At 65.7% G+C, this 55241-nt stretch carries 54 protein-coding genes and 3 pseudogenes (1 of these 57 cut by a window edge); 30 read left to right on the forward strand and 27 right to left on the reverse strand.

All coding sequences use genetic code 11. The features are described 5' to 3' along the window. Nucleotides 1–98 precede the first annotated feature (98 nt). Complete coding sequence (locus tag B4M43_RS07435; RefSeq protein WP_296265659.1) at nt 99–1004, forward strand: TIGR01777 family oxidoreductase; 906 nt, start codon at nt 99–101, stop codon at nt 1002–1004. A 15-nt stretch (nt 1005–1019) separates the two neighbouring features. After that, nucleotides 1020–2036, forward strand: a complete 1017-nt coding sequence (hemH, locus tag B4M43_RS07440; RefSeq protein WP_296265661.1) for a ferrochelatase — start codon at nt 1020–1022, stop codon at nt 2034–2036. 57 nt (nt 2037–2093) lie between these two features. Here hemH and B4M43_RS07445 read toward each other — a convergent pair whose 3' ends face one another. Both B4M43_RS07445 and upp read right to left on the reverse strand, forming a co-directional pair. Beyond that, complete coding sequence (locus tag B4M43_RS07445; RefSeq protein ID WP_296265663.1) at nt 2094–3368, reverse strand: uracil-xanthine permease family protein; 1275 nt, start codon at nt 3366–3368, stop codon at nt 2094–2096. A gap of 2 nt (nt 3369–3370) precedes the next feature. Then, complete coding sequence (gene upp / locus B4M43_RS07450; RefSeq protein WP_296265666.1) at nt 3371–4009, reverse strand: uracil phosphoribosyltransferase; 639 nt, start codon at nt 4007–4009, stop codon at nt 3371–3373. A gap of 164 nt (nt 4010–4173) precedes the next feature. Between upp and B4M43_RS07455 the strand changes: the two genes are divergently transcribed. The 3 genes from B4M43_RS07455 to B4M43_RS07465 all read left to right on the forward strand — a co-directional run bounded on the left by B4M43_RS07455 (nt 4174) and on the right by B4M43_RS07465 (nt 5683). After that, on the forward strand, nt 4174–4731 hold the full coding sequence (locus B4M43_RS07455) for a hypoxanthine-guanine phosphoribosyltransferase (RefSeq protein ID WP_296265668.1): 558 nt from the start codon (nt 4174–4176) through the stop codon (nt 4729–4731). A 120-nt stretch (nt 4732–4851) separates the two neighbouring features. Then, nucleotides 4852–5322: a hypothetical protein gene (locus tag B4M43_RS07460; protein ID WP_296265669.1), complete on the forward strand. Its 471-nt coding sequence runs from the start codon at nt 4852–4854 to the stop codon at nt 5320–5322. A gap of 70 nt (nt 5323–5392) precedes the next feature. Beyond that, nucleotides 5393–5683 carry a PA4642 family protein gene (locus B4M43_RS07465; protein ID WP_296265671.1) on the forward strand — a complete coding sequence of 97 codons (291 nt, stop codon included), beginning with the start codon at nt 5393–5395 and terminating at the stop codon, nt 5681–5683. Between the two features lie 66 nt (nt 5684–5749). Here the strand turns inward: B4M43_RS07465 and mqo are convergent, their stop codons facing one another. Together mqo and B4M43_RS07475 are read right to left on the reverse strand one after the other, a co-directional pair. Then, nucleotides 5750–7255, reverse strand: coding sequence for a malate dehydrogenase (quinone) (mqo, locus tag B4M43_RS07470; RefSeq protein WP_296265672.1), 1506 nt, complete (start codon nt 7253–7255; stop codon nt 5750–5752). Nucleotides 7256–7853: 598 nt separating this feature from the next. Continuing rightward, complete coding sequence (locus B4M43_RS07475; RefSeq protein WP_296265674.1) at nt 7854–8087, reverse strand: hypothetical protein; 234 nt, start codon at nt 8085–8087, stop codon at nt 7854–7856. Nucleotides 8088–8231: 144 nt separating this feature from the next. On the opposite strand from B4M43_RS07475, the gene B4M43_RS07480 reads away from it, so the two are divergent. Beyond that, complete coding sequence (locus tag B4M43_RS07480) at nt 8232–8816, forward strand: YajG family lipoprotein (RefSeq protein WP_296265676.1); 585 nt, start codon at nt 8232–8234, stop codon at nt 8814–8816. Nucleotides 8817–8871: 55 nt separating this feature from the next. Here B4M43_RS07480 and B4M43_RS07485 read toward each other — a convergent pair whose 3' ends face one another. Then, nucleotides 8872–9078, reverse strand: coding sequence for a hypothetical protein (locus B4M43_RS07485; protein ID WP_296265677.1), 207 nt, complete (start codon nt 9076–9078; stop codon nt 8872–8874). Between the two features lie 106 nt (nt 9079–9184). Continuing rightward, nucleotides 9185–10354 carry a 1-acyl-sn-glycerol-3-phosphate acyltransferase gene (locus tag B4M43_RS07490; RefSeq protein WP_296265679.1) on the reverse strand — a complete coding sequence of 390 codons (1170 nt, stop codon included), beginning with the start codon at nt 10352–10354 and terminating at the stop codon, nt 9185–9187. A gap of 125 nt (nt 10355–10479) precedes the next feature. Between B4M43_RS07490 and B4M43_RS07495 the strand changes: the two genes are divergently transcribed. The 4 genes from B4M43_RS07495 (at nt 10480) to B4M43_RS07510 (ending at nt 12466) form a co-directional block, all read left to right on the forward strand. Next, on the forward strand, nt 10480–10665 hold the full coding sequence (locus B4M43_RS07495; RefSeq protein WP_296265681.1) for a CPXCG motif-containing cysteine-rich protein: 186 nt from the start codon (nt 10480–10482) through the stop codon (nt 10663–10665). Next, nucleotides 10665–10925 carry a putative signal transducing protein gene (locus B4M43_RS07500; protein ID WP_296265683.1) on the forward strand — a complete coding sequence of 87 codons (261 nt, stop codon included), beginning with the start codon at nt 10665–10667 and terminating at the stop codon, nt 10923–10925. The genes B4M43_RS07495 and B4M43_RS07500 overlap by 1 nt, the downstream gene beginning before the upstream one ends. 15 nt (nt 10926–10940) lie before the next feature. Beyond that, a complete protein-coding gene (locus B4M43_RS07505) occupies nt 10941–11561 on the forward strand; it encodes an SOS response-associated peptidase (protein WP_296265685.1) in 621 nt (206 codons plus the stop codon). An 89-nt stretch (nt 11562–11650) separates the two neighbouring features. Further along, on the forward strand, nt 11651–12466 hold the full coding sequence (locus tag B4M43_RS07510) for a M48 family metallopeptidase (protein WP_296265687.1): 816 nt from the start codon (nt 11651–11653) through the stop codon (nt 12464–12466). Between the two features lie 70 nt (nt 12467–12536). On the opposite strand, the gene B4M43_RS07515 is transcribed toward B4M43_RS07510, so the two are convergent. The 4 genes from B4M43_RS07515 to B4M43_RS07530 form a co-directional block, all read right to left on the reverse strand. Then, nucleotides 12537–13121, reverse strand: a complete 585-nt coding sequence (locus tag B4M43_RS07515; protein WP_296265750.1) for a TMEM165/GDT1 family protein — start codon at nt 13119–13121, stop codon at nt 12537–12539. 252 nt (nt 13122–13373) lie between these two features. Further along, nucleotides 13374–14372, reverse strand: a complete 999-nt coding sequence (locus B4M43_RS07520) for a class I SAM-dependent methyltransferase (protein WP_296265689.1) — start codon at nt 14370–14372, stop codon at nt 13374–13376. Nucleotides 14373–14426: 54 nt separating this feature from the next. Next, a complete protein-coding gene (locus tag B4M43_RS07525) occupies nt 14427–15392 on the reverse strand; it encodes a 2-hydroxyacid dehydrogenase (RefSeq protein ID WP_296265691.1) in 966 nt (321 codons plus the stop codon). Nucleotides 15393–15455: 63 nt separating this feature from the next. Beyond that, nucleotides 15456–15632 carry a hypothetical protein gene (locus B4M43_RS07530; RefSeq protein WP_296265693.1) on the reverse strand — a complete coding sequence of 59 codons (177 nt, stop codon included), beginning with the start codon at nt 15630–15632 and terminating at the stop codon, nt 15456–15458. A 265-nt stretch (nt 15633–15897) separates the two neighbouring features. Between B4M43_RS07530 and B4M43_RS07535 the strand changes: the two genes are divergently transcribed. From B4M43_RS07535 to B4M43_RS07565, 7 genes are all read left to right on the forward strand, one after another. Then, nucleotides 15898–17784 carry a DUF1302 domain-containing protein gene (locus tag B4M43_RS07535; protein ID WP_296265696.1) on the forward strand — a complete coding sequence of 629 codons (1887 nt, stop codon included), beginning with the start codon at nt 15898–15900 and terminating at the stop codon, nt 17782–17784. 24 nt (nt 17785–17808) lie between these two features. Next, nucleotides 17809–19173, forward strand: coding sequence for a DUF1329 domain-containing protein (locus tag B4M43_RS07540; RefSeq protein WP_296265698.1), 1365 nt, complete (start codon nt 17809–17811; stop codon nt 19171–19173). A gap of 149 nt (nt 19174–19322) precedes the next feature. Next, on the forward strand, nt 19323–20927 hold the full coding sequence (locus tag B4M43_RS07545; protein WP_296265752.1) for a tetratricopeptide repeat-containing response regulator: 1605 nt from the start codon (nt 19323–19325) through the stop codon (nt 20925–20927). Beyond that, nucleotides 20924–21616 carry a sensor histidine kinase gene (locus B4M43_RS07550; RefSeq protein WP_296265700.1) on the forward strand — a complete coding sequence of 231 codons (693 nt, stop codon included), beginning with the start codon at nt 20924–20926 and terminating at the stop codon, nt 21614–21616. Before B4M43_RS07545 ends, B4M43_RS07550 begins: the two co-directional genes overlap by 4 nt. A 165-nt stretch (nt 21617–21781) precedes the next feature. Further along, entirely contained in the window at nt 21782–22060 is a 279-nt protein-coding gene (locus tag B4M43_RS07555) for an AbrB/MazE/SpoVT family DNA-binding domain-containing protein (RefSeq protein WP_296265703.1), read from the forward strand. Then, nucleotides 22057–22413, forward strand: a complete 357-nt coding sequence (locus B4M43_RS07560) for a type II toxin-antitoxin system ChpB family toxin (RefSeq protein ID WP_296265705.1) — start codon at nt 22057–22059, stop codon at nt 22411–22413. Before B4M43_RS07555 ends, B4M43_RS07560 begins: the two co-directional genes overlap by 4 nt. Nucleotides 22414–22513: 100 nt before the next feature. Further along, complete coding sequence (locus B4M43_RS07565; RefSeq protein WP_296265707.1) at nt 22514–23245, forward strand: OmpA family protein; 732 nt, start codon at nt 22514–22516, stop codon at nt 23243–23245. A 60-nt stretch (nt 23246–23305) separates the two neighbouring features. Here the strand turns inward: B4M43_RS07565 and pta are convergent, their stop codons facing one another. Next, nucleotides 23306–25393, reverse strand: coding sequence for a phosphate acetyltransferase (gene pta / locus B4M43_RS07570; protein WP_296265709.1), 2088 nt, complete (start codon nt 25391–25393; stop codon nt 23306–23308). Between the two features lie 31 nt (nt 25394–25424). After that, a pseudogene (locus B4M43_RS07575) lies at nt 25425–25747 on the reverse strand (DUF3565 domain-containing protein). Between B4M43_RS07575 and B4M43_RS07580 the strand changes: the two are divergent. Continuing rightward, a complete protein-coding gene (locus tag B4M43_RS07580) occupies nt 25746–26231 on the forward strand; it encodes an FKBP-type peptidyl-prolyl cis-trans isomerase (protein ID WP_296265711.1) in 486 nt (161 codons plus the stop codon). The pseudogene B4M43_RS07575 and the gene B4M43_RS07580 sit on opposite strands and share 2 nt — an antisense overlap. A 145-nt stretch (nt 26232–26376) precedes the next feature. Continuing rightward, nucleotides 26377–26859: a glutathione peroxidase gene (locus tag B4M43_RS07585; protein WP_296265713.1), complete on the forward strand. Its 483-nt coding sequence runs from the start codon at nt 26377–26379 to the stop codon at nt 26857–26859. 25 nt (nt 26860–26884) lie between these two features. Here the strand turns inward: B4M43_RS07585 and B4M43_RS07590 are convergent, their stop codons facing one another. Further along, the gene (locus B4M43_RS07590; protein WP_296265715.1) at nt 26885–28066 is read right to left on the reverse strand and encodes a glycosyltransferase family 4 protein; all 1182 of its coding nucleotides are present in this window, start codon (nt 28064–28066) and stop codon (nt 26885–26887) included. Nucleotides 28067–28323: 257 nt separating this feature from the next. Between B4M43_RS07590 and B4M43_RS21105 the strand changes: the two are divergent. Together B4M43_RS21105 and B4M43_RS21110 are read left to right on the forward strand one after the other, a co-directional pair. Next, nucleotides 28324–29010: pseudogene (locus B4M43_RS21105) on the forward strand (PAS domain-containing protein); the annotation flags it as partial. Nucleotides 29011–29139: 129 nt separating this feature from the next. Further along, nucleotides 29140–29550, forward strand: coding sequence for a methyl-accepting chemotaxis protein (locus B4M43_RS21110; RefSeq protein ID WP_414707822.1), 411 nt, complete (start codon nt 29140–29142; stop codon nt 29548–29550). Nucleotides 29551–29776: 226 nt separating this feature from the next. Here B4M43_RS21110 and B4M43_RS07600 read toward each other — a convergent pair whose 3' ends face one another. Both B4M43_RS07600 and cysZ read right to left on the reverse strand, forming a co-directional pair. Beyond that, nucleotides 29777–29992 (reverse strand): TIGR02450 family Trp-rich protein, encoded by a 216-nt coding sequence (locus tag B4M43_RS07600; RefSeq protein ID WP_296265720.1) that lies wholly within the window; start codon nt 29990–29992, stop codon nt 29777–29779. Between the two features lie 31 nt (nt 29993–30023). Next, on the reverse strand, nt 30024–30788 hold the full coding sequence (cysZ, locus tag B4M43_RS07605) for a sulfate transporter CysZ (protein ID WP_296265721.1): 765 nt from the start codon (nt 30786–30788) through the stop codon (nt 30024–30026). A gap of 305 nt (nt 30789–31093) precedes the next feature. Between cysZ and trxB the strand changes: the two genes are divergently transcribed. Then, nucleotides 31094–32056, forward strand: a complete 963-nt coding sequence (gene trxB, locus B4M43_RS07610) for a thioredoxin-disulfide reductase (RefSeq protein WP_296265723.1) — start codon at nt 31094–31096, stop codon at nt 32054–32056. 43 nt (nt 32057–32099) lie between these two features. Here trxB and nadC read toward each other — a convergent pair whose 3' ends face one another. Then, a complete protein-coding gene (nadC, locus tag B4M43_RS07615) occupies nt 32100–32948 on the reverse strand; it encodes a carboxylating nicotinate-nucleotide diphosphorylase (RefSeq protein ID WP_296265724.1) in 849 nt (282 codons plus the stop codon). Between nadC and B4M43_RS07620 the strand changes: the two genes are divergently transcribed. From B4M43_RS07620 to ampE, 4 genes are all read left to right on the forward strand, one after another. Next, nucleotides 32947–33216 carry a hypothetical protein gene (locus B4M43_RS07620; RefSeq protein ID WP_296265726.1) on the forward strand — a complete coding sequence of 90 codons (270 nt, stop codon included), beginning with the start codon at nt 32947–32949 and terminating at the stop codon, nt 33214–33216. The genes nadC and B4M43_RS07620 overlap by 2 nt on opposite strands. Nucleotides 33217–33225: 9 nt before the next feature. Further along, nucleotides 33226–35406: a DUF1631 family protein gene (locus tag B4M43_RS07625; protein ID WP_296265727.1), complete on the forward strand. Its 2181-nt coding sequence runs from the start codon at nt 33226–33228 to the stop codon at nt 35404–35406. 90 nt (nt 35407–35496) lie between these two features. Beyond that, complete coding sequence (ampD, locus tag B4M43_RS07630) at nt 35497–36063, forward strand: 1,6-anhydro-N-acetylmuramyl-L-alanine amidase AmpD (protein ID WP_296265729.1); 567 nt, start codon at nt 35497–35499, stop codon at nt 36061–36063. Then, nucleotides 36060–36890 (forward strand): regulatory signaling modulator protein AmpE, encoded by an 831-nt coding sequence (gene ampE / locus B4M43_RS07635; RefSeq protein ID WP_296265730.1) that lies wholly within the window; start codon nt 36060–36062, stop codon nt 36888–36890. Before ampD ends, ampE begins: the two co-directional genes overlap by 4 nt. 18 nt (nt 36891–36908) lie before the next feature. On the opposite strand, the gene B4M43_RS07640 is transcribed toward ampE, so the two are convergent. Both B4M43_RS07640 and cra read right to left on the reverse strand, forming a co-directional pair. Then, nucleotides 36909–37691, reverse strand: a complete 783-nt coding sequence (locus tag B4M43_RS07640) for a TatD family hydrolase (RefSeq protein WP_296265732.1) — start codon at nt 37689–37691, stop codon at nt 36909–36911. A 2-nt stretch (nt 37692–37693) separates the two neighbouring features. Further along, on the reverse strand, nt 37694–38689 hold the full coding sequence (gene cra, locus B4M43_RS07645) for a catabolite repressor/activator (RefSeq protein ID WP_296265733.1): 996 nt from the start codon (nt 38687–38689) through the stop codon (nt 37694–37696). A 341-nt stretch (nt 38690–39030) separates the two neighbouring features. On the opposite strand from cra, the gene ptsP reads away from it, so the two are divergent. Genes ptsP through B4M43_RS07660 form a run of 3 tightly spaced genes read left to right on the forward strand, consistent with a single transcriptional unit; the run spans nt 39031 to nt 44587 of the window. Continuing rightward, nucleotides 39031–41895, forward strand: a complete 2865-nt coding sequence (ptsP, locus tag B4M43_RS07650) for a phosphoenolpyruvate--protein phosphotransferase (protein ID WP_296265734.1) — start codon at nt 39031–39033, stop codon at nt 41893–41895. Continuing rightward, complete coding sequence (gene pfkB, locus B4M43_RS07655; protein ID WP_296265735.1) at nt 41895–42842, forward strand: 1-phosphofructokinase; 948 nt, start codon at nt 41895–41897, stop codon at nt 42840–42842. The genes ptsP and pfkB overlap by 1 nt, the downstream gene beginning before the upstream one ends. Beyond that, nucleotides 42839–44587 (forward strand): PTS fructose-like transporter subunit IIB, encoded by a 1749-nt coding sequence (locus B4M43_RS07660; RefSeq protein ID WP_296265736.1) that lies wholly within the window; start codon nt 42839–42841, stop codon nt 44585–44587. The genes pfkB and B4M43_RS07660 overlap by 4 nt, the downstream gene beginning before the upstream one ends. A gap of 71 nt (nt 44588–44658) precedes the next feature. Here B4M43_RS07660 and B4M43_RS07665 read toward each other — a convergent pair whose 3' ends face one another. Further along, nucleotides 44659–44883: a DUF3820 family protein gene (locus B4M43_RS07665; RefSeq protein WP_296265738.1), complete on the reverse strand. Its 225-nt coding sequence runs from the start codon at nt 44881–44883 to the stop codon at nt 44659–44661. Between the two features lie 194 nt (nt 44884–45077). Here B4M43_RS07665 and B4M43_RS07670 point away from each other — a divergent pair, with 194 nt between their 5' ends. Further along, nucleotides 45078–45554, forward strand: a complete 477-nt coding sequence (locus tag B4M43_RS07670; protein WP_296265739.1) for a PA2169 family four-helix-bundle protein — start codon at nt 45078–45080, stop codon at nt 45552–45554. Here B4M43_RS07670 and B4M43_RS07675 read toward each other — a convergent pair. The 8 genes and pseudogenes from B4M43_RS07675 to B4M43_RS07710 all read right to left on the reverse strand — a co-directional run. Continuing rightward, nucleotides 45551–47050: a GGDEF domain-containing protein gene (locus B4M43_RS07675; protein WP_296265754.1), complete on the reverse strand. Its 1500-nt coding sequence runs from the start codon at nt 47048–47050 to the stop codon at nt 45551–45553. The genes B4M43_RS07670 and B4M43_RS07675 overlap by 4 nt on opposite strands. 318 nt (nt 47051–47368) lie before the next feature. Further along, nucleotides 47369–47581, reverse strand: a complete 213-nt coding sequence (locus tag B4M43_RS07680; protein ID WP_296265740.1) for a hypothetical protein — start codon at nt 47579–47581, stop codon at nt 47369–47371. 259 nt (nt 47582–47840) lie between these two features. Continuing rightward, nucleotides 47841–48575 carry a YkgJ family cysteine cluster protein gene (locus B4M43_RS07685; RefSeq protein ID WP_296265741.1) on the reverse strand — a complete coding sequence of 245 codons (735 nt, stop codon included), beginning with the start codon at nt 48573–48575 and terminating at the stop codon, nt 47841–47843. Then, nucleotides 48572–48883, reverse strand: coding sequence for a hypothetical protein (locus tag B4M43_RS07690; RefSeq protein WP_296265742.1), 312 nt, complete (start codon nt 48881–48883; stop codon nt 48572–48574). Before B4M43_RS07690 ends, B4M43_RS07685 begins: the two co-directional genes overlap by 4 nt. Before the next feature lie 104 nt (nt 48884–48987). Continuing rightward, a complete protein-coding gene (locus B4M43_RS07695; RefSeq protein WP_296265743.1) occupies nt 48988–49887 on the reverse strand; it encodes a chemotaxis protein in 900 nt (299 codons plus the stop codon). 339 nt (nt 49888–50226) lie between these two features. After that, nucleotides 50227–51411 (reverse strand): HlyD family type I secretion periplasmic adaptor subunit, encoded by a 1185-nt coding sequence (locus B4M43_RS07700; protein ID WP_296265744.1) that lies wholly within the window; start codon nt 51409–51411, stop codon nt 50227–50229. A gap of 180 nt (nt 51412–51591) precedes the next feature. Continuing rightward, nucleotides 51592–53703: pseudogene (locus B4M43_RS07705) on the reverse strand (type I secretion system permease/ATPase); the annotation flags it as partial. Between the two features lie 221 nt (nt 53704–53924). Next, nucleotides 53925–55241, reverse strand: partial view of a TolC family outer membrane protein gene (locus B4M43_RS07710; protein ID WP_296265745.1) — the 3' portion only. Its footprint extends 117 nt past the window's final position; 1317 of the gene's 1434 nt are visible here — the last part of the coding sequence; its start codon lies off the right edge, out of view; it ends in the stop codon at nt 53925–53927.

Consider the following 55241-nt stretch of genomic DNA (forward strand, 5'->3'; position numbering starts at 1 on the left):
ATACATTTCAGCCTGACCGATCAATCAGTAAGCGTTGGGTCAAACGAGCATGGTGGTCTTGAGCATGGACCACAGCTGTACAACACGAGGACACTGCGATGCATATCCTACTGACCGGCGGTACGGGGCTGATTGGTCGACACCTTTGCCGTCTCTGGAGCGCTCAGGGCCATCGCCTGACGGTCTGGAGCCGCTCGCCGCAGCAAGTGGAAAAACGCTGCGGGCCCGGCGTGCGTGGCGTCGCCCGGCTGGAGGACATCGCCGACGACGAGCCACTGGATGTGGTGGTCAACCTGGCGGGCGCACCGATCGCCAGCCGCCCCTGGACCAGCATGCGGCGGGTGGAGCTTTGGAACAGCCGCATCACCCTGACCGAACAGTTGCTGCGCTGGCTCGAGGGCCGGACGCAGCGCCCCGAAGTGTTGGTCTCAGGGTCGGCGGTCGGCTGGTACGGCGATGGGGGCGAGCGCGAGTTGACCGAGGCCTCGGCACCGGTCAAATCCGACTTCGCCAGCCAACTCTGCGTCGCCTGGGAAGAAACCGCTTCACGCGCCCAAGGTTTTGGCATGCGCGTGGTGCTGGTGCGTACCGGCCTGGTGTTGGCCAGCGACGGCGGTCTACTGGCGCGCCTGCGCTTGCCGTTCAAGCTGGGCCTGGGCGGGCCGATCGGCAACGGTCGGCAGTGGATGCCATGGGTGCACGTGGACGATTACGTGGCACTGATCAATTTCCTAGTGCGAAACCGCGACGCCAGTGGTCCGTATAATGCCTGCGCGCCAGAACCTGCACGCAACCGCGACTTCAGCCAGTGCTTGGGGCGTGCATTGCACCGGCCAGCCTTCATGCCGCTGCCGGCCCCATTGCTCAAGCTGGGCCTGGGCGAATTGTCGATACTGCTGCTGGGCGGCCAGCGCGCCTATCCGGCGCGGCTGCTGGAAGCAGGTTTCAGTTTCAGCTACACCGATCTGCAACCGGCCCTGGACGACCTGTCCAAGGCTCTCTGACATTTAGGATGCTGCATGACCGATCACGCCTTGCTGCTGGTCAACCTGGGCTCTCCAGCCTCGCCCTCGGTGGCCGATGTCCGCCGTTACCTTGACCAGTTCCTCATGGACCCTTACGTGGTCGATCTGCCCTGGCCGCTGCGCCGCCTGCTGGTGTCGCTGATCCTGATCAAGCGACCGGAGCAATCGGCGCACGCCTACGGCTCGATCTGGTGGGACGAAGGTTCGCCACTGGTGGTGCTGACCCGCCGCTTGCAGACTGCAATCAGGCCATATTGGCCCCACGGCCCTGTGGAAATCGCCATGCGCTATGGCCAACCGGCACTGCCCGAGGTACTGGCGCGTCTGGCCGCGCAAGGCGTGCGGCAGGTCACTTTGGCGCCGCTGTATCCGCAGTTCGCCGACAGCACCGTCACCACCGTCATCGAACTGGCCAAGCAGACCATCGACGAGCACAAGCTGCCGCTGCAAATGCGCGTGCTGACGCCGTTCTATGACGATCCGAGCTACATCGAGGCCCTGGCCGACAGTGCCAGACCTTACCTCGACCAGGGGTACGACCACCTGTTGCTGAGCTTCCATGGTCTGCCCGAACGCCACTTGAAGAAACTCTTCCCCAAAGGCACCCGGCACGATCTGCGCGCCGCGCAGTGCTGCGTCGGTGCCAGCCCCGAAGTGCGCGCGGTGTGCTACCGCGGTCAATGCCTGGCCACCGCCGCTGCCGTGGCCAAGCAGTTGGGCATCGCCGACGGCAAATGGTCGGTGTCGTTCCAGTCGCGCCTGGGCCGCGACAAGTGGATCGAGCCGTATACGGAAAACCGCCTGGACGAGCTGGGCAAGGCCGGGGTGAAGAAACTGCTGGTCATGTGCCCGGCCTTCGTCGCCGACTGCATCGAAACCCTCGAAGAGATCGGCATGCGCGGCAGCGAGCAGTTCGTCGAAGCCGGCGGGCAGGAGCTGGTGCTGGTGCCGTGCCTGAACGATGACGCGCACTGGGCGCAGGTATTGGCGGGGCTCTGCGAGCGGGCCTGAGCCCAGAAACGTCGAACCGGCCTGGAGAGGCCGGTTCGGGTGGGAGTTGCCTTCCGATCAGGGCAGTTGGTCGTCCAGCGTCTTGTTCTTCCAGCCGTCGTTGCCCGGCAGGATGAGGTTCAGCGCAATGGCCACCACCGCGCACAGCGCGATGCCCTTCAAACCCCAATCGTCCGGACCGTCGCCGCTGCCGATCAGCACGCCGCCGATGCCGAACACCAGGGTCACCGAGACGATCACCAGGTTGCGCGCCTCGGCCAGGTCGATCTTGTGCCGGATCAGGGTGTTCATCCCCACTGCGGCGATCGAGCCGAACAGCAGGCACAAAATGCCGCCCATGACCGGCACAGGAATACTCTGCAACAGCGCACCGAACTTGCCGATGAAGGCCAGGGTGATGGCGAACACCGCCGCCCAGGTCATGATCTTCGGGTTGTAGTTCTTGGTCAGCATCACCGCGCCGGTCACTTCGGCATAGGTGGTGTTGGGCGGGCCGCCGAACAGGCCGGCAGCCGTGGTGGCCAGGCCGTCGCCGAGCAGCGTGCGGTGCAGGCCGGGTTTTTTCAGGTAGTCGCGGCCGGTCACGCTGCCCACTGCGATCACGCCACCGATGTGCTCGATGGCCGGCGCCAACGCGACCGGCACGATGAACAGGATCGCCTGCCAGTTGAAGGCCGGCGCGGTGAAGTTGGGCAGCTCCAACCAAGGTGCGGCGGCGATCTTGGCGGTATCGACCACACCGAAGGCGAACGCCAACGCAAAGCCCACCAGCACCCCGGAGATGATCGGCACCAGGCGGAACATGCCCTTGCCGAACACCGCCACCAGCAAGGTGGTGAGCAGGGCCGGCATGGAGATCAACATGGCTGTCTGGTACGGCATCAGCGCCGTGCCGTCACTGTTCTTGCCCATCGCCATGTTGGCGGCGATCGGCGCCATGGCTAGACCGATGGAGATGATCACTGGGCCGATCACCACCGGCGGCAGCAGGCGGTCGATGAAACCGGTGCCTTTGATCTTCACCATCAGGCCCATGAAGGTGTAGACGAAGCCGGCCGCCATCACGCCGCCCATGGTTTCGGCCAGGCCGAACTGCCCCTTGGCGAGAATGATCGGCGTGATGAAGGCGAAGCTCGATGCCAGGAACACCGGCACCTGACGCCCGGTGACCAGCTGGAACAGCAGCGTGCCGATGCCTGCCGTGAACAACGCGACGTTGGGGTCCAGGCCGGTGATCAGCGGCATCAGCACCAGCGCGCCGAAGGCCACGAAGAGCATCTGCGCGCCCGAAACGACCTGGCGCCAGAGCGGGTCGTCGAAGCCGTCCTGCATGGTCAGGCGTCCTTCTGCTTGGTGCCGAAGATCTTGTCACCGGCATCGCCCAGACCCGGCACGATGTAGGAGTCTTCGTTCAAACCCTGGTCGATCGAGGCGGTGAAGATGCGCACGTCCGGGTGGGCCTTTTCGACCGTGGCGATGCCTTCCGGGGCGGCCACCAGCACCATGGCGCGGATGTCCCGGCAGCCGGCGCGTTTGAGCAGGTCGATGGTCGCGACCATGGAATTGCCGGTGGCCAGCATCGGGTCGATGATCAGGGCCAGGCGCTGGTTGATCTCCGGCGCGAGCTTTTCCAGGTAGGTGTGGGCTTGCAGGGTTTCTTCGTTGCGTGCCACGCCTACGGCACTGACCTTGGCGCCCGGAATCAGGCTGAGCACGCCATCGAGCATGCCGATGCCGGCGCGCAGGATGGGCACGACGGTGATCTTCTTGCCGGCGATCTTCTCGACTGGCACCTTGCCGCACCAGCCGTCGATTTCGTAGGTTTCCAGGGCCAGGTCCTGGGTGGCTTCATAGGTCAGCAGCGCGCCGACTTCCTGGGCGAGTTCGCGAAAATTCTTGGTGCTGATGTCGGCGCGGCGCATGAGGCCGAGCTTATGGCGGATCAGCGGATGGCGGATCTCACGAGTGGGCATAAAGGAGGGCTCCGGAAGGCGGGCAAAAAAACCGCGCTAGATTAATCTATTCAGCTCGGCATGTCGTCCAGTCATTGTGGACGTTAGTGCAGATTCGCTTGATCTGCGGCGAACGGATGCGTACCTTTGCCCGCTTTTCCATTTCCAAGCCCCTGGAGCGCGCCATGTCCGCTGATCTCGAGCATATCCGTCAAGTCATGCACGAGGCTGACTGCCTGTACACCGAAGCCGAAGTGGAAGCCGCCATCGCCAAGGTCGGCGAGCACATCTCCCGCGAACTGCACGACAAGAACCCCGTCGTGTTCTGCGTGATGAACGGCGGCCTGATCTTCGCCGGCAAACTGCTCACGCACTTGCAGTTCCCGCTCGAAGCCTCGTACCTGCACGCCACCCGCTACCGCAACCAGACCAGCGGCGGCGAGCTGTTCTGGAAAGCCAAACCGGAAGTCTCGTTCATCGACCGCGACGTGCTGATCGTCGACGACATCCTCGACGAGGGCCATACCCTGGGCGCCATCGTCGACTTCTGCAAGCATGCCGGCGCCCGTGCCGTGCACACCGCGGTGTTGATCGACAAGGACCACGACCGCAAGGCGCGCCCCGAGCTCAAGGCCAACTTCGTCGGCTTGCCGTGCATCGACCGCTACATCTTCGGTTACGGCATGGACTACAAGGGCTACTGGCGCAACGCCAATGGCATCTTTGCCGTCAAAGGGATGTGATCCTGCGCCAGCCCGGCTTCATCGGACGATCCTCGTTCGCCGGGCTGGTACCCTAGACCCGTTTCGATTCGCATGCGATGGGGTGTGCTAGGCTGCCGGCTCATGCCAAGGAGCCTCCCCATGCGCGCACTCGTTCCGCTGCTGCTGGCCGTCAGCCTGCCGTTATCCGCCGCGCCCCTGCACAGCCAGTTCCTGCCCCCGGACGACCAGTCCCTGCGTCAGCAGGCGCCCAACGCCCAGCAGTTGCTGCAAGTCACCGACTATACGGTGGTGGTTGGGGCCCAGCGGCAGTCCGACCAGCAGCCGATTCCCATCACTTCCAGTCTGCAGATCGCGCTCAAGGGCAAGCCGCTGAACAAGGGCGCCACCCTGGGCCAGGTGCTGCTGACCTTCGATGCCGAAGGCGGCAAGAGCCTGAAAAAGCCGGTCTACGATCCAGACTCGCGGCGCTTGACCTTGACCTACCCGGTCAGCGACTACCGGGTGATCATGGACCTGCTGCGCAACGACACCGTCTACGTGCAGTTCCTCACCTACGACAATGGCCACATCTGGGCCGACCTGCACACCGGCACGGTACGTACGCGTTGAGGGCGATCGGCACGGGAGGGTACACTGCGGCGCTTTGACGTTCTGTGACCGAATTCAGCCGGAGCCTTTGATGCGTAAAGACAAGAAGCAGGTAATTGGTGATGAGATCAGCGATGACTACATCAAGGCCTTTTTGCAGTTCGAGCCTGCCGATGGCGTGACTTCGCCTTCGCTGCACAAGCTGATCAAGGCCTACCGCGGCCTGCGTATCGACGACTTCGAGCGTTTCGTCGGCTTCTTCGTCGAAGCCGGGTTCGATCTGGACGGCAAGGACGCGCAGGGCAAGACCTTCGCCGAGCAGATCGCCGACCAGCGCACGGCGCCCGAATACATCGAGATCATCGACAAGGCCCGGCGCTGAAGTTTCGCGGCTACAAAAGCAGCACTAAAAAAAACGCCCCGAAGGGCGTTTTTTCATGCAGGCGGATCAGGCGTAGTCCTGTGCCGGGTGCGTCTCCACCATGTGCAGCGTGGCATCGTTGTCGGCACTGATGCGCTGGTATAGCGCGGCATCGGTGGCCAACGCTTTCTCGCGGGCCGGGAAGATCGCCTGCAGCTTGGCCGCCCAGGCACCCTTGGCCTGGTCGGGGAAGCAGCGCTCGATCAGCTCGAGCATGATCGACACCGTCACCGAAGCGCCAGGCGAGGCGCCGAGCAGGGCCGCCAGGCTGCCGTCCTGGGCTGCCACCAATTCGGTACCGAATTGCAGCACGCCGCCTTTTTTCGGATCTTTCTTGATGATCTGCACGCGCTGACCGGCCACTTCCAGGCGCCAGTCTTCGGCCTTGGCCTCGGGATAGAAGCGGCGCAGCGAGTCCAGACGCTGCTCCATCGACTGCATCACTTCGCTGACCAGGTATTTGGTCAGGTCCATGTTGTCGCGGGCCACGGCGAGCATCGGGCCGATGTTGCCCATGCGCACCGAGAAAGGCAGGTCGGTGAACGAGCCGTGCTTGAGGAACTTGGTGGTGAAGCCGGCATAGGGGCCGAACAGCAGCGAAGTCTTGCCGTCCACGACGCGGGTGTCGAGGTGCGGCACCGACATCGGCGGCGCACCGACCGCAGCCTGGCTGTAGACCTTGGCCTGGTGCTGGCGAACGATCTCCTGGTTGTCGCAGCGCAGCCACTGGCCGCTGACGGGGAAGCCGCCGTAACCCTTGCTTTCCGGGATGCCTGAGGCCTGCAACAGCGGCAGCGCCGCGCCACCGGCACCGAGGAACACGAAACGGGCGTCGACCTCGCGGCTACCGCCGCCGTTGACGTCCTTGACGGTCACGGTCCAGCCGCTGCCGTTGCGCCGCAGGCCGGTCACCTTCTTGCTGTACTTGACCTGCGCGTCCTGGGTCTGGCCCAAGTGCTTGAGCAACTGGTTGGTCAGGGCGCCGAAATTGACGTCGGTGCCTTTCATGACGCGGGTGGCGGCGATGTGCTGGTCGACCGGACGGCCTGGCATCATCAGTGGCATCCACTGCTGCATCACGGCCTTGTCTTCGGTGTATTCCATCTCGGCGAAGGCGTGGTGCTGCTTGAGCAGCTCGAAGCGCTTCTTGAGGAAGGCGATGCCCTTGTCACCTTCGACGTAGCTCAGGTGCGGGATCGGGTTGATGAAGTCGCGGGGTGCGCCGAGGCTGCCGTTCTTGATCAGGTACGACCAGAACTGCCGCGAGACCTCGAACTGCGTGTTGATATGCACGGCTTTCTTGATGTCGATGCTGCCATCGGCCGCTTGCGGGGTGTAGTTCAGCTCGCACAGGCCCGCGTGGCCGGTGCCTGCGTTGTTCCAAGGGTTGGAGCTTTCCGCGGCCCCCGAGTCCATGGCTTCGACCACTTCCAGCTTGAGGGTGGGGTCGAGCTCCTTGAGCAGTACGGCCAGGGTGGCACTCATGATGCCCGCGCCTACCAGTACCACATCAACCGATTCGTTCTGCGCCATTAACGCGTCTCCACAATCTACAGCACCTAATTGACAGCACAGGATTCCCGGGATGCCAGGATCGCCATGTCCGACGTTTCGCAGTTCTTGCAATGCTCGCCGACACCGCCAATAAGCCCTTACGTTCGTCTATTGAACGCTTTTTGCCCTGCCTGCGGCAATTCGACTTATGGTCAAGGTGCCCTGCGTGCGTTATGCACCGGCCTCGACGCCCACCTTCGATGGGCACGTCGGCCGCCTGTTCGGCGCTGCTGGAGACGCTTCTACCGCGTGTACACATGCCAGACTGTTCATTGCTCGCCACACTCTTGTGAAGTAGTGAATAACCCGTTTTTCACGTCCTTTTGGAAACGTGAACCTCAAAAGGCGAGCTGCGCGCTGGCAACCCGCAGGTCCATGTGCGGCCGCGTCCGAAAGATTGCAGACGACAGCCACCCTGGCCTGAGTGGAAGGCTCTCTGTGGGCGAGGCGGTGTAGGTGCCGAGGTCAAACGGCGGATGCGGGGGCCCGATCAGGAGACGTCCTTATAATCGGGGCCAGATTATAGCCAGGTCGTGGGCAGAAAAGTCGCCCGAAAGGGATTTTATTGCGACGTTTGTCAGGCGGGGAGACTGCGTGGCTGCCAATGCCCATGTGCGCTGCGGCAAACCCTGGCGCTCTGCGGCAAGGGTTGCCCGAGCCAAGGCAGGTGCATTTCCACGATCTCCACCCACGTGCCGGTTTCAGGGCGGGCGCTGCAGTGTTTGAAGGCCAGGCAGCGACCTTGACCGTCGAGACGAACGTAGGTGCGGCGACGTGGGCGTGCGAACAGCAGGTTCCAGAGCGAGGTCATGGCAGCGATTCCTGTCGGGGGTGGCTGCAAGCGAGGTTAGCCACGGCCGGTTAAAGCATTGTGACAAGTGCGTCGGGCCAATGGCTGGCCGCCCGGGGCGTGCGTATACTGTCGCCCTTTGCGGCCTTTTCTGGAGAAACGCGCATGTTGCAACGTCTGTTGTTCGGTTTGATCGCGGTAGCCGGCCTCGGCCTGGCCGGATGTGCCCACAGCCCGCAGCAACTCAGCCCGCAGCCCAAGATCACCGCTGCGTTGGCGCCTGTCGGGCATGGCCAACCGGTGGTGGTGAGGGTGGTCGACGGCCGACCCTCGCCATCGCTCGGCACGCGCGGTGGCATGTACCCGGAAACCAGCACCATCAGCGTCAGCGGCAACGACGTGCTGCCCAAGCTGCAAGCCCAGGCCGAAGCGGCCGTGCGCCTGCTGGGCTTCACACCCAGCGCCGGCACGTCCAACGCGCCCAAGCTGACCGTGACCCTGGCCGAACTCAAGTACCAGTCGCCCAAGGACAAGATGTACGTGACCGAAGCCACCATCGGCGCCACCTTCCGTGCCGACGTGGTCAACGGTGGCCGCAACTACAGCGGTCGCTACGGCGCTTCGCTGGACCAGCGTTTCGGCATGGCGCCGAACCAGGACACCAACAACAAACTGGTCGGCGATGTGCTCAGCGATGCGCTGACGCGCCTGTTCAAGGACCAGACAATCGGCCAGATGCTGGCCCAGTAAGCCCGCCCGGCTGCATGAAAAAGCCCGCGATCGCGGGCTTTTTCGTGGCTGCGGTTCAGGCCGCCTGCACGTGCAGGTCCAGCACGCTGATGCCGGTCAGCAGGTCCACGTCGGGCAGGTCCTGGTGGCTATGGCCGCCCAGGGCGCAATACACCAGCCACTGGCGGTCCTGGACATTGATGGCGAAGCCGTCGATCAGTGCCTGTTGTTCGTCGCTCTGGGCGATCAGGTAGAGGCGGTCCTGGTTCTGGGCGTGCAGCATGGTCACACTCCGTCGTGAGAAGGCCGATAGGGTGGCCTCTCTCCATGACGAGCGTGTGACATCGAAATTCAAGCCCCCGGTCGTCTTGACCGGAGGAGCCGGAGAGTCAGCTGGTCAAGGCGTCCTGCCGCTTGACCTGGTACTGGTTGCGCACGGGCGTGGCGTATTGCAGCACCAGGTAAGGCCGCTGCTCGACCGGGCAGGCGTCCAGACGCGTTTGCCACTGGGCCTTGGCCTTCTCCAGCTCATCGGCCGGAAACACCTGCTCGGCGCTGGGCACCTGCAGGGCGTCGTCCTTGTCGGCCCACATGGCATAGGCCAGGTAGTGCACCGGAAACAGGCGATAACCGCCGAGAATCTCCCGGTCGATGGCCTGGGCCAGTTGCTTGGTGTCTTCGTGGTAGGCGGTGACCGGCGGCGCGAAGTGGATGTGCACCCGGCCTTTGTAGCCGGTGATGCCCAGGCCGATGCTGTTGTCGTCTTCGCCTGGCGTCTTGGTGTAGCTGCCGGTCGTCGCGCGGATGTACAGCTCGCGTGCCTTCGCTAGGTCACAAGGGTCGTATTCGTAGCTGATCGACACGGGAATCAGGTTCAGGCTCTGGATCACGGCGCCGAAGGGTTCGTCCTTGCGGCTCATGTGGAACATCTTGAGGATCGCCGAATCGGTACGGTCGTCGCCGTCCTTGGCCCGGCCTTCGGCCTGGGCGATCCAGATCGAAGCGCCGTCGTTGCGGATCGAGTGGTTGATGTAGGCCGATAGCAACTGGAACGCTGCGAGCTTTTCCCGGCGCCCGCTCAGCGAGCGGTGCACGATGAAGCTCTTGTTCAGGCGCATCATGTCGCTGACGAAGGGCCGCTGCAGCAGGTTGTCGCCGATGGCGATGCGCGGCGTCGGCAGGCCGGCATGGTAGACCGCATAGTTGACGAAGGCAGGGTCCATGACGATGTCGCGGTGGTTGGCCAGGAACAGGTACGGCGTGCCGGACTTGAGCTGCTCAACACCGGTGTAGGTGACGCCGTCGGTGGCGTTGTCGATGGTCTGGTCGACATAGTGCTCGACCTTGTCCTGCAGGGTCGACACACAAGTGACGCCAGCGAACTGCTGGCGCAGGCGCCGGGCGATCAGCGGCTTGAGCAGCCAGCCGAAGGCACCGGCCGCTCGCGGGAAACGGTAACGGGTGAGAAGGTCCAGAAAGGCCGGATCGCTGAGCAGGCGCGCCAGAACGGCAGGGACTTCAGCGTCGTCATAGGGTCGGATGGCATCGAATTCGCCCATCATGCTCTCTTGTTGGAAACGGCTAAGGTGATAGAGGCAGGGCAGGGCCCGAGAAGTGGCTCGGTCGCCCGCAGGCCCTGCAGACAGAACGGCGATTATACGCACAAGTCCATGGGGAGACCGCGATGCTGGAAGAGGATGGGTACGATTGCCCGTATTGCGGCGAGAGGGTACAAACCTTGGTCGACCTGTCGGCCGGGGATCAGGTGTACACCGAAGACTGCCAAGTGTGTTGCCAGCCGGTGGTGTTCGTGTTGCAGGTCGACGGCGACCAGTGGTGGCTCGAAACACGACGCGAGGACGACGCCTGATGCAGCGCATCTACGAACCGGAAAACCTCATGGAGGCGCAAATGCTGATCGGCATGCTGGCCAGCGAAGGCATCGAAGTCTTCCTTGCCGGGCGCGACCTGGTCGGCGCCACGGGCGAAGTGCCGATCCACGGTCTGCTGGGGCTTGCCGTGGCCGACGAGCAGGCCGGTTACGCACGGCAGCTGATCGATGCGTACAATGCCGCTCAGCCCATGCCGGGCGACGAACCGGACAGCTATCCCGGTACGCTCATCTGCTAGGTCCCCGTATTCCCCATGTCTGGACGCTACGCGCTGTTTCGTTGGTCCCCTACATTCGCCGCGCTGCCCGGCTTTCCCGTCGACCAGCAGCCGCACTGGAACATCGCCCCCGGGGCCTCGGTGCTGATCCAGCGCCGCCTCGATGGCGAGCTGTCGCTCGCCCGTGCCCGCTGGGGGCTGACTCCGCCCTGGCTCACCGACATGACCCGCACCCCGGCGCACGCCCGCGCGGAAACCCTGGCCGACCAGCCGATGTTCCGCGAACCCTTCGCCCAGCGTCGCTGCCTGATGCCGGCCAACGGTTTCTACGAATGGCGCGGCAGTGTGCGCAAGCGTCCGTATTGGCTGACCTCGGGCGAGGGTACGACGCTGTACATGGCCGCGATCTGGGAAGCCTACCCGGTGCAGGAGCAGGTCTGGCTCAGCTGTGCGATGGTCACCCAGGCGGCGATGAACCAGCGCCGCCCGCTGCTGCTCGACGTCGCCGGCCAGGCCGCCTGGCTCGACGCCGAGACACCGCTGGCGCGTTTGCACGAGCTGCTCGCGCAGCCGCCCGCCGTGCTTCGGGAACGCGCCCTGGCCAACCTGGTCAATGATCCCAGCCTCGATGCGCCGCAGTGCCTGACGCCTGCATGAGGCCTGCATCGACAAATTCGCCAAGCAGACCCTAGCGGCGCCCCAACCTCTGCGCCTAGGATAGGCGCCACGTAAAAAGGAGTTTCTCAATGCGTAAGATATTTCTCGTCAGCCTGCTGAGCGCAGGCGTCGTGCTGGGCGGCTGCCAGGCGGTGAACACCACCTCGGGCGACTCGGTGGGCGTGCAGCGCAAGCAATACATGTTCAGCATGCTGTCGACCGACGAAGTCAACCAGATGTACGCCCAGTCGTACCAGAAGACCCTCAGCGAAGCGTCGAGCCAAGGCGCGCTGGCCAAGAACAGCGCCGATGCGCGTCGCGTCCAGGCCATCGCCGACCGGCTGATCGCCCAGGCGCCGAAACTGCGTCCCGATTCGGCGCAGTGGAAGTGGGAAGTCAACGTCATCCAGAGCGACGAGCTCAACGCCAACTGCGGCCCCGGCGGCAAGATCATCGTCTACACCGGGCTGATCGATAAGCTCAAGCTGACCGACGATGAAATCGCCGCGGTCATGGGCCATGAAATCGCCCACGCCTTGCGCGAGCACGGCCGCGAGGCCATGTCCAAAGCCTACGGCGTGCAGATGGCGCGCAATGGCGCCGGCGCCCTGCTGGGCCTGGGCGAGGGCGGTCTGGCCTTGGCCGACACCGTGGTCAACTACGCCATGACCCTGCCCAACAGCCGCGCCAACGAGAACGAAGCCGACCTGCTCGGCCTGGAACTGGCGGCCCGTGGCGGCTACAACCCCAACGCCGCCATCACCTTGTGGAACAAGATGAGCAAGGCCTCCGAAGGTTCGCCGCCCGAGTTCATGAGCACCCACCCGGCCTCGGAAAGTCGGATCGCCGCGCTGCAGGCGGCCATTCCGAAGGTGATGCCGCTGTATCAGGCGGCGAAGAAGTAACACGTCCCGCCCGTTTGCGTTGGGGCAGGCCTGCACCTCGGACCCGCCCCAACCGCCACCTGCGGCGCGATCAGCCCACCCAGCCGCTGGTCTTCATCGCCGAATACACCGCCACCAACGCCAAGACCACGAACGCCGTCGCCGCCAGGCGTCGAATCAGCGTCAGCGGCAGCTTGTCGGCCGCGAAATTGCCTGCCAGCACCACCGGCACGTTGGCGATCAACATCCCCAGCGTCGTGCCGATGATGACCATGATCAGGTCCGGATACTGCGCCGCCAGCATGACCGTGGCCACCTGGGTCTTGTCGCCGATCTCGGCCAGGAAGAAGGCGATCAACGTGGTCAGGAACGGGCCGAAACGCCGCGTGTTGCCGGCCTCGTCATCGTCCATCTTGTCCGGCACCAGGGTCCACAACGCCGTGGCGGTGAAGCTGGCCGCCAGCACCCAGTGCAGCACCGCTTCGCTGAAGAAACTGCTGAACCAGGCACCTACGGCACCGGCTGCGGCGTGGTTGGCGAGGGTGGCGGCGACGATGCCGGCGATGATCGGCCAGGGCTTGCGGAAGCGCGCGGCGAGAATGAGGGCGAGCAGTTGCGTCTTGTCGCCGATTTCGGCGAGGGCAACGATGGCGGTGGGGACCAGCAGGGATTCCAACATCAGGGTTCCTACGGGGGCGGGTCGACACGGCTATGACACGTACGACCTCCCCGCCCCGGGTAAGGTGTGCGTGTCATAGGTCTTGTCAAACCCTGGACCCGTCTGTGCGGGTCCTTGGGTCGCACGCGCCATGGTCGGAGGACCAAGCATGTTGACGCGTACCGGGCGAGCGCTGGGCTCGCGGGAGACTACTCCCCTAGGACGGAGCGGATTCTGCCTAGGCCGAACGCATTCGGCAAGCGCTGATTGTCATCTGCGCATTGCCTGATAAATGCGGAAGCCGGCGTCTTCGGTCAGTACCGAACAGTTGCCCAAAGCTGCCTCGATCAGCGGTTTGTAACGTAGGAAAGTATTGGCGACCAAGCGCATTTCGCCGCCTTTTCGCAGATGTTCGCCTGATTTTTCCATCAAGGTTTCCGAGGCGCGGTAGTCCGTGTGGACGCCGGTATGGAATGGCGGATTGCTCAGAATGAGGTCCAGTTCCACCGGCGCATGGTCGATGCCGTCGCCACTGATGACGTCGGCGTCCAGGCCGTTGGCCGCCAGTGTCAGACGGCTGCTTGCCACGGCGAAGGCATCGACGTCCAGCAGCGTCACCTGGCTTTCGGGGTAACGGCGTTTGACGATCGCCCCCAGCACCCCGGCCCCGCAGCCAAAATCCAGCACCTTGCCGGTGGGCAAATCCTCCAGGTGCTGCAACAGCAGCGCCGTGCCGCGGTCCAGGCGCCCATGGCTGAACACGCCGGGCAGGCTGAGCACCTGCAACGGGCCGTCGGCCAGGGGCAGCTCGAAGCGCTGGGCCAGATCGTTCAGCACCGGTGCGGCAGGGGCGTGTTCGACGGTGACCTGCCACAGCTGGCAGTGGCGGGCGCTGTCGAGTTTGCGCGGGGTGCCGAAGGCTTTCAGGGTCTTGGCGGCGCCTTCGATGCCGCCGCGTTTTTCGCCGACCAGGAACAATTCGCGTCCGGGCAGCCGTGCGGCGAGGGCGTCGAGCAGGTAACTGGCCAGCTCGCGGGATTTGGGCAGAAACACCACCGCGGCCTCGAAGTCCACCGCCGGTACGTCGGTGCCGTAGTGGCTGCGCCCGGCGAAGCGGCTGTCGAGCAGGGCATGGTCGCCGGCGTGCCAGGTCCAGCCTTGGGCGTTGGGCAGGCGGCCGAGCAGGTCGTCCGGGGCGGCCCCTGCGATCAGCAGCGGGCCTTGGAACAGCTCTGCCTGGCGGAGCAACACTTCACTGCGCGGGTCCATGGACGGCGTCTCCTGGAAAAAAGGGCGGAGTGTAACAGAGCCATGCCAGCCCCCTCAGCCCACCGTACGCCGCGGTTGCCCGGCGAAGAACGCCTGGGCGTTCTCGGCGAGCTGGCCGACGATGCGCTGCCGCGCTTCTACCGCGCCCCAGGCCGAATGGGGCGTGACGATCAAGCGTGGGATGTCGCCGGCCAGCAAAGGATTGCCGCTGACGGGGGGTTCGACGCTCAGCACATCGGTCGCCGCTCCGCCCAAGTGGCCGCTGCGCAGGGCGTCGGCCAGCGCCTGTTCGTCGATCAATCCGCCGCGCGCCGTGTTGACCAGCAGCGCGCCCGGTTTGAGCAAGGCCAGCTCGGCAGCCCCGAGCAGGTTGCGCGTCTGCTCGGTGAGCGGGCAATGCAAGGTCAGCGCATCGACCTGCGGCAGCAGCTCGGCCAGCGGCAGGCGGTCGTCACGGGCGGGGCGGCCGGGCACCTGGCCACTCAGTACGCGCATGCCGAAGGCTTCGGCCAGGCGCGCTACCGCGCTGCCCAGTTCGCCATGGCCGAGCAGGCCGAGGGTCTTGCCCTCGAGTTCGACGATGGGGAAGTCCAGCAGGCAGAACTGCCGGGCAGCGGCCCAACGGCCGTCGGCGACCGCGCGCTGGTAGTCGCACAGGCGCGTGGCCAGGGCCAGGAGCAGGGCCAAGGTGTGCTGGGCGACCGACGGCGTGCCGTAACCCTGGCAGTTGCACACCGTGACGCCCTGGGCGCGTGCGGCTTTGAGGTCGACATTGTTGGTGCCGGTGGCGGCCACCAGAATCAGTTGCACCTGCGGGTTGGCAGCCAGTACCTCGGCGTCGATCACCACCTTGTTGGTGATGACCACCTTGGCGCCCTGTAGGCGCTGCGCGACGTCGTCTGGCGCGGTGGCCTCGTGCAGGCGCAGCTCGTCGAAGGCGCTGGACAGCGGGGCGAGGTCGAGGTCGCCCAAGTCGAGGGAGGCAAGGTCGAGAAATACGGCGCGACGCAGACTGGGCATGGGAGGCTCCGGTGGTCGGATGTGAGGGCAGGGGTGTCAATCAACCTGAAGGGGGTGGGGGTGTCAAGGCGGGCAACTGGCTGCGAGCGAGGCGCGTCGGGGGATCGAGCGCAAATGCCCCTCGATCTGCGGATGCGATCGATGCCCTTCGTCGAGCATCGACTTCGGCGGGTCGCGCAGGTCGCTTCGGCAGGGCAGCGCCTTGCGCTCGGGCGTGTGATCGGCACCGAGGCTGGGCATAATGCGGCACCGCGTGCGGCAATTGAGTGGCACCTTGCCATTGTGTAGAAATCAGCCATGCTTCATTCCGCCCAGGCCCGCTCGACTGTAGCGCCGAAGGGGTGGGTATCCAGCTTGCGTCTGGGGAATCTGGGCCGCTGCCCAGGCTGGCTTCAGTCTCGGCAGGGATGTTCGGAAACGGATGAAACGCCTGGCACCTGGGCGTGCCTGGAGCATTGCTGAACGCACTCGTTGCCATAACAAGAAACGACACGGAGTAAGGTCGATGAAATCTGCCAACATCCTCTGGCGCCGGGCCAAGTTGCCCCTGGCCGCCAGCCTCGCTTCAACCCTTGCCGGCCCTGCGTTCGGGGTCAACTTCAACATCGGCGAGATCGAGGGCCAGTTCGACTCCTCGCTGTCGATCGGCGCCAGTTGGTCCACGGCCAGCCCCAACCGGAACCTGATCGGCGTCAACAACGGCGGCAAGGGCCTGTCGCAGACCTCCGACGATGGCCACCTCAACTTCAAGCGCGGCGAGACTTTTTCGAAGATCTTCAAGGGCATCCACGACCTGGAGCTCAAGTACGGCGATACCGGCGTGTTCGTGCGCGGCAAGTACTGGTACGACTTCGAATTGAAGGACGAAGGCCGCGAGTTCAAGGACATCAGCGATTCCAACCGCAAGGAAGGCGCCAAGTCGTCGGGCGCCGAACTGCTCGACGCTTTCGTCTACCACAACTATTCGATCGGCGATCAACCGGGTTCGGTGCGTTTCGGCAAGCAGGTGGTGAGCTGGGGCGAAAGCACCTTCATCGGCAACGGCATCAACGCCATCAACCCCATCGATGTGTCGGCCTTCCGCCGGCCCGGCGCCGAGATCAAGGAAGGGCTGATTCCGGTCAACATGTTCTACGTGTCGCAGAGCCTGACCGACAACCTGTCCGCCGAAGCCTTCTACCAGTTGGAATGGGACCAGACGGTGGTGGACAACTGCGGCACCTTCTTCTCGCAAGCCGACATCATCGCCGACGGCTGCGACGGCAACCTGCGCGTGCTCAACAGCAGCCGCACCTTGCCGGCCGCCGCCCAGGGCTTTCTTGCCAGCCAGGGCGTGAGCGCCAACGAAGAGGGCGTGCTGGTGCGCCGCGGCGCGGACCGCGATGCCCGCGACAGCGGCCAGTTCGGCGTGGCGTTGCGCTACATGTTCGAGCCGCTGGACACCGAATTCGGCGCCTATTTCATGAACTACCACAGCCGTGCGCCGATCTTCAGCGCCACCGGCGCGCCGGTCTCGGCGTTCCGCGGCGTGGGCGGTCTGCCGGCGGCCTTGCGGCCCTTGGCGCCCTTGGTCATCGCCGGCAGTTCGCAGTACTTCGTCGAGTACCCGGAAGACATCCGCCTGTACGGGCTGAGTTTCTCCACCACGCTGCCCACCGGCACGGCGTGGAGCGGCGAGGTGAGCTACCGGCCCAACGCACCGGTGCAGCTCAACACCACCGACATCCTCTATTCTGGTGTACGACCACTGGGCGGGGCGCTGAGCAACGCCTCCCTGCTCAACGGCGTGCCGGGCCAGGACCTGCACGGCTACCGGCGCAAGGAAGTGACCCAGTTCCAGACCACCCTCACGCACTTCTTCGATCAGGTGATGGGCGCGAGCCGCATGACCCTGGTCGGCGAACTGGGCGTGACCCATGTGGGCGGCCTGGAAAGCGCCTACGACACCCGTTACGGCCGCGACCCGGTGTTCGGCCCCGGCCCCTTGCCGGCCACCGGCGGGCAGGACACCTGCCAGGCGCTCAACGCCAGCACCCTCGGCGGGGCGGGCGCAGGCGCGTCCACGGCCAACCTCAATCGCAAGTGCGAGAACGACGGCTACACCACCAGCACCTCGTGGGGCTATCGCACACGGGTGATCTGGGAATACCCGGACGTCTTCGCCGGGGTCAACCTCAAGCCCAGCGTGGCCTGGTCCCACGACGTGTCCGGCTACTCGCCAGGCCCGGGCGGCAATTTCGAGGAAGGGCGCAAAGCCGTCAGCCTGGGGGTGGATGCCGAATACCAGAACACCTACACCACCAGCCTGTCGTACACCAATTTCTTCGACGGCAAGTACAGCACCGTGGATGACCGCGACTTCGTCGCCCTCAGCTTCGGCGTGAACTTCTAAGCACTCGATCAGGATGACCATCGCATGAAGACTTCCTCGCGTTTGTTTTGCGCCGGTGCCCTCGGCCTGTCCATGCTCAGCGGTAGCGTCATGGCGGCCGTTTCCGCCGAAGAAGCGGCCAAGCTCGGCACCACCCTGACGCCCATGGGCGCCGAGAAGGCCGGCAACGCCGATGGCTCGATCGGGCCGTGGGAACCGTTGTCCAGAACCGCCGGCAGCGTCGACGGCAAAGGTTTCCTCGCCGACCCGTACGGCAGCGAGAAACCGCTGTTCACCATCACCGCGCAGAACGTCGAGCAGTACAAGGCCAAGCTCTCGCCCGGCCAATTGGCGATGTTCAAGAGCTACCCCGACACCTATCGCCTGCCGGTGTACAAGACCCACCGCGGCGCCACGGTGCCGGACGAGGTGTTCGCCGCGATCAAGCAGAACGCCACCAAGACCACACTGGTCGAGGGCGGCAACGGCTTGCAGGACTTCCAGACCGCGATTCCCTTCCCGCTGCCCAAGTCGGGCCTGGAAGTGATCTGGAACCACATCACCCGTTACCGCGGCGGTAGCGTCACGCGCCTGGTGGCGCAGGTCACGCCGCAGCAGAACGGCTCCTACAGCGCCGTGTCGTTCCAGGACCAGTTCGTGTTCCGCGACCGCCTCAAGGACTACGACCCGGCCAACCCAGGCAACGTGCTGTTCTACTTCAAGCAGAAGGTCACCGCGCCCGCGCGCCTGGCCGGCACGGTATTGCTGGTCCACGAGACCCTCGACCAGGTCAAGGACCCGCGCAAGGCCTGGATCTACAACGCCGGCCAGCGCCGTGTGCGGCAGGCGCCGCAGGTGTCGTACGACGGGCCGGGCACGGCGGCCGACGGCCTGCGCACCTCCGACAACCTCGACATGTTCAACGGCGCGCCCGACCGCTACGACTGGAAGCTCGAGGGCAAGAAGGAGCTGTACATCGCCTCCAACGCCTTCAAGCTCGATTCGCCCAGCCTCAAGTACGAGCAGATCGTCAAGGCCGGACACATCAACCAGGACCTCACCCGTTACGAACTACGCCGCGTCTGGCACGTGGTCGCGACCCTCAAGTCCGGCCAGCGGCACATCTACGCCAAGCGCGACTTCTACATCGACGAAGACACCTGGCAAGCCGCGGTGATCGACCAGTACGACGGCCGCAACCAACTGTGGCGGGTCTCGGAAGCCCATGCGCAGCCGTACTACAACGTTCAGGTGCCGTGGTACACCTTGGAGGCGATCTATGACCTGCAATCCAAGCGCTACCTGGCCCTGGGCATGAAGAACGAAGAAAAGCGCGCGTACGACTTCGGCTTCAGCGCCAACAAGAGCGACTTCCAGCCCGCCGCCCTGCGCCAGGACGGCGTGCGCTGAAACCAGCGCTGCGGGAGCGGCCCTGCGCCGTCTTCTGCAGCGCATGAGATTTGCCATTCAGTTTTCACGCCGCCGGCCGATACACAGGCCGGCGGCTACGCGTTCGCGCGCACCCTATGTCCAACTTCCTACTACAACAGGGCGTGTTGATGCTGCAGTACGGGCAAAAAAGCTTTCTGATCGTCGACGACTACACGGACTTTCGCACCGCGACGCGCTCCATGCTGCGCGAACTGGGTGCCCGCGAAGTCGATACCGCCGACAGTGGCGAGCAGGCGATACGCCTGTGTGCGCAGAAGCGCTATGACTTCATCCTCCAGGACTTCCACCTGGGCGATGGCAAGAAGAACGGCCAGCAGGTGCTCGAAGACCTGATCCTCGACAAGCAGATCAGCCACGAATGCGTGTTCGTCATGGTCACGGCCGAGAGCAGCCAGTCGATCGTGCTCAGCGCCCTGGAGCACGAGCCCGACGCCTACATCACTAAGCCCTTCAACCGCGTCGGCCTGGCCCAGCGGTTGGAGAAGCTGGTGCAGCGTAAAGCCTTGCTCAAGCCCATCCTGCAAGCGCTGGACCGTGGCCGGCCGGCCGAGGTGCTGGCGGCCTGCACCGAGGTGTGCAAGCAGGACCCGCGCTTCGCACCGCTGTGCCTGCGTTACCGGGCCGACGCGTTGCGCGACCTGAACCGCTTCGACGAGCTGGAAAAATACCTCACGGCCATTCTCTCCAGCCGCCCGCAGCCCTGGGTGTACGCGGCGCTCGGCAAGCTGCTGCACAAGCGCGGACGCAATGCCCAGGCCCAGGGCGTGTTCGAGCAGGCGCTCAAGGCCTTCCCGATCATGCCCAACCTGTACGACGGCATGGTCGAGGTGCTGATCGCCCAGGGCGACAACCGCCGCGCGCAAGGTTTGCTGGAAGAAGCGGTGCGCCTGTCGCCGCTGTCGGTCAAGCGCCAGGCGACCCTGGGCAAGCTGGCCTACGAGAACGAAGATTTCGACAGCGCCGCCAAAGCCTTCCGCCAGGCGGTGAACCAGGGGCAAAGCTCGCGCTACAAAGACCCGGAAAGCAACCTCGGCCTGGCCCAGGCGTTGATGAGCCGCAGCGGGGGCGGGCTGGATGCGCGCACCCGGGTGGAAATCAACAATGCCTTGGGCGAAGTGGCCAAGGACTATCCCGAAGACCAGGGCATGCAGGTGCGTGCGCGCATGATGAAGGCCGCCAGCCTGGTGCAGGCCGGCGACGCCGAGTCGGCCGCCAAGCTCACCGAGCAGGCCGTGCAACGGCTGGGCAAGATGAACCAGTTCTTCTCCGTCGAGTCGGCGCTGACCGTAGCGGCGCAGATGAAGGCCATGGGCCAGGGCGCAGCCGCCAAGTCGGTGCTCAAGGCCTGTGTCGAATCCTACGGCGACGACCCGAAGGTGATGGAGAGCGTCGGCAAGCTGACCGAAGACCCCGACGTGCTCAATGCCGTGGCCGATGCCGTGGACCTCAACCGCCAGGGCGTGCGCGCCTACCAGGCCGGCCACCTCGAACTGGCGCTGAGCATGTTCCGTCGCGCGCTGGCGCTGCAAGGCAGGAACATCAGCATCGCGCTGAATACGGCCCAGGCGTTGCTGCGCGTGGCCGGCGACAAACTGACCCCGGAGGTCATCGAGGAATGCCGCGCCTGCCTCGGCAGCGTGGCCGGCATTCCACCCGGTGACAGCCGTTACGATCGTTACCGCAAGTTGCATATCCGAGTGTTCGGCGCATGAATCAGACAGACCAGGGGCTGGATTTTTCCACGGTGATCGCCTCCACCGTCCACGACATGAAGAACTCGCTTTCGGCGCTGATCCAGGCCCATCACCAATGGCTGGAACGCATTCCCGAAGCATTGCGCGAAGGCAGCGAACTGGGCGTGGTCGAGCATGAGCTGAGCCACCTCAACGGCATGCTGGTGCAGCTGCTCGGGCTGTACAAGCTCAACGTCAACCAGCTGCCGATCTGCCCGGACTACCACGAGCTCGACGATTTCCTCGAAGCGCAACTGGCGGTCCACGAGGATGTCATCCAGCACCGCGGCATCGTCGCCACCTGGCGCTTGGACTCTTCGGCACCGCTAGCCTTCTTCGACCGCGAACTGGTGGCCTCGGTGGTCTCCAACATGCTCACTAACGCCATCCGCCACGCCGACAAGGCGCTGGTGCTGAGCATCGAGGAAGCCGGTACGGAGCTGGTGATCTGCATCAACGACGACGGCCCGGGCTACCCCCAGCGCCTGATCGAGCAGCAGCTCGACTACGTACCCGGCATCGACCAGAGCAGCGGCAGCACCGGCCTTGGCCTGTACTTCGCCGCCCGCATCGCCGCGCTGCACGAACAAGGTGGGGTGCATGGGCGGATCGAGATCGCCAATGGTGGGGAGTTGGGTGGGGGGTTGTTCAAGTTGTATTTGCCGTAAGGCCGGTGGTGCTGTTGCCGGAAATTGCTTAAGGAAGGGTATTTCCGATTAAGCGGTGGGGTAGGTCCGTAGCTGGCATATGGGGCTTTTTCAGCGCCATTTCGCATGACAATGTAGATACAACGTTTCTACCTGTCACTTGCAATCCAGCGGAGGTTACCTACGATGTATCTACCTTGGGAGATACTCATGCAGATCAAGATTCAACAATGGGGCAACAGCGCTGCCATCCGCTTGCCGGCAACCGTTTTAAAGCAACTTCAGGTAGGCGTGGGCTCCACGTTGCGTCTGGATGCCACTGGAGAATCCATCGTCCTGGAGGTTGTCAGGCCCAAACCGCGCTATACCCTCGAGTCGCTCATGGCGCAATGCGATTTGAGCGCAGCCGAGCCTGAAGATATGGCCGAATGGAACGCCATGCGTCCCGTCGGACGTGAAGTATGAGGCGGGCACGGTTCGAGAGGGGCTATATCGTGCGAATCAACCTCGAGCCCGTGGTTGGTCGTGAGCAACAGGGTATCGCCAGGCCTGCGCTGGTACTGACCCCTGCCGCCTTCAACGCCTCAGGCCTGGCTGTGATCGTGCCTATCTCGCAAGGCAGCAATTTCGCTCGCCATGCCGGTTTCGCCGTGACTTTATGTGGCGCAGGCACGCAAACCCAGGGAGTCGCACTGTGCAATCAACTGCGCACCGTCGACCTCGAGGCTCGCGGCGCAAAGCGGGTCGAGCGGGTTGGCGAAACGGTGATGGAAGAAGCGCTGGCGCGCGTGCAGGCCCTCTTCGACTGGCCGACCTAGGTGCCGCGCAGAGGGAATTTTCCTCCTCCGACACACTCAAACCCCGGTACGGATCGCCTGCCGATCGCTGCATTTTTCATCCTGCCTCAGGAGCTTGCCCATGTTTTCCATGCGTCCCTTGATCGTCCTTGCCACTGCGGCTGCGTTGATGTCCGGCTGTGCCAGCCAGAACCCTTACGAGAACCAGGGCCAGGCACAAGGCTCGGGCGGTGTGAGCAAGACCGCCAAGTACGGTGGCCTGGGTGCCTTGGCCGGTGCCGTGGCAGGCGCTGCCATCGACCATAACCACCGTGGCAAGGGTGCGCTGATCGGCGCAGCCGCCGTGGGCGCCGCCGCTGCCGGTTACGGCTATTACGCCGACCGCCAGGAAAAGGCCCTGCGCGAAAGCATGGCCAACACTGGCGTCGAAGTGCAGCGCGAAGGCGACCAGATCAAGCTGATCATGCCGGGCAACATCACCTTCGCCACCGATTCGGCCAGCATCGCGCCGAGCTTCTATTCGCCGCTGAACAACCTGGCGAACTCGTTCAAACAGTTCAACCAGAACACCATCGAAGTGGTCGGCTTCACCGACAGCACCGGCGCCCGCCAGCACAACATGGACCTGTCCCAACGCCGCGCGCAGTCGGTCGGCACCTACCTGACCTCGCAAGGCGTGGACGCTTCGCGCGTGACCGTGCGCGGTCTCGGCCCGGACCAGCCGGTCGCAAGCAACGCCGACGCCAATGGCCGTGCGCAGAACCGCCGCGTAGAAGTAAACCTCAAGCCGATTCCCGGCCAGGACTATCAGCAACCGGCCCAGCAGCAAGGCCAGGTGCAGCAATACCCTTGATGCGCTGAACCCCTGACGCCAGCGGGGCAGTTCGGGAGACCGACTGCCCCGCTGTGCGTTTCAGAGCGCTTGGCTGGCCTGGATCGCGGTCAGGGCGATGGTGTGCACGATATCGTCGACCTGCGCGCCGCGCGGCAGGTCGTTCACCGGTTTGCGCAGCCCTTGCAGCATCGGGCCCAGGCTGACGCCGTCGGCGCTGCGCTGCACGGCCTTGTGGGTGGTGTTGCCGGTGTTCAGGTCGGGGAACACGAACACCGTGGCGCGGCCGGCTACGGCGCTGTCCGGCGCCAGTTGGCGGGCGACGTCCGGGTTGGCGGCCGCGTCGTACTGCAGCGGGCCGTCGATCAACAGGCCCGGTACCGCGCTCTGCGCCAGGCGCGTGGCCTCGCGCACCTTGCCCACTTCCTCGTCGCTGGCCGAATCGCTGGAATAGCTGATCATCGCCACCCGCGGTGCGATGCCGAACGAATCTGCCGACGCCGCGCTCTGCCGGGCGATTTCCGCGAGTTCCTCGGCGCTGGGGTGGGGGTTCATCACGCAATCGCCGTAGACCAGCACCTGATCGGGGAACAGCATGAAGAACACCGAGGACACCAGGCTGCACCCCGGGGCGGTCTTGATCAGTTGCAGCGCCGGGCGGATGGTGTTGGCCGTGGAGTGCACCAGGCCCGAAACCAGCCCATCGACCTCGCCCAGGGCCAGCATCACCGTGGCCAGCACCACCGGGTCCTCGAGCTGCTGTTCGGCCATCGGTGCGTTGAGGTTCTTGCTCTTGCGCAGGGCCACCATCGGCTCTACATAGCGGCTGCGGATCGACTCGGGATCGAGGATTTCCAGGTCGGCCGGCAGGTCGATGCCTTGCGCGCGGGCTACGGCCTGGACGTCTTCGGGGCGCGCCAGCAACACGCAGCGGGCGATGCCGCGCGCCTGGCACAAGGCCGCCGCCTGTACCAGCAAGGGCTCGGCGCCTTCGGGCAGGACGATGCGCTTGTTGGCCTGTTGCGCACGCTGGATCAGTTGATAGCGGAACACCGCCGGCGACAGGCGCAGCTCGCGGGGCGTGCCGCAGCGCTGGTGTAGCCAGGCGGCGTCCAGGTGGCTGGCGACGAAATCGGTGATGACTTCGGCGCGCTCGCGGTCGTCGATGGGGATCTCGCGGTTCAGCGAATTGAGCCGGGTCGCGGTGTCGTAGGAACCGGTGCTCACCGACAGGATCGGCAGACCCGCCTGCAAGGCGCCGCGGCACAGCTCGAGAATGCGTGCGTCGGGCTTGCTGTCGCTGGTCAGCAGCAGCCCGGCCAGGGGCACGCCGTTGATCGCGGCCAGGCTCACGGCCAGGATGATGTCGTCGCGGTCGCCCGGCGTCACCACCAGGGTGCCGGGCTTGAGCAGCGGCACGGTGTTGGCCACGGTGCGCGCGCAGATGATGATGGTGTTCATGCGCCGCTGTTCGTAGTCGCCGGCGTTGAGCACCTGGGCGCCGAGCAGGTCGGCCACGTCGCGCGTGCGCGGCGCGTTCAGCTCGGCCTGGAAGGGGATGCAGCCGAGCAGACGGAAATCGCCGCTGCGCAACAGCGGCGAGTGCTCGCGCAGGCGGCGGGCGAAGTCGGCCATGGGTTCGTCGGAACGCACCTTGTTGAGGATCACCCCCAGCACCTTCGGGTCGCGCGGGCCGCCGAACAGCTGCGCCTGCAACTCTACCCGTCCGGACAGCTCGCTGAGCACCTCGTTTTCCGGTGCCGACACCAGGATCACCTCGGCGTCCAGGCTCTTGGCCAGGTGCTGGTTGACCCGTGCCGCGTAGCTGGCGTGCCGGGTGGGCACCATGCCCTCGACCACCACCACGTCCTTGCCGACACAGGCTTGCTGGTACAGGCGCACGATGGCTTCGAGCAACTCGTCGAGCTGGCCGTCGCCGAGCATGCGCTCGACCTGCGCCAGGCTCAGGGGCGTGGGCGGTTGGATGCCATGGGTGCGCGCCACCAGCTCGGTGGAGCGCTCGGGGCCGGTGTCGCCGGGGTGCGGCTGGGCCACCGGTTTGAAGAAGCCGACCTTGAGCCCGGCGCGTTCCAGGGTGCGCACCAGGCCCAGGCTGATCGAAGTCAGACCGACGGCGAAATCGGTCGGTGCGATGAAAAATGTCTGCATGTGTGCGTCTCGGCTATAGGCGGGCACAGAATCAATCGGCAAGGGTAGCGCTATCGACCCCCTGGGCGCACCAACCGCAGGCGAAGGGCTGACCGATGCGCCGTTGCCGCGCTTGCGGGTCTAGCACCCAAGGGCGCGATTGCCAAGGCGGTTGATGGCGCAGGTGCTGGGTATGGCCACAGGACAGCTGCACGACCCAGTGCCCCTCCTGATCGAGGTGCCAACCGGTAATCCGACCGCTCGGTCGTCCATGGCTACCGTTGGGTCGTGCCGGAGCCATGGCCGGTTCGCAATCGGGCGATGCGTTGGTTACACTTCCAGGTTCTACATTCTTTTGCAAAGGTCTCGCCCCATGCTGATCGCCGCCAACAAGGCTGTCTCTATCGAATATACCCTGACCAACGAAGCTGGTGAGGTCATCGACAGCTCCGCCGGCGGTGCGCCGTTGGTGTACCTGCACGGTGCTTCGAACATCATCCCGGGCCTGGAAAAGCAGCTCGAAGGCAAGCAGGCCGGCGACGAACTGAACGTCACCGTCGAGCCCGAAGAAGCCTACGGCGAATACTCGGCCGAACTGGTCAGCACCCTCAACCGTAGCCTGTTCGAAGGCGTCGACGAGCTGGAAGTGGGCATGCAGTTCCACGCTTCGGCGCCGGACGGCCAGATGCAGATCGTCACCATCCGCGACGTCGACGGCGACGACGTGACCGTCGACGGCAACCATCCACTGGCCGGCCAACGTCTGAACTTCCAGGTCAAGGTCGTCGACGTGCGCGATGCTTCCGAAGAAGAAGTCGCCCACGGCCATGTGCACGGCGAAGGTGGTCATCACCACTGATCGTTCTGCGCTAAGCTCAGAACGTCGCCAGGCGCTCGGCCAAGCCGGACATTCCCACGGGAAGTCGACCGGCTTGGCCCGGCGCCTTTTTGCTGGGCCCGGTTTGCCCGCAGCGCAATGCGTGAAGCCATCTAGGGAGAGATTCATGAGTGCATTTCATCAGGTTAAGCTGCAGGCGCTGCAAGGCGGCGAACTGTCGCTCGCGCCGCTCAAGGGCCAGGTGGTGCTGGTGGTCAACGTGGCCTCCAAATGCGGCCTGACGCCGCAATATGCCGCTCTGGAGCAATTGCAGCAGCGTTATCGGGCCCAGGGCTTCAGCGTGCTCGGCCTGCCGTGCAACCAGTTCGCCGGCCAGGAACCGGGCAGCGAACAGGACATCCAGACCTTCTGCGACACGCAATACGGCGTGAGCTTCCCGCTGTCGGCCAAACTCGAGGTCAATGGCCCGCAGCGGCATGCGCTGTATCGCTTGCTGGCCGGGGAGGGCGCCGAGTTTCCTGGCGACATCAGCTGGAATTTCGAGAAATTCCTGGTGGGTAAGGACGGTCGCGTGCTGGCGCGCTTTTCGCCACGCACTGCGCCGGACGATCCGACGGTGGTGCAGGCGATCGAGAAAGCGCTGGCCTGAGCGTTGCGGCGTCAGTGCTCGTCCATCATGGATAGGCCTGGTCCAGCGCCCCTTGTGCGTCATGCGCCAGACACGCCCGCGCCAGGTATTGCTCGAACCGTTCAACGACCCCCGGCCAGCCCTGCCGCAGGGCATGATGCCGGGCGTTGAGGCGCACGCGCCGCACCCTCTCGTGGTCTTCGGACAACCAGCACGCCGCCTCGATGAAACCGGCGCTGTCGCCAGGCATGGCCACTGCGCCGTTGTGTCCATGTTGAACGTGCTGGGCTGCGGCGGCCTGATCGAACGCCACCACCGCCAGGCCTGAGGCCATGGCTTCGAGCACCACGCTGGCGAAGGTGTCGATCAGGCTGGGAAACAGCAAAAGGTCGCTACTGGCGTAATGCTCGGCCAGTGCCTCGCCCCGCTGCGCACCGCAAAATACGGCGTCGGGCCAGCGCTGTGCGAGCACGTCGCGTTGCGGACCCTGGCCGACCAGAATCAAGCGTAGACGCCGCTGCGGGTCGGTACGCTGCAAAGCCGCCAAACAGGGTTCGAGCAGGTCCAGGTTGTTTTCCGCCGCCAGTCGGCCCACGTGCAGAACGGCAACGTCTTCGGGCCCCAGCCCCCAACGTTCGCGCAGCGACGGGCTGCGCCGCGTTGGGCTGAACAAGTGGGCGTCGACGCCATGCACCAGCAGCTCCGCCCGCTCGAAACCTCGGCGTTGCAGATCCAGGCGCTGACTGACGCTGGGCACCAGGGTGAGCGCGGTGCGGCGGTGGAAACCGCGTAGGTAGCAGGTCAGCGCACGGGTCAGCAAACCCAAGCCGTATTGCCTGGCGCATGGCGCGAAATCCATATGAAAGCCACTGACCACCGCAATGCCCAGACGCCGCGCCGCACGCAGCGCGCTCAAGCCGAGCGGGCCTTGGGTGGCGATGTACAGGACATCGGGCCGTTGCTGGCGCCAACGTCGCCAGAGCGTATGCATCGACACCTGGCCCCATTGCAGACCCGGATAGCCGGGTAAGGGCAAGCCTGCCACCAGCAGCAGATCGGCCCCATCCTGGCTGGACGCATCGCCGGCTTGGCGCGGCCGAACGATTTCCACACGGTGCCCGCGCTGGCGCAGCCCCTCGTTCAGATGGGCCAGGGTTCTGGCTACGCCGTTGATTTCGGGTGCGAAGGTTTCGCTGACCAAGGCGATGTGCATGGGCGGTGTATTCATGCAAAAAAGTGTCCGCCCAGCCCGTTGCCATTGCGTGACAGACAAGTGGCAGATACTTGAACGGCAGGGCGTGACGGGCTGAAGAATATTTCATCGAGCCCCCCTCAAGAACCGCGCAGCGCCAGCCGATGGAGAGGCATCGAATGACAGGTGCTCGGGTGAGTGTGATGTTCAACAAGAAATTGAAGCAGGAAATGCAGCAACTGCGTGAAGACCTGCTTTCGGTCGAGCAGGTTAAGGACAGCCTCGACAGTGAAATGCTGGTCATCCAGCTCGACCCGGAAGGTCGTATCCAACACGTCAACGAAAACTTCGCCCGGGAAATGCGCTACAAACCCGAGCAGTTATTGGGCCGCGCCCTCGAAGATTTCGTCCCCGCCCATGTGCGCTCGCTGGACTTCTACCAGCGCATGCACAAGGCCCTGACACGCGGCGAGCACCTGCACGGCGCCTTCCGCTTGCTGCGCGGCGACGGCGATGAGGCCTGGTTGCGCTCGATCCTGCAACCGGTGCGTGGCAGCGATGGCCGCCTCAAGTATTTCAGCCTGCACTCCAGCGACCTCACCCGCACCATCAAGACTTCGCGCGAGCACGAAAGCCTGATCAAGGCGCTGATGCGCTCCACGGCGGTGATCGAGTTCACCCTCGACGGCGAAGTGCTGACCGCCAACGACCGCTTCCTGCAATCGCTGGGCTATCGCCTCGAGCAGGTGCGCGGCCGCCACCACCGCATGTTCTGCGAACCGCAGGAAGTCAACTCGCCCGATTACCAGGCCTTCTGGGACAAGCTGCGCCGCGGCGAGTACATCGCCGACCGCTTCAAGCGTGTCGATGCCCACGGCAATACGGTATGGCTGGAAGCCTCGTACAACCCGATCTTCGATGCCCACGACGTGCTCTACAAAGTGGTCAAGTTCGCCACCGTGATCACCGATCAGGTCAACCGCGAGCAGGCCGTGGCGCAGGCCGCCGACATCGCCTACTCGACCTCGCTCGACACCGACGCCAGTGCCAACAAGGCCACCGGTGTGATGAGCCAGAGCGTCGAGGTGATGCGCGGGCTGGAGGCGTCGATGCAGCGCGCCGCCGAGAGCATTCAGGCGTTGGACAAACAGTCGAAGGTGATCGGCGCGATCATCAAGACCATCAGCGACATCGCCAGCCAGACCAACCTGCTGGCCCTCAACGCCGCCATCGAGGCAGCCCGCGCCGGTGAGCAGGGGCGTGGCTTCGCCGTGGTGGCCGACGAGGTGCGCCAACTCGCCTCGCGCACCAGCAGCGCCACCGAAGAAATCGCCCGCGTGGTGCAGCAGAACGAACAGCTCGCGCAAGCGGCCGTGGACATCATCGACACCAGCAAGCGCCAGGCCGAACAGGGCCTGAGCCTGGCCGACGAAACCGGGCGGGTGATCGACGAGATTCAGGATGGGGCGAAAAAGGTGGTGGATGCGGTTGGGCAGTTCTCCAACCAGCTCAATGGCTGATGCCACGCCACTGCATCGAGCCTTGGGCGCCTGGAGGCGGTCGGGGCCGTTCCTGAAAAACCTTGGCGTTATCTGTCCCGCAACCGCCTGACGGATCGATGCGGGCGTCGGAACACGCGGGTCGCAAAGGCCTCTCGGGCATCACGGCCCATACCTGGCGAGCCTACGGATAGGCGCCCCAGTGCTTGGCTGGGCGTCTGCAAGGCCGCTTCAGCCAACCCTCCGACTATCGCCAGCCCATCGCCCACACCTCGGCATCGCGCAGCACCCGCCAGTCCAGCCACTCGCTGCGCCCGCTGTGCACGGCCTGCAGTTCGACGCGCAACAGGACGCCGGCTTCGTCATGCTCCAGATCGGTCACCAGAAAATGCTTTTCACGGTTCACCGGCTGCGTAGCGGTCCATTTCGACAGTTTGAGTTTGGCGGGGCTGAAGCGATTCATGGCAAGCTCCTATGGGCGGTTTGAAATAGGTTCAAGCTCGATCATCGGGCTGTTTCGCCACCCGGCCATCGCCCTTTTCCCGCACCCAGAACAACGTGGCGCCAGCGACGGCCGCCGGCATCATCAGGATGTTCACGCCCGGAATCAGCAGCGCCAGGTACGTCACCCCACCAAAACTCATCGACTGCCAGCGCTTGCTGCGCAGCCAGGCGAGCATGTCCTGCCAGCTCATCTTGTTGTTGTCGGCCGGGTAGTCGATGTACTGGATGGCCATCATCCACACGCCGAACACCAGCCACAGCGGCGCGGCGACGACGTTGACCACCGGGATCAACGACAGGACGAACAACCCCAGCGCCCGCGGAAGGAAATAGCCCAGCTTGCGCATTTCGCGGGAAAAGGTGCGCGGCACCATGGCCGCCAACTCGCCCCAGCTGAAGGGCGGGAAATGGTCTTCGCCACGGGCCACCACCTCGACCTTCTCCGCCAGGAAACCGTTGAACGGCGCGGCCACGATGTTGGCCACCAGGGTGAAGCTGAAGAACACCATCAGCACCACCAAGGCCACGAACAGCGGCCAGAGGATGTATGACAGAAAGCTCAGCCATTGCGGCAGGCTGGGCATCAGGGCATCGACCCACAGGTCGAACTGGTGGTAGGCGAAATACACCAGGCCGCCGAACAGCAGCAGGTTGATGGTCAACGGCAGCAGCACGAACAGCCGCAGGCCGGGGCTCAACACCAGCTTCAAACCTTCGCGCAGGTACTGCGGGCCGGACAGAACAGGGGCGGGCATGGACAGCTCCAGAAAGGTCGGGGAAACCGCGCAGACCTTACCGAGTTTGCCAGGTATGGGGAAGGCACGCGGCAGCGCCTGAAGGTATCGACAGTTGTCCGACGTGCTTTTGGCGCCCGTGGCGGTGCATAGCGCTTGCCTATGGAGTGGATTGTCTAAGGATATTTCCTTACTCTCTGCCACCTCGCTACAGTCTGCCCACAGCTTTCTGCGGCCCGTGCGGCCCGACATCGCACAGGCCCTTCAATTCCAGCCTGCCCACCCGGCGCCCAACGCCGGCCCTGGCAGACCTACAGGAGTTCGACATGTCCGAAGTTCGTCATTCGCGGGTCATCATTCTCGGTTCCGGCCCTGCGGGCTACAGCGCGGCGGTATACGCGGCCCGTGCCAACCTCAAGCCGCTGCTGATCACCGGCATGCAGGCCGGTGGCCAGTTGACCACCACCACCGAAGTCGACAACTGGCCGGGCGACCCCCATGGCCTGACCGGCCCGGCCCTGATGCAGCGCATGCAGGAACACGCCGAGCGTTTCGAGACCGAAATCGTCTTCGACCACATCAACGCCGTGGACCTGGCCAGCAAACCGCACACCCTGACCGGTGACAACGGCACCTACACCTGCGACGCGCTGATCGTCGCCACCGGCGCCAGCGCCCGCTACCTGGGCCTGCCATCGGAAGAGGCGTTCATGGGCAAGGGCGTTTCGGCCTGCGCCACCTGCGACGGCTTCTTCTACCGCAACAAGCCGGTGGCCGTGGTCGGTGGCGGCAACACCGCCGTGGAAGAGGCGCTGTACCTGGCCAACATCGCCAGCAAGGTGACCCTGATCCACCGCCGCGACACCTTCCGCGCCGAGAAGATCCTGATCGACAAGCTCAACGCCCGTGTGGCCGAAGGCAAGATCGAGCTCAAGCTCAACGCCAACCTCGACGAAGTGCTGGGCGACGCCATGGGCGTGACCGGTGCGCGGTTGAAGAACAACGATGGCAGTTTCGACGAGATCACCGTCGACGGCGTGTTCATCGCCATCGGCCACACCCCCAACACTTCGCTGTTCGAAGGCCAGCTGACCCTCAAGGACGGCTACCTGGTGGTCAACGGCGGCCGCGAAGGCAATGCCACCGCCACCAACGTCGAAGGCGTGTTCGCAGCAGGCGACGTGGCCGACCACGTCTACCGCCAGGCGATCACCTCGGCCGGTGCCGGCTGCATGGCGGCGTTGGACGTCGAGCGCTACCTGGACGGCTTGGCCGAAGCCTCGTTCTGATCGCTGTGTGGCAGCAGGTGGCCGGAGCGCCGGCCGCCTGCGGCTACAGGCTCAAGCGCATCGACAGGTCGACGGCTTTGACATCCTTGGTAAGGGCGCCGATCGAGATATAGTCCACGCCGGTCTCGGCGATCACCCGCAAGGTCTGCTCGTTCACGCCGCCGCTGGCTTCAAGCTTGGCCTTGCCGGCGTTCAGGCGCACCGCTTCGCGCATCTCGTCCAGGCTCAGCTCGTCGAGCATGACGATATCCGCCCCGGCCTCCAGCGCCTGGCGCAGCTCTTCCAGACTTTCCACTTCGATCTCCACCGGCTTGCCCGGCGCGATGCGCTGCGCGGCCTGCACGGCCTCGGCCACGCCCCCACAGGCGGCGATGTGGTTTTCCTTGATCAGAAAAGCGTCGTACAGGCCGATGCGGTGGTTGTGGCAGCCGCCGCAGGTCACCGCGTACTTCTGCGCCAGACGCAACCCCGGCAGGGTCTTGCGCGTGTCGAGCAGGCGCACGCCCGTGCCTTCGACCAAGCCTGCCAGCGCCTGGGCACGGGTGGCCACGCCCGACAACAGTTGCAGGAAATTCAACGCCGCCCGCTCGCCGCTGAGCAGCGAGCGGGCCGGGCCTTCGAGGTGGAACAGCGCCTGATCGGCGGCGGCATGCTGGCCGTCGACCACCTGCCAGTGCACCGCCACGCGCGGGTCGAGCTGGCGAAACACCGCATCGACCCAGGCCGTGCCGGCGACCACGCAGGCCTCACGGGTGATGATGGTGGCTTTGGCCAGGCGTTCGGCGGGGATCAACTGGGCGGTGATGTCACCGTTGCCGATGTCTTCGAGCAGCGCCCGGCGCACGTTGGCTTCGATTTCGGCGGTCAGGTCGGCGAGGCGTAGGTTCGGCATGGTCGGCTCCACAGGCAAAGTGCCGGCGATTATAGGGCAGGGCAGCCGCCTGTACACCCGTCAGACCAAGGTGGCCCGCACCTTCTCGTGCTCCTATACTCGCGCCGCCGCCGTTGTGACGCTGCGCACATCTTTCGGCCCTTTGGCGACCTTTGATCGGTTTGCTGGAGACCGGGGAACATCTGCCGGTCATCAGTATCGAACCCCGCAGCGATCGTTCCGCCATGAATGCGACTTCTCCGGCTTCACGCACCTCGTCAAGGATTGACCCTTTCTCATGAACAGCAAGGAGCTCGACATGCGGCACGAAGGCAATGTGATCCCACTGGCCTCGGCCCTCGACCGCCGCACGGCGTTGCTCGCGCCCGGCCTGCCCGTGTTGCTGCTACGGGTGCGTGATCGCGCTGCCGTGCACTTGAGCAAGGATGTGCAGACCTTGTTCGATGCGGCCGAGGAAGTCTTGCTCGAGCAGGTCGACAGAACGCGCGACACGTCCGAGCAACGGCGTTCCCAGCAGGCCGTGCGCAACGTTCGTCTCAAGCGCAAGCATGTCGAATTCGAGCTGCTCGATGCGTTCCACCAGGCCTTCGCAGGGCTGGCGCAAAGTACGGGCAAAGCCCTTTTCGACAGTGACCTGGTGCGTGCGCCGCAACCCCGTCTGACGCGTACCGACAATGCGCAGACCCTGGCCATGATCGCACGGGCACATACCCGCGAAGGCGCTGTGCTCGAGCAACTGAACGCCCGCTTCGAAGCGCTGCTGGAAACGCCGCTGAGGTCGACACGCGGCAACCCTGTGAGCCCGGCTTGCCTGTGTCGGTACTTTGCCCAGGCCTGTGGCGAGTTGCGTGCGGACGAAGCGACTACCGCCGTGTTGTTCGACCTGTTCGACCAGCACGTGCTGGGTCGGCTGGGCGCGCTTTACAGCGAAGCCAATCAGCTGCTGGCGAGCGCAGGCGTGCTGCCAATGCTGACGCCTATGGCTGCCGCGCCCGGTGCGCGGCGCCCGTCGCGGGCCGGTGCTCCCATGCTGGCGGCCGGGCAGGGGCAGGCGATCGCTTTGCAGGCGGCAGGCCAGGCGTTCTTCGCCTCCATGCAAAGTTCGTTGGCACCGCTGCGCGGGCAGCTCACCCCACGGCTGCGTGCGACCGGCGCCATCGCGGTCACCGCACAGGACCTGGCCCGCATGCTGTCGCATTTGCAGCGCCATACCGGCGTTGCGGCCGGCGCCGGTGCCTTCGACCTCGGCGAAGAATTGCAGCACCTGCTGCTCAAGATCAGCGCGCGTAGCGGCACACGGCGCTGCTTAGGCCAGGCCGAAGAGGACACCATCAATCTGCTGGGGCGCGTATTCGCCGCGTTCGAGCAGGAATCGAGTCTGCATCCGCGCATGCGCGCTTTGCTCGCACGGCTGCACCTGCCGCTGCTCAAAGTGGCGGTGCTCGACAAAAGCCTGCTGACCCGCGCCAGCCATCCGGCACGGCGCCTGTTCAACGAGTTGGCCAGCACCGCCATCGGTTGCCGGGGCGAGGCCGACAGCCTCTACTTGCGCCTGGAAAACGTGGTGCAACGCGTGCTCGACGACGTCGTCGAAGACAGTTCGGCTTTCAAGAGCCAATTGGATACCTTCCTCACCGCCAGCCTGGAAGAGCGTCGTCGTAACGACCTGCTCGAACAGCGCGCCCGTGACGCGGAAGAGGGCCACTTGCGCATGCAGCGGGCGCGGCACGATGTCGAAGCCGCGCTCGACCGGCGCCTGCGTGGCAAACGCTTGCCACTGAGCGTGTTGCGCTTGGTGCGGGATGCCTGGAGCCAGGTGCTGTTGATGGCCTGGCTCAAGCACGGCATACAGTCCGCAGCCTGGAAGGGGGCGCTGCTGACCGTCGAACAATTGCTCGCAAGCATCGCCCCGCATACCCGTGCCGAGGCGCGCGTCCGTCTATTGGCAGGTCTGCCGGCGCTGCTCAAGGCGCTGCGCGAGGGCCTGGGCAGCATCGCCCTCGATTCGTCGACCAGTCGTGAATTCTTCTGCGAACTGCAGCGCCTGCATGTGCAGGCCTGCACGCAGGCAGGCGGCAAGACCACCGCACCGGACCCGAGCTGGATAAAGGTCACCGAGCCGATTCGCCTGCCAGGTGCCGAACCGTTGCCGGCACTCAAGGAGGCCGATGACGTGCCGCCTTGCGCCTTCAAGATGCTCGAGCGCCTGCGCATCGGCACGTGGGTCGAGGTGCGCGAAGCTGACAGCGTATTGCGTTGCCGGCTGCTGGCACGTGTGGAAGGTAGCGACCGTTACGTGTTCGCCAACCATGAGGGGGTGAAGCTGCGCGAATGGCACCGGGTGGCCCTGGCGCGGGCCGTGCACCATGGCGAGGTACGCCTGCTCAACGGCGGCCGCGCTTTCGACCGCGCCCTGCGCAAGGCGCTCGACCAACTGGGCTCGGGCCAGGTGCGCTGACTGCTCCAAAACCCGGTCATCGTTCATTCACAGGCCGGGTAACGCAGCGCATACTGAGCGCCCCCAAGACGCTTCACAGGATCGGTTTCCATGCACCTGGACCCTGCCACTGGCTGGTTCCGCGACGTGACGCACTGCCCGTCGCCCAACTGCAATGCGCGCCCGCCCGGCCAAGCGCCGTCCTTATTGGTCATCCACAACATCAGCCTGCCGCCGGCGTGCTTCGGCACGGGCAAGGTGCAGGCGTTCTTCCAGAACCGTCTCGACCCGGACGAACACCCGTATTTCCAGGGTATCCAGCACCTGACCGTGTCGGCGCATCTGTTCGTCGAACGCGATGGGGCCGTGACGCAGTTCGTGTCTTTGCTCGAACGCGCCTGGCATGCCGGGGTGTCGAGTTTCGAAGGCCGCGAAGGCTGTAACGATTTTTCCATCGGGATCGAATTGGAAGGGACCGACACGCTGCCCTACACCGATGCGCAGTACCAGGTGCTCGAACACCTGACCCGACAGATACGCGAGGCCTGGCCTTCGATCGACGGCGCGCGCATCTGCGGACACAGCGACATCGCTCCGCAGCGCAAGACCGATCCAGGCCCGGCCTTCGACTGGCCGCGCTACCGCGCGGCCTTGGCCATTGACGAGGACGACGCATGAGTTTTCTGGTGTTGGTGCTGGTGGTATGGATCGAGAAGTTTTCGGCCCTGCGCCACCGCGTGCAACGCGACACGTTCTTTCGCGGCGAGCTGGTGCGCCTGGAGCGCAGCGGCAAGCTCCACCCCTGGTCGAGCCTGGCGTTTCTGGTGCTGGCGCCGGTGGCCTTGCTGGTGGTGGTGTTGCATGTGCTGGAGCCGGTGGCCTACGGCTTGCTGGTACTGCCGGTGCACCTGCTGGTGCTGCTCTACAGCTTGGGACGGGGCGATGCCAAGGCGGCGCTCGGTCCATTGCGCGATGCCTGGCGCCGCGGCGACGAACAGGCCGCGCTGCATGTCGCCGAACGCGATCTGGGCCTGCATGCCGAGGGGGCCGACGACTTGCTCGGGCAGGTACAGCACTATCTGGCGTGGCAGGTCTATCAAGGCTTCTTCGCCGTGATCTTCTGGTATTGCCTATTGGGCCCTGCGGCGGCCTTGGCCTACCGTCTGCTGGCGTTGAGCACTGCGCATAGCCGGCATGCCGCGCTGCAGGCGCGCGCCGAGCGGCTGCGCCACCTCATGGACTGGTTGCCGGTGCGGGTGTTGGGGGTGAGCTTCGCCCTGGTCGGCCACTTCGTCGCCGTGGGCCGGACGATGCTGCCGGAATTGCTCGACGTGCACCGACGTGCCTCTGCGCTGGTGGCCGACTGGGCTTTGGCGGCGACCGACGCGCCCGCGCAGGATGCGCCCGAGCAGGGCCAGGCGCGCCTGAACGGGCTGTGGGCGTTGCTGCTGCGCAGCGCCACACTGTGGTACGTCGTCTTCGCCTTGTGGACGATCCTGCGCTAGCGCCAGGTTCGCGGCGGCTCAGGCGGTCCAGCCGAACAACGTGCAGGCATTGGCGGTGGTGGCCTCGGCCAGCCGCTGCGGTGCCACGCCGATGATCTGCGCCAGCGTTTGGGCGATGCTGGGCAGGTGCGCAGGGCTGTTGCGCTGGCCGGGGAACATGGCGGGCGCCATGTCCGGCGCGTCGGTCTCCAGCACCAGGCTTTCCAACGGCAGGCGCGGCAGCACCTTGCGCAGGCGCAACGCCTGCGGCCAGGTCGCCGCACCGCCCAGGCCCAGTAGAAAACCGAGCTTGATGTACTCGCGGGCCTGCTCATAGCTGCCTGCAAACGCATGAATGATGCCGCCACGCGGCAGCTTATAGCGTTTCAGAGTGGCGATGACCTCGGCGTGGCTGCGGCGCACGTGTAGCAGCGCCGGCAGTTGGCAATCCTTGGCCAGTTGCAGTTGCGCTTCGAACCAGCCCTGCTGCCGTTGGCGATCCAGCTCGGGCAGGTAGAAGTCCAGACCGAATTCGCCGACCGCGCACAGGCGCGGGTCGCCACGCAAGCGGTCGAGCCAGTCGTGCAGCTGTTGCAGATGCTCGGCGCGGTGCGCCTCCAGGTACACCGGGTGTAGACCGAATGCCGCATGCAGGCCGGGGTAGGCGCAGACCGTGTCCCATACCCGCTGCCAGTTGGCCTGCTCCACCCCCAGCACCACCGAGCGCTCAACTCCGGCGGCCCGTGCCTGGCCAAGCAAGGGCGCGCGGTCGGCGTCGAAGTCGGGGAAATCCAGATGGGTGTGGGTATCGATCAGGCGCATGCTCAGGCCAGGTGCAGGCGTTGCTTGAAAGTACGCGCCACCGCGTGCACGCCGGGTTGGTACTGCTTGCTTTCGATGGCGGCCACGGCCAGGTCCAGGGCGGTGGCGGCGATCAGGCCGTGCTGCTGGGCCATGGCGTTGACCGGCAGCGGCAGGAAGTCGAGCAGCTGATTGTCGCCGAAAGTGCCCAGCTGCAGGGCACGGACGCCCGGCGTCTGGCCGTGCAGGGCGTCGAACACCCCTTGCAGCAGCACGTAAGAGGTGGTCACCAGGGCATCGGGCAGGCCGCCCAGTTCCTCGATCAGCTGGGCCATCAGGCGCTGGCCGCAAGCACGGCTGAACGTCTCGCCCTGATAGCGGCGCACCTCGCCCGAATGCTGGCCCACGGCGGCGTCGAAGCCGGCCAGACGCGCCTGGCTGACCGACAGCTCCGGGCGTGCGCCGATCAGGGCGATGCGCTGCGGGGCGTCGCGCAGCAGGCTTTGGGTCAGCAGCAAGCTGGCGTGGTGGTCGTCGCTGACCACCGAGCAGAACTGCGCCGGGTCCAGGCTGCGGTCGATGCCGATCACCGGCAGGCCCTTGGCTTGGACTTCGCGGTAGCTGTGGTCGTCGGCCGGCAGGCAACTGGCGACGAACAACGCGTCGCAGCGCCGTGCGCGGAACAGCTGTTGCAGCTGCCGTTCGCTGTCGGGCTGGTCGTCGCTGCTGGCGATCAGCAATTGGTAGCCGCGAGCACGGGCGCCGGCTTCCAGTTGCTTGGCGATGCGCGCGTAGCTGGGGTTTTCCAGGTCCGGCAGGATGAAGCCCAGGGTGCGGGTATGCCGGCTGCGCAGGCCGGCGGCCTGGGGGTTGGGCATGAAGCCATGGGCCTCGACCACGGCGCGCACGCGCTCCACGGTGGCGCTGCTGATGCGCTGCTGCTCGGCCTTGCCATTGATGACGTAGCTGGCGGTCGTCACTGACACACCGGCCAGACGGGCGATATCGCTGAGTTTCACCGAATGTTCCTTGTTATGACCTGGAAAGGACCGCGTGGCCTCTTGCAGTAGTTTTACCCACACATCCAAGGCTGCGCAGACGACCTATGTCGCAATTGTCCGACAAGCTGGGGCTGTTTAGTCGCAAGATTATCGAGTAACGTGGCCGCCGAATCAGATTAAACGTTTCAGCCATGGAATACTGCCCTCTTTCCTTCCACGCTGGAACCACGTCGCGATGCAAACGAGCGGTCTGTGAACCATTCTGGTGAGCAGGCGCTGCGCCTGTATCGGTCGCAGCCCAACGTCAGCATCCACAACAATACCTCGGGCTCCGAAGCGAGCCGGAAAAGGAGTAGGTCATGCTCGAGCTCGCCAAAGAGCAGATAGCGATGGGCCAGGTAGCGGCCGACAAGGCCCAGGCATTGCGCCTTCTGGCGGACCGGCTGGTCGCCGACGGCCTGGTCGCCGAAGGCTACCTCGAAGGGCTGCAAGCCCGCGAAGCACAAGGCTCGACCTTCCTCGGCCAAGGCATCGCCATTCCCCACGGCACCCCACAGACCCGCGACCTGGTGTTCAGCACCGGCGTGCGCCTGTTGCAGTTCCCCGAAGGCGTCGACTGGGGCGACGGCCAGCGCGTGTACCTGGCCATCGGCATCGCCGCGCGTTCGGACGAGCACTTGCGCCTGCTGCAACTGCTGACCCGCGCCCTGGGCGAAACCGACCTGGCCGAAGCCCTGCGCCGCGCCAGTTCCGCCGAAGCCCTGCTCAAGCTGCTGCAAGGCGCGCCCAAAGAACTCGCCCTGGACGCGCAACTGGTCAACCTGGGCCTGGCGGCCGACGATTTCGACGAGCTGAGCTGGCGCGGCGCGCGCCTGCTGCAAAAGGCCGGTTGCGTCGAGCCCGGCTTCGCCGCAGCTTTGCAACAGGCCGAACCGCTGCCGCTGGGCGAAGGCCTGTGGTGGTTGAACAGCGACCGTCAGGTGCTGCAACCGGGCCTGGCCTTCATCACTCCGCAGCAACCCTTGCGCTACCGCGACCAGCCGCTCAACGGCCTGTTCTGCCTGGCCAGCCTGGGCGCCGCGCACCAGGCCCTGCTCGAACGACTGTGCGAAGTGCTGATCGAAGGCCGTGGCCAGAGCCTCTATCAGGCCACCGACAGCCGCACCGTGCTGCAAGTGCTGGGCGGCGAAGTGCTGCCCGACTGGCCCAGCGTGCGCATCGTCCTGGCCAACGCCCACGGCCTGCACGCGCGTCCGGCCAAGGTGCTGGCGCAATTGGCGAAAAGCTTCGACGGCGACATCCGCCTGCGCGTGGTGGATACCGGCGAAGCCGCCGTATCGGCCAAGAGCCTGAGCCGGCTGCTCAGCCTCGGTGCCCGTCGTGGGCAGACGTTGGAGCTGCTGGCCGAGCCGCAGATCGCCGGCGATGCCTTGCCGGCCCTGCTCGATGCCATCACCCAAGGCCTGGGCGAAACCGTCGAGCCGCTCGACCAGACCCTCGCCACACAGCCGCCAGCCGTAGCTGCCCCGGCCGCAGCGCCCGTGCAGGCGCCCCAGGCCGGCAGCCAGATCCAAGGCGTGGCCGCATCGCCGGGCATCGCCACCGGGCCTGCCCACGTCTGCGTCGAGCGTGCCCTCGACTACCCGCTGCGCGGCATCTCGCCCGCGCATGAGCGCCAACGCCTGGTGGAAGCCCAGGCGGTGGTCGATGCCGAGTTGCAGGCACTGATCGCGCGCAGCGAATCGACCATCGGCGACATCTTCATCACCCACCAGGAAATGCTCGCCGACCCGGCTTTGGGCGAAGAGGTCGAGCTGCGCCTGGCACAGGGCGAAAGCGCCGAAGCGGCGTGGATGGCGGTGATCGATGCCGCCGCGCGCCAGCAGGAGGCGCTGCACGATGCCTTGCTCGCCGAGCGCGCCGCCGATCTGCGCGATGTCGGTCGGCGTGTGCTGGGCCAACTGTGCGGCGTGCAGGATGCGCGTGAACCGCAGCAGCCCTATGTGCTGGTGATGGCCGAAGTCGGCCCGTCCGACGTCGCCCGTCTGGACCCGGCGCGCGTGGCCGGCATCGTCACCGCCTACGGCGGCGCGACCGCGCACAGCGCCATCGTCGCCCGTGCCCTGGGCATCCCGGCAGTGGTCGGCGCGGGCGCGTCGATCCTGTTGCTCGAATCGGGCACGCCGCTGCTGCTCGACGGCCAGCGTGGCCGCGTCAGCGTGGCGCCGCCCGAAACCGAAGTGCAGCGCGCCCTGGCCGAACGCGACCAGCGCGAGCAGCGTTTGCAGGCGGCCTGGGCCGAGCGCCATCGGCCGGCCGTGACCCGTGACGGCCACGCCATGGAAGTGTTCGCCAACATCGGCGAGAGCGCCGGCATCGACAAGGTGCTGGAGCAGGGCGCCGAAGGCATCGGCCTGCTGCGCACCGAACTGGTGTTCATGGGCCATTCCCAGGCGCCGGACGTGGCCACCCAGGAAGCCGAATACCGCCGTGTGCTCGACGGCCTGGGCGGGCGCCCGCTGGTGGTGCGCACGCTGGACGTGGGCGGCGACAAGCCGTTGCCCTACTGGCCGATCGAAGCGGAAGAAAACCCTTTCCTCGGTGTGCGCGGCGTGCGCTTGACCCTGCAACGCCCGCAGATCATGGAAGACCAGTTGCGCGCCTTGTTGCGCGCCGCCGACAACCGCCCGTTGCGGATCATGTTCCCCATGGTCGGACAGATGCACGAGTGGCGTGAAGCCAAGGCCATGGTCGAGCGCCTGCGCGTGGAGATTCCGGTGGCCGACCTGCAGGTCGGCATCATGGTCGAGGTGCCCTCGGCGGCGCTGTTGGCGCCACAACTGGCCCGCGAGGTGGACTTCTTCAGCGTCGGCACCAACGACCTGACCCAGTACGCCCTGGCCATCGACCGCGGCCACCCGAGCCTGTCGGCCCAGGCCGACGGTCTGCACCCGGCGGTGCTGCAACTGATCGACATGACCGTGCGCGCCGCCCATGCCCATGGCAAATGGGTCGGCGTCTGCGGCGAGCTGGCTGCCGACGCCCAGGCCGTGGCGATCCTGCTGGGCCTTGAGGTGGACGAACTGAGCGTGGCCGCACGCAGCATCGCCGAGGTCAAGGCGTTGGTGCGCGAGACCGATTTCCAGGCGGCGCGCGCGTTGGCGCAGGCCGCCTTGCAACAAGACAGCGCCGCCTCCGTGCGCGCGCTGGTGGAGCGTAGCTGATGGCCAAGATCCTCACCCTGACCCTCAACCCGGCGCTGGACCTCACCGTCAGCCTCGAGCGCCTGCGCCCGGGGGCGGTCAACCGCGCCCACAGCCAACACAGCCATGCCGCCGGCAAGGGCCTGAACGTGGCGCAGGTGCTGGCCGACCTGGGCCACGACCTCACCGTCGGCGGCTTCCTCGGGCGCGACAACCTGCAGCCGTTCGAAGCGCTGATCGAGCGCCGCGGCTTCAGCGATTGTTTCGTGCGCGTCGATGGCGAAACCCGCAGCAACCTCAAGCTGGTCGAGGGCGACGGCCAGGTGACCGACATCAACGGACAAGGCCCGCAGGTGGACGCCGCCGCGCAGGCGGCCTTGCTGCAACATCTGCAAAAGATCGCCCCCGGCTTCGACGCCGTAGTGGTCGCCGGCAGCCTGCCGCGCGGCATCGACCTGGCCTGGTTCGAGCGATTGCTGCGCCAGCTGGTCGGTCAAGGGCTCAAGGTCGTGCTCGACACCAGCGGCGAAGCCCTGCGTGTGGGCCTGGGCTGCTCGCCCTGGCTGGTCAAGCCCAACGTCGAGGAGCTGGGCGACGTGCTCGGCCAGGCGTTGCCCGACCGCGCAGCGCAACAGGCCGCCGCTGAGCGGCTGCTGGACGCAGGCGTGGAGCACGTGGTGCTGTCCAATGGCGAGCACGGCCTGAGCTGGTTCAGCGCTGCGCGCACCCTGCATGCGCTGCCGCCGCCGGTGAAAGTGGCCAGTACCGTAGGCGCCGGCGATTCGCTGGTAGCCGGCATGCTGCATGGGCTGTTGCAGGGCGAAGCCCCCGAGCAGAGCCTGCGCCGGGCCACGGCCATCGCCGCCCAGGCCGTGACCCAGGTCGGCTTCGGCATCGACGACCACGCGCAACTGGCCCGCCTGGAAGCGGCCGTGCAGATACAAGAACAACAGGAGAGTGGCCAATGAACCTTGCCATCGTCACCGCCTGCCCGAACGGGCAGGTGTCCAGCGTGCTCAGCGCACGCCTGCTCACCGCCGAGGCGCAGCGCCGCGGCTGGAGCACCAGCGTCGAGGTGGCCGACGCCGAACACCCCGAACAACGCCTGAGCGCCGAGCAGATCGCCGCCGCCGACTGGGTGCTGGTGATCGCCACCGGCCCCTTGGAACTGTCGCGTTTCGTCGGCAAGCGCGTGTTCCAGAGCACGCCCGCGCAAGCCCTGGCCGACCGCGAGCGGTTCCTCGACGAGGCCGCCGCCAGTGCCCAGGTGCTGACGGCCTCCGACATCGCAGAGCCTGCTGCAAGCGCTAGCGCCTCGGCTACCACCCAGCCGCGGCTGGTCGCCGTCACCGCCTGCCCGACGGGCGTGGCGCACACCTTCATGGCCGCCGAAGCCTTGCAACAGGCGGCGGCGCAGAAGGGCTGGCAACTGACCGTGGAAACCCAGGGCTCGGTGGGCGCGCGCAATCCCTTGTCGGCCGAGGCCATCGCCGAGGCCGACGTGGTGCTGCTGGCCGCCGACATCGAAGTGCCCACTGCGCGTTTCGCCGGCAAGCGCATCTACCGCTGCGGCACGGGCATCGCCCTCAAGCAGGCGGCCGTGACGTTGGACAAGGCATTGGCCGAGGGCAAGGTCGAGAGCGCGGGCGATGCTGGCGCAGCCCCGGCCAAAGCGGAAAAGGCTGGTGTCTACAAGCACCTGCTGACCGGGGTGTCGTTCATGCTGCCGATGGTGGTAGCCGGTGGCCTGTTGATCGCACTGTCGTTCGTGTTCGGCATCAACGCCCATGAAGTGCCGGGCAGCTTGCCGGCCGCGCTGATGCAGATCGGCGGCGAGGCGGCGTTCAAGCTGATGGTGCCGCTGCTGGCGGGCTACATCGCCTGGTCCATCGCCGACCGCCCGGGCCTGGCGCCCGGCATGATCGGTGGCCTGTTGGCCAGCACCCTGGGCGCGGGTTTCATCGGCGGCATCGCCGCAGGCTTTCTCGCCGGCTACAGCGCCAAGGCCATTGCCCGCTGGGTACGCTTGCCCAGCAGCCTGGAAGCGCTCAAGCCGATCCTGATCATTCCGCTGCTGGCCAGCCTGTTCACGGGCCTGGTGATGATCTATGTGGTCGGCCAGCCGGTGGCGGCGATGCTCGCGGGCCTGACCCAGTTCCTCGACAGCATGGGCACCACCAATGCCATCCTCCTGGGCGTGTTGCTGGGCGGGATGATGTGCGTCGACCTCGGTGGGCCCATCAACAAGGCGTCCTACGCCTTCTCGGTCGGCCTGCTGGCCTCGTCGAGCTATGCGCCCATGGCGGCGACCATGGCTGCCGGCATGGTGCCGCCGATCGGTCTTGGCATCGCCACCTTCATCGCCCGGCGCAAGTTCGCTCAGAGCGAGCGTGAGGCCGGCAAGGCAGCTTTCGTATTGGGGTTGTGCTTCATCTCCGAGGGTGCGATTCCCTTCGCCGCCAAGGACCCGCTACGGGTGATCCCGGCCAGCATCGCCGGCGGTGCGCTGACCGGCGCGCTGTCGATGTACTTCGGCTGCAAGCTGATGGCGCCCCACGGCGGACTGTTCGTGATGCTCATTCCCAATGCGATCAACCACGCGGCGCTGTATTTGCTGGCGATCGTGGCGGGCAGCTTGGTCACGGCGGTGGTGTACGCCCTGATCAAGCGGGGCGAGCCGGTGGAATTGGCGGTGGCGGCACCGCCGCGTTGAACGCGGTGCCCGCTTTTGGCGGGCGTTGGCAAGGTTGACCGACAGGGGCGCTAAGGCGCCCCTGTCGCGTTTCAGCGGCGGGGTTGGGCCGTGCGCAACGGCTTGAGCAGGTCGATCAGGCCGTTGTGGTCGATCTCGTGCATCAGCGCCAGCAGGCCGCCCAGCTCGCCAGGCGGAAAGCCTTTGCGGGCGAACCAGGCCAGATAGTCGCCCGGCAGGTCGGCGAGCAGACGGCCTTGGTACTTGCCGAAGGGCATGCTGCGGGTCACCAGCAGCTTCAGGGTGTCGGGATTCATGCGGGCCACCGGATACGAATGAGTCGCGACCCTACTGCAAACTGCACGACCGGCCAAGGCCAATCATGCAGAACGCGACGCATGGCATTCTGCCTTTATCTTTTAAGTTATTGATTAATAAGTAATTAATTTTTAGCCAAACCTGGCACGAAGGCTGCTCCTATCTATTCACTAACCATCAAGGAGTTTGAGTCATGAGCGATACCAACAAAGATGTGATCGATGTCCTCAACGACCTGATCGAATACAGCAAGGACGGCGAGAAAGGCTTCAGAAAGTCGGCCGAAGACGTGAAAAGCGTCCGCCTGAAAGAATTCCTCACCGCCCGTGCCGCAGGTTGCGCTCAGGCCGTGACCGAACTGCAAGCCGAAGTCAGCCATCTGGGTGGCAAGCCAGAAGACTCCACCAGCTTCACCGGCGACCTGCACCGTGCTTGGATCGACCTCAAGACCACGTTCACCAGCCACGATGACGAAGCTGTGATGAACGAAACCGAGCGTGGCCAGGATTACGCGCTGAAAGCCTACCGCGAAGCCCGCGAGAAGCTGACCAAACTCAACGTCCCAGCCGCCGCCAACAGCCTGGTGCTGGTCGAGAAGCAGCTGCAAGGCGTACAGAAAAACCATGACGAAGTGAAGGCACTGCGCGACCAAGTCCGCGCCCAGTCTTAAGACTGCGCTTCCTCCACCCGGTTGCGGCCATTGGCCTTGGCCCGGTAGAGCGCATCGTCAGCCAAACCCAGTATGGTCGAAAGATCGTGCTGGGTTTTTTGTGTGCGCACGGCAACACCGATGCTGACGGTGATTCCCACACTCCCGTCACCGAATGCCGGCAGCGCTTCGACCGCCGCCCTGATCCGTTCGGCGATCGACCAGGCGCCTGAAGCGTCCGTTTCCGGTAGCACCAGCTGGAACTCCTCCCCACCGTAACGCGCCGCGAGGTCGGCCGGGCGCCGGATGCATCGGCGCAGCGCCAGCGCTACCTCGCGCAGGGCATGATCGCCGCCGGCATGGCCGTGGCGCTGGTTGAACGCTTTGAAGTGGTCGATATCCACCATCAACACGGCCAGCGGCTTGCCGCTGCGCTGGGCGCGCGACCATTCGAGCTTGAGGACTTCGTCGAGACGACGGCGGTTGGGCAAGCCGGTGAGGCTGTCGGTGGCCGCCAGTTCGGCGAGGTTCTGTTCGGCGCGTTGACGGCGGCTCAGTTCCCGGCCCAGCAAGACGCTCAGCCAGAGAATACCCACACACAGCACGCCGGTCGCAGCCCCCACCAGCCAGGCGGTACGCCGCCAGGAATGAAGGACTTCGTCGGCCGAATGCACCACCAACACGATCAGCGGCAGGTTCGCCACTTTGGCGAAGGTGTAGATGCGCTGGGCGCCGCCACGGGCTACCGAGGCAGCGGTGAAGCTGCCGGTCTGTTCGGTCAGGATGCGTTGGAAATTCGCCCGTTTCAGGTAGTTGCCGCCCACGTGCGGATCGGAGTCGCGCACCGGTTGGCGCGCCAGCAGCTGACCGTCGGTGCTGAGCAGGTTGACACTGCTTTCCTTGCCAATGTCCAGGCGTTGGAACAAGGCGTCGAAATAGGCCAGCGGCAGGGCGCCTACCGTGACGCCGAGAAAGGCGCCATTCGAAGAGGAAATGCGCCGGCTGAAGGCGAGGCACCAACCCAGCTCGTCGAGTTGGCGCCGCGACGGCGGGGTGAGCATCAGGCCCAGGCCCGGATGCGCACGGTGTGCCTGGAATGCCGCGGTGTTGGCGAAGTCGGCCTGCAGCGGGACCTTGCCGGACGACTGGCCCTGCACCTTGCCCTGCGCGTCCAGCCACAGCAGCTCGCCTTGCCCGGGCGTGGCGACGGCCTGACGGAACAGGATCTGCTGGCGCAGTTCGGGCGCCAGGCCCGACAGCTGCGGATGCCGCACGCCCCACATGACCCCGCGCAGGGATTGGTCGTACAGCTCGACGTTGCGCAGCACATCGTTTTCGATCAATTGCACGATGTTGTTCGACGCCCGCACCGCCGACCGCTCGACGCTGTCGCGTTCGCGCAGCAGCAGGTAGCCGACGATCGAGACGATGGCGAACACGGCCAGGCAACTGCCCAGGGTCAGGGCCTGGACGGGGCGGGATTTGAACAGCGCAAGCAGCGGCGCAGGCGTGGGCACGTCGAGCTCCCTGAGCAAGAACGTCATGAACGGGGGGCGCCATTCTAGGCAGCGGCCCCACCTGCCTCAAGCCCGTATCCATGGCTTTTCTCGGCTGGGCGGGCTTTGCAGGGGCCGGCTGCCTGCGCCTGTAGCCGGTCTGCGCCAGGCGGTCAGGCTATTGGATGCTATCGGTGTGCCATGTTTGAACGCACTGAGGTGGGAGGCAGGCGCACGTCGAGCGATGCAGCGCGGCCGAACCGGAGCGCCGGCCTGCCGCGCTTTTTACAAGTAACTATTGCGAAGGGTGTAACAAGCCACGAACGTTTTGCTGCGCGATCAGCTGTCGGCCCGATCGCTGCTAGCCGTTTTCGCGGCGGTTCGCTCGCTGCTGTCGCTGTCGTCGCCCTGTTGCGCGAATTGCGCTTGGGCCTGCTCGGCCAGAGCCTGGTTACGCGCCGCAAAAGCGGGGGATTCTTCGGCTTGCGCCAGGGGCGACAGCACCAATGCCGAAAGGATGAACGCGCTGGCAATACCCATGCTGTTGGACATTTCGAACTACCTTCTTGCTGAGCAAGTGCTATGTGGATGGCGTTACGTTAGTCCTGGGGCGCAGCAGGAAAAAGCGTCAGGCGCAATAAGCACCTTTACCAATTGAGTAACAGTAAGAGGTTGGTATTTGCTCGAAAAGTCTGTCTTTTCGGTCAGAACCTGCATGCCAGAGGGGATGCTTCGCCGCAGGCCAGGCTCGCCGAAACGATGCCTTGCCCGCGCATGGGTGTGGCGGCATCCGGCCTGGCCCGATCAGCGGTCAGAATCCGATGAAGGTGTAGTACTCAGGCGTCTGTGCGGTGACGTGCAGCCCATAGGTGCCGGCGGCTTCGGCGAGCTTAGGCTCCTCCACGTGCACCTGCCAGGCTTGGGCGCTGCCACTGAGGGGATGGTCCAGCGCGTGCGCGAAGGCGGTCATGTCGGGCAGCCAGGCAGTGAACCCATTGCCTTTGAGTGCGCTGACGGTCATCCCCAAACGTTCGCAGACCGCCACCTTGGCTCCGATGTCGTCGCGGTCGGCCTGGCGCGACGCTTCGATCAGCGCGCGCAGCGCCGGGTCCGCCGCCACTTGACCGTGGATCAGCACCGGCCCTTGTTCCCAGGCTTCCTGGGGGCAGTCCTTGGCTTCCGGACGCAAGGGAATGTGCGGGTTGATTTCCATGGGGTAGATGCGACAGACCAAGGGTCGCGTTTCATAGATGGTGCACAGGTCGGCGGCGTCGAGGTGCATGCAGCGGCCAGGATTGAAGGCCGCGAAGGTGACCGCGACCTGCACCTCGCCCGTGCCGCACGGCACGCCCAGGGAGCGGCGCAAGGCATGCTCGCGCTGTTCGACCGGCATGCCGGGCCCGTCGGGGACGAAACCTTCGATCAGCACGATGACTTGCCCGCCGGCCTGCGCCCATTGCCGTGCTTCGCCCAAGGTCAGCGGCACGTGGTGGCCGGTGCAGCACTTGCCGCAGCCGGTGCAGGCGAAACGCAAGGCGGCGCTCATGACTTGCCGATGACCCACTCGCTGACGAAGGCTTTCTGCACGCGCCGGTCGTACAGGCACAGCTCGGTGCCGATCTTGCCTTTCAGGGCCTTCTGCGGGTAGACGCCTTCGATCAGCAGGGCGCTGTAGCCGACCTGGTCGTCGAACTCGGCGGGCTTGCCCAGCACATGGACGTCCTTGAGCTGGCTCGCCGCCAGGCAGGACTTGAGCAGCGCCTGGCGGTAGTCGTTCCAGGCCTGGCTGCTCGACGCATGGGCGGCGCCGCTGGCCAGGGCGCAAGTGATCAGGATTGAGCAGAAGAGCTTCATATGCGATACCGGCATTTTCATTTGAAGACGCTGGATTATGCCCGACTGAGGTCAGGCATCAACCCTGGGGCTGTGTCTTCATCTATACGCCGGCAGCGTAGCGCTCACGGCTCGCCGAACACCACCGCGCGTGCCGCCACCAGCAGACAATCGGTCAGTTCCGGTGAGGAGAACTTGGTGAGAATAGCATTGGCCCCGGCCAGGCGCGCTTTTTCGCTGCTCATGGCACTGTCGAGCGAGGTGTGCAGCAACACGTACAGGTGCTTGAAGTCCGGCGTTTCGCGCAGGGTGCGGGTGAAGGCATAACCGTCCATCTCGGACATTTCGATGTCCGACACCACGATGTTGATCTCGCTGGCGGTGCCTTGCAGTTCCAGCAGCACCTCGATGGCGTCTTTCGCGCTGCGCGCCGTGCGGCAGTCGATGCCCAGGTTGCGCAGGGTGTGGATCGACTGCTGCAACGCCACCTGGCTGTCGTCGACCACCAGGATGTTGGCGGCGGCCAGCAGGCTGGCGGCATCTTCGTCCAGGCCATTGCTGGGCGCCACAGAGGGCGGTGGGGCGATGCCGTGGATCACTTTCTCGATGTCCAGCACCTGCACCAAGGCATCGTCGACACGCGCGACGCCGGTGATGAACGAGCGGTTGCCCGAACCGAACGGCGGCGGCTTGATGTCGGTGGTGCGGCAATGCACGATGCGCACCACGGCCTGCACATGCAGGCCCTGCCGCGAGCGGCTGATCTCGGTGACGATCAGGCAACCGCCGTTGGGGTCTTCCAGCGGTCGTTCGCCAATGGCCCGCGACAGGTCGATCACCGACAGCGGGTTGCCGCGCAGGGTCGCCACGCCTTTGACGTGCGGGTGGGCTTCGGGCAAGCGGGTCAGCGCCGGGCAGGGAATGATTTCGCTGACCTTGAGCAGGTTGATCGCCATCAGCTTGCCGCTGCGCAGGGTGAACAGCAGCAGCGACAGCGAGTCTGCGCGGGCGTTTTGGTTGGCCATGGGGCGAGCTTGCACTCAATGAGGGAGGATGCCGGGTTATCGGCCCGAACGCGCGGGGCTTTAGCTCGTGCTGGCAAGCCGCCTGGGTCGGGGCGGCGTTGCCGCCCATCGCGACTGAAGTCGCTCCAACAGGGGATTGGCGTTGCCGCCCATCGCGACGGGTCGGAGCGCAGGCCGGTCGCTTCAGCAGGGCTTTGAGGTCGAAGGAAAAGGTTGGGCTTGCTTTGTGTAGGAGCGACTTCAGTCGCGATGGCCGGCACCGCCGGCCCAAGGCCGCAACACCACCCGACTGATTTGACGCGGCGCCTTCCGACCCAATGGCTACGACACCACCCCGAGTCACCGCTCCCGCAACGCCTCCCGCGCCCGGTTCATCGGCTTGATCAGGTAATCCAGGACGGTCTTCTCTCCCGTGCGGATGTCCACCGTCGCAACCATCCCCGGCGTGATCGCGAACTGCTTGCCGGCCTTGTTCTCCAGGCTGTCGCGCTGGGTGCGGATGAACACACGGTAGTAGTAGATCTCCGGTTTGACCTCGTCCTGCAGAGTGTCGGGCGAGATGCCCACCACCTGGCCGTCGAGGCTGCCGTACACCGAATAGTCGTAGGCGCTGATCTTCACCTTGGCCGCCTGCTCGGGGTGGATGAAGGCGATGTCGCGGGGCGAGATGCGGGTTTCGATCAGCAGGCGCTCGTCCATCGGCACGATCTTCATCACCTGCCCGCCGGGCTGCACCACGCCGCCCAGTGTGTTGACCTCGATGTCCTTGACGATGCCGCGCACCGGCGAGCGCAGGGTCAGGCGGGTCAACGAGTCGGTACGGCCGCGGATCACCGCCTTGAGGCTGTCGGCTTCGGCGCTGGCCTTGGCCAGCTCTTCGCGGGCGCGCACCAGGTAGTCGGAGCGCGCTTCGGTGGCCTTGAGTTCGAGTTCCGAGCGCTGGCGGTTCAGGCGGATCACCTCGACCCGGCTGGAGGCGCCGAGCTTGGCCAGGTTCTCGGTGATCTGCAGCTCGCTGCGCACCAGGCGCAGCGAGTCCTGGATGCCGGCCAGGGTCTGCTCCAGGCCGCGGCGGCGGGTCTGGTACAGCGCGGTTTCGGCTTCGGTCAGCTCGGTCGAATCCTTGAGGCTGGCGGGGAAGGTCAACGGCTTGCCGCTGACTTCGGCGCGCAGCCGCGCCACGCTGGCCAGCGCGGCGCGGTACTTGGCCTCGCTTTCGCCGACGGTGGATTCGGTCTTGGTCGGGTCGAGCTGGGCCAGCACCTGGTCGCGCTGCACCATGTCGCCTTCGGCGACGTTCATCTGCGCGACGATGCCGCCTTCGAACGACTGGATCACCTGCTCACGGGAGCTGGGAATGACCTTGCCGGTGCCGGTGGACACCTCGACGATCTCGAACCAGGCCGCCCAGGCGACGAAAGCGGCGAGCATCAGGGCGCAGACCATGATCACGCGCCCGGCGCGCAGCACCGCGTGGTCGTCCTGGCCATCCAGGTAGGAAGCGGGTAGCGACGGTTGGCTCATGCTTGGCCTCCTTGGCCTGGCGCTGTCGGTTGGGCGGCGAGCGTGCCGTGTCGGCGCTCGCCACAGGAAACGGATGAAAACGGACGGCTCATGCCTGGCCTCCTTGGCCTAGCGCTGTCGATTCGGCGACGCGCGGAACATATCGGCGCTCGCCACGGGCAGCGAACGAAAACCCACGGCTCATGCCTGGCCTCCCTGGCTCAGCCGCGCCAGCGCAGCATCGCGCTGGTCGTCGATGACGATGCGCCCGCCGTCGAGCACCAGCACCCGATCGACCCGTTGCAGTACGCTCATGCGGTGGGTGGCGATGACCAGGGTGCGGCCCTGGCAGAAGCGCTCGAGGTTATCCAGCAGCGCGCGCTCGGTGACGTCGTCCAGCGCGGCGGTAGGCTCGTCGAGCAGCAGCACTTGCGGCTGGCGCAAGAGCAGACGCGACAGCACCAGGGCCTGGCGCTGGCCGCCGGACAGGCCCAGGCCGCCTTCCAGAATCAGATGGTCGAGGCCTTTGGGCAGCTGCCGCACGAAGGCCAGGGCGCCGCTGGCCGCCAGCGCCGCGACCAGCTCCTGGTCGCTGGCCTGGCCGCTGCCCAGGGTCAGGTTTTCCCGCAAGGTGCCGTGGAACAGCCGTGCGTGTTGCGCCAGCAGGCCGACGTCGCGGCGCAGGTCGGCCGGGTCCAGGTGGGCCAGGGCGATGCCGTCGAGGCTGATCTCGCCCTGTGCCAGGTCCATCGCGCCGCCGAGGGCTTGCAGCAGGGTGGATTTGCCTGCGCCGTTGCGCCCCAGCACGGCGATGCGCTCGCCGGGGGCGATGCTCAGCTGGCCGATGCTCAAGGCCGGCGCGGCTTCCGGGCTGTAGCGGAACACCGCCTGGCGCAGGTGGTACTCGCCATGGATCGCCGGCAGGTGCACGCGGGCTTCGCCTTCCGGATGGTCGACCGGGCTCTGCATCAGTTTGTCGATGCCTTCCAGGGCCACCTTGGCCTGCTGCCAGCGGGTCAGCACGTGGGTCAGTTGCGCCATCGGCGCCATCATGCGCGAGGCCAGCATCGAGGCCGCCACCAGGCTGCCGGTGGTGAGGTCGCCGGCGATCACCATCGGCGCGCCGACCACCACCACCACGGCGAACACCGCGCCCTGGATGTTCTGCGTCCAGGTCACCAGGCCATTGGTCAGGGTGCGCAGGCGCAGGCTGTTGTGCGCGCAGGCGGCGTTGTACTGGTTCCATTGCCGCTCGAAGCGCGCTTCGGCTTGCAGGGCCTTGATCTCGTCCAGGCCCTGGATGCTCTCCACCAGCATGGCGTTGCGCAGCGCCGACTCGCGCATCGACGCATTGGCCAGACGCGCCAGGCGGCGTTGGGCGAGGAGGCCGGGCAGCAGCATCAGCACCAGTGCCGCCAGCGGAATGATCACCAGCACGCCGCCGATCAGCCAGAACACGAACAGGAACAGCAGGAAGAACGGCAGGTCGGCCAGCGCCGTGGCGGTGCTGGAAGTGATCAGGTCGCGGATCTGCTCCAGCTCGCGCAACTGCGAGATGAACGAGCCGGTCGACTTGGGCCGCACCGAGTTGCGCAGGCGCAGCGCATGGCCGTAGACCAGGTCGGAGATGCGCAGGTCGGCGCGCTTGCCCAGCAGGTCGGTGACCTTCAGGCGCAGCAGGCGCATGGTCAGGTCGAACACCAGCGCCAGCACCACGCCGCCGAACAGCACGTACAGCGTGGGCAAGGACTCCGCCGGAATCACCCGGTCGTACACCTGCATGGAGAACAGCACCCCGGCCAGGGCCAGCACGTTGGCCACCAGCGAGGCGAGCATGACCTGGCCGTAGGGGCGCAGGTCGCGCAGTACGATGCGCGCGAACCAGTGGCGGTCGTAGGGCGCGGTGTAGTCGTCGGTGCGTACGTCGCGCAGCGGGCGCGCCGGACGCAGCAGGGCGACGCGGGCGATGCGGCCCTGCAATTGGTCGCGGTGCAGGCGGCTGGCCAAGCCCTGGTCGCCGGCGAAGACCACGGCCAGATGGTCGTCCTCGGTCACCGCCTCGACCACCGCCAGTTGGCCGTCGTCCAGCTCCAATACCAAGGGCGTGCGCCACTGGCGCAGGCCCTTGGCGTCGAAGCGCACGAAGCGCAGGGTCAGCCCGGCCTGGCGGGCCATGTGTCGGAGGATCTCGTCCAAGGGCCGCGCGTCTTCGGCGGCGGCCAGACGGATGCGCTGCGGCGACACGTCGAGGCGATAGTGCCGGGCCACGTGCAGCATGCTTTCCAGCCAGGGGCCGAGGTCCGGGCGTTGGGCAGGGTTGCCCGCAGTAGGTCCGGCAGCGCCAGGTCCGCCAGCGCCAGATCCGCTCGTGGCGGGCCCGCCAGCGTCAGGCCCATCCGCGTCAGGTCCGCTTGAAACGGCCGCTCCAACGCCGGGTCCACCTGCGCCAGGTCTACGAGGGTCGAGGCCATGCGCGGCGGGGCTGGTGCCGGCAGCGGCGTCGGGGGTGGCAGCGACCGGGTTCACGGTGTCGTTCATGGCAGGATCTCCACCCCTTGCAGGCGCTGGCCTTCGAGGCCCAGCACCGGGCGCAGCGCGCCGTTGTTGTATAGGCAGTCGACGTTCAGGCGCAGCAGGTCGGAACGGGTGGCGGCCATGTCGAAGCGCGATTGGTAGATTTCCTGCTCGGCGTTGAGCAGGTCGAGCAGGGGCCGGGTGCCGAGTTCTAGGTACTGCCGGCCGTAGAGCATGCGCGCTTCCTGGATGCTGTCCTGGCGCAGTTCCAGCGAGCGCAGCCGGCGGCCCAGGCCCGAAGTCTGCGCCTGGGCTTCGGCCAGGCCGCGGCGCGCTTGCAGGCGCGCGGCGTCCTCGGCCGAGTCGGCGGCGCTCAGCGCATGGCCGGCGGCGCGGGCGCGGGCGCTGGTGGCGCCGCCCTGGTAGATCGGCACTTCGACATTGAGGTAGATGCCGGCCTGGGTACGGTCCAGGTTGCGGTTGTCGCGGTTGTAGTCGTTGTCCAGGTAGTGGTTGACCTGCGGTTGCAGCGACAGGGTCGGGTACGCCTCGGCCTTGGCCTGGGCCAGTTCGGCCTGGGATTGCGTGCGCTGGGCCAGGGCCATCAGCACTGCCGGCAGGCGATCGTCGCCAGCCAACGGGCGCTGGCAGGCCTGGCCCAGTTCGGCCGGCGCCTCGTCGCTCAACGGCGGCGGCGAACTTTTTCCCAACAGGGTGGCCAGTGCCGCCCGCCAGCGTTGGTATTGCGCCTGGTATTCCTCGAACACGGCCTGTGCGGCCTCGGCCCGCGACTGCGCCTGGACCACGTCGGAGCGGGTGCTGGCGCCCATGTCGCTGCGCTGGCGGGCCAGGCCGACGATTTCGTCCACGGCCTGGATCTGCGCGCGGGCGATGTCCATCAGGTGCGCGTAGCGCTGGGTCTCGATCCAGGCATAGGCGGTGTCGCGTGCCAGTTCGTCGATCACCAAGAGGATGTTGGCCTGGGCGCGTGCGGCGGCCGCGTTGGCCGCATCGACGGCGTAGTCGACCTTGCCGAAGTCGTAGAGCATCTGCTTGAGCGAGAGGTTGAGCGCCTGGCTGCTGCGATCGCCGCCGTAACCGGAGTCGAACCCGGTGCGCACGCCCCCGGAAATCTGCGGGTAGTAACCGGAACGGGCGACGTTGACGCCTTCGCCCCGGCGATAGAGATCGCCGATGGCCTCGGCGATGCGCGGGTGCCATTGCACCGCCAGCAACGCAGCCTCGGCCATACCCAGGCGATCCTGGGTCGCCGTCGCCTGGCCAGTCGGCGGCCGCGCCGACACGGCTTGGGGGCTGTCGCGAATCGAGGCGGGGCT

It is taken from the genome of Pseudomonas sp. UBA6562 (assembly GCF_002434265.1).
GTDB lineage: Bacteria > Pseudomonadota > Gammaproteobacteria > Pseudomonadales > Pseudomonadaceae > Aquipseudomonas.

Bases quoted from the DNA above. Each gene is read 5' to 3' on its own strand.
- B4M43_RS07550 (WP_296265700.1), top strand. From the start codon at position 20,924: ATGAATCAGACAGACCAGGGGCTGGATTTTTCCACGGTGATCGCCTCC.
- pta (WP_296265709.1), bottom strand. From the start codon at position 25,393: ATGCAGACATTTTTCATCGCACCGACCGATTTCGCCGTCGGTCTGACT.
- B4M43_RS07670 (WP_296265739.1), top strand. From the start codon at position 45,078: ATGAGCGATACCAACAAAGATGTGATCGATGTCCTCAACGACCTGATC.
- B4M43_RS07660 (WP_296265736.1), top strand. From the start codon at position 42,839: ATGAACCTTGCCATCGTCACCGCCTGCCCGAACGGGCAGGTGTCCAGC.
- B4M43_RS07530 (WP_296265693.1), bottom strand. From the start codon at position 15,632: ATGCCCAGCCTCGGTGCCGATCACACGCCCGAGCGCAAGGCGCTGCCC.
- mqo (WP_296265672.1), bottom strand. From the start codon at position 7,255: ATGGCGCAGAACGAATCGGTTGATGTGGTACTGGTAGGCGCGGGCATC.
- B4M43_RS07540 (WP_296265698.1), top strand. From the start codon at position 17,809: ATGAAGACTTCCTCGCGTTTGTTTTGCGCCGGTGCCCTCGGCCTGTCC.
- B4M43_RS07625 (WP_296265727.1), top strand. From the start codon at position 33,226: ATGAACAGCAAGGAGCTCGACATGCGGCACGAAGGCAATGTGATCCCA.
- B4M43_RS07640 (WP_296265732.1), bottom strand. From the start codon at position 37,691: ATGCGCCTGATCGATACCCACACCCATCTGGATTTCCCCGACTTCGAC.
- B4M43_RS07455 (WP_296265668.1), top strand. From the start codon at position 4,174: ATGTCCGCTGATCTCGAGCATATCCGTCAAGTCATGCACGAGGCTGAC.
- B4M43_RS07435 (WP_296265659.1), top strand. From the start codon at position 99: ATGCATATCCTACTGACCGGCGGTACGGGGCTGATTGGTCGACACCTT.
- B4M43_RS21110 (WP_414707822.1), top strand. From the start codon at position 29,140: ATGCAGCGCGCCGCCGAGAGCATTCAGGCGTTGGACAAACAGTCGAAG.
- B4M43_RS07665 (WP_296265738.1), bottom strand. From the start codon at position 44,883: ATGAATCCCGACACCCTGAAGCTGCTGGTGACCCGCAGCATGCCCTTC.
- upp (WP_296265666.1), bottom strand. From the start codon at position 4,009: ATGCCCACTCGTGAGATCCGCCATCCGCTGATCCGCCATAAGCTCGGC.
- hemH (WP_296265661.1), top strand. From the start codon at position 1,020: ATGACCGATCACGCCTTGCTGCTGGTCAACCTGGGCTCTCCAGCCTCG.
- B4M43_RS07600 (WP_296265720.1), bottom strand. From the start codon at position 29,992: ATGAATCGCTTCAGCCCCGCCAAACTCAAACTGTCGAAATGGACCGCT.
- B4M43_RS07480 (WP_296265676.1), top strand. From the start codon at position 8,232: ATGTTGCAACGTCTGTTGTTCGGTTTGATCGCGGTAGCCGGCCTCGGC.
- B4M43_RS07490 (WP_296265679.1), bottom strand. From the start codon at position 10,354: ATGGGCGAATTCGATGCCATCCGACCCTATGACGACGCTGAAGTCCCT.
- trxB (WP_296265723.1), top strand. From the start codon at position 31,094: ATGTCCGAAGTTCGTCATTCGCGGGTCATCATTCTCGGTTCCGGCCCT.
- B4M43_RS07555 (WP_296265703.1), top strand. From the start codon at position 21,782: ATGTATCTACCTTGGGAGATACTCATGCAGATCAAGATTCAACAATGG.
- B4M43_RS07685 (WP_296265741.1), bottom strand. From the start codon at position 48,575: ATGAGCGCCGCCTTGCGTTTCGCCTGCACCGGCTGCGGCAAGTGCTGC.
- ampE (WP_296265730.1), top strand. From the start codon at position 36,060: ATGAGTTTTCTGGTGTTGGTGCTGGTGGTATGGATCGAGAAGTTTTCG.
- B4M43_RS07680 (WP_296265740.1), bottom strand. From the start codon at position 47,581: ATGTCCAACAGCATGGGTATTGCCAGCGCGTTCATCCTTTCGGCATTG.
- B4M43_RS07505 (WP_296265685.1), top strand. From the start codon at position 10,941: ATGTCTGGACGCTACGCGCTGTTTCGTTGGTCCCCTACATTCGCCGCG.
- B4M43_RS07545 (WP_296265752.1), top strand. From the start codon at position 19,323: ATGCTGCAGTACGGGCAAAAAAGCTTTCTGATCGTCGACGACTACACG.
- B4M43_RS07485 (WP_296265677.1), bottom strand. From the start codon at position 9,078: ATGCTGCACGCCCAGAACCAGGACCGCCTCTACCTGATCGCCCAGAGC.
- ptsP (WP_296265734.1), top strand. From the start codon at position 39,031: ATGCTCGAGCTCGCCAAAGAGCAGATAGCGATGGGCCAGGTAGCGGCC.
- B4M43_RS07460 (WP_296265669.1), top strand. From the start codon at position 4,852: ATGCGCGCACTCGTTCCGCTGCTGCTGGCCGTCAGCCTGCCGTTATCC.
- pfkB (WP_296265735.1), top strand. From the start codon at position 41,895: ATGGCCAAGATCCTCACCCTGACCCTCAACCCGGCGCTGGACCTCACC.
- ampD (WP_296265729.1), top strand. From the start codon at position 35,497: ATGCACCTGGACCCTGCCACTGGCTGGTTCCGCGACGTGACGCACTGC.
- B4M43_RS07465 (WP_296265671.1), top strand. From the start codon at position 5,393: ATGCGTAAAGACAAGAAGCAGGTAATTGGTGATGAGATCAGCGATGAC.
- B4M43_RS07580 (WP_296265711.1), top strand. From the start codon at position 25,746: ATGCTGATCGCCGCCAACAAGGCTGTCTCTATCGAATATACCCTGACC.
- B4M43_RS07520 (WP_296265689.1), bottom strand. From the start codon at position 14,372: ATGGACCCGCGCAGTGAAGTGTTGCTCCGCCAGGCAGAGCTGTTCCAA.
- B4M43_RS07695 (WP_296265743.1), bottom strand. From the start codon at position 49,887: ATGGCCAACCAAAACGCCCGCGCAGACTCGCTGTCGCTGCTGCTGTTC.
- B4M43_RS07525 (WP_296265691.1), bottom strand. From the start codon at position 15,392: ATGCCCAGTCTGCGTCGCGCCGTATTTCTCGACCTTGCCTCCCTCGAC.
- B4M43_RS07565 (WP_296265707.1), top strand. From the start codon at position 22,514: ATGTTTTCCATGCGTCCCTTGATCGTCCTTGCCACTGCGGCTGCGTTG.
- B4M43_RS07585 (WP_296265713.1), top strand. From the start codon at position 26,377: ATGAGTGCATTTCATCAGGTTAAGCTGCAGGCGCTGCAAGGCGGCGAA.
- B4M43_RS07445 (WP_296265663.1), bottom strand. From the start codon at position 3,368: ATGCAGGACGGCTTCGACGACCCGCTCTGGCGCCAGGTCGTTTCGGGC.
- B4M43_RS07690 (WP_296265742.1), bottom strand. From the start codon at position 48,883: ATGAAGCTCTTCTGCTCAATCCTGATCACTTGCGCCCTGGCCAGCGGC.
- B4M43_RS07620 (WP_296265726.1), top strand. From the start codon at position 32,947: ATGGTCGGCTCCACAGGCAAAGTGCCGGCGATTATAGGGCAGGGCAGC.
- B4M43_RS07700 (WP_296265744.1), bottom strand. From the start codon at position 51,411: ATGAGCCAACCGTCGCTACCCGCTTCCTACCTGGATGGCCAGGACGAC.
- B4M43_RS07590 (WP_296265715.1), bottom strand. From the start codon at position 28,066: ATGAATACACCGCCCATGCACATCGCCTTGGTCAGCGAAACCTTCGCA.
- B4M43_RS07560 (WP_296265705.1), top strand. From the start codon at position 22,057: ATGAGGCGGGCACGGTTCGAGAGGGGCTATATCGTGCGAATCAACCTC.
- nadC (WP_296265724.1), bottom strand. From the start codon at position 32,948: ATGCCGAACCTACGCCTCGCCGACCTGACCGCCGAAATCGAAGCCAAC.
- B4M43_RS07510 (WP_296265687.1), top strand. From the start codon at position 11,651: ATGCGTAAGATATTTCTCGTCAGCCTGCTGAGCGCAGGCGTCGTGCTG.
- B4M43_RS07475 (WP_296265674.1), bottom strand. From the start codon at position 8,087: ATGACCTCGCTCTGGAACCTGCTGTTCGCACGCCCACGTCGCCGCACC.
- B4M43_RS07500 (WP_296265683.1), top strand. From the start codon at position 10,665: ATGCAGCGCATCTACGAACCGGAAAACCTCATGGAGGCGCAAATGCTG.
- B4M43_RS07495 (WP_296265681.1), top strand. From the start codon at position 10,480: ATGCTGGAAGAGGATGGGTACGATTGCCCGTATTGCGGCGAGAGGGTA.
- B4M43_RS07535 (WP_296265696.1), top strand. From the start codon at position 15,898: ATGAAATCTGCCAACATCCTCTGGCGCCGGGCCAAGTTGCCCCTGGCC.
- cysZ (WP_296265721.1), bottom strand. From the start codon at position 30,788: ATGCCCGCCCCTGTTCTGTCCGGCCCGCAGTACCTGCGCGAAGGTTTG.